Source organism: Hafnia psychrotolerans, from assembly GCF_014639435.1.
Lineage (GTDB): Bacteria > Pseudomonadota > Gammaproteobacteria > Enterobacterales > Enterobacteriaceae > Ewingella > Ewingella psychrotolerans.
In genome coordinates this window covers 36432-94102 of the sequence record NZ_BMFZ01000009.1, presented here as the reverse complement: position 1 = coordinate 94102, position 57671 = coordinate 36432, and the positions used below count along the sequence as shown (strand labels likewise).

Annotated in this window: 49 protein-coding genes, 7 tRNA genes, 1 other RNA gene and 2 pseudogenes; 30 read left to right on the top strand and 29 right to left on the bottom strand. The window is 52.3% G+C overall.

Going from position 1 to position 57671, the window contains the following annotated elements; all coding sequences use genetic code 11:
• Positions 1-106: 106 nt before the first annotated feature.
• The 3 genes from zipA to IEV89_RS16210 all read left to right on the top strand — a co-directional run bounded on the left by zipA (position 107) and on the right by IEV89_RS16210 (position 3411).
• The gene (gene zipA / locus IEV89_RS16220) at positions 107-1060 is read left to right on the top strand and encodes a cell division protein ZipA (protein WP_188474563.1); all 954 of its coding nucleotides are present in this window, start codon (positions 107-109) and stop codon (positions 1058-1060) included.
• Positions 1061-1141: 81 nt separating this feature from the next.
• Complete coding sequence (ligA, locus tag IEV89_RS16215) at positions 1142-3163, top strand: NAD-dependent DNA ligase LigA (protein ID WP_188474562.1); 2022 nt, start codon at positions 1142-1144, stop codon at positions 3161-3163.
• A gap of 5 nt (positions 3164-3168) precedes the next feature.
• Positions 3169-3411, top strand: coding sequence for a DUF3820 family protein (locus IEV89_RS16210; RefSeq protein WP_188474561.1), 243 nt, complete (start codon positions 3169-3171; stop codon positions 3409-3411).
• A 51-nt stretch (positions 3412-3462) separates the two neighbouring features.
• Here the strand turns inward: IEV89_RS16210 and IEV89_RS16205 are convergent, their stop codons facing one another.
• A complete protein-coding gene (locus tag IEV89_RS16205) occupies positions 3463-4464 on the bottom strand; it encodes a bile acid:sodium symporter family protein (protein ID WP_188474560.1) in 1002 nt (333 codons plus the stop codon).
• Between the two features lie 108 nt (positions 4465-4572).
• Here IEV89_RS16205 and IEV89_RS16200 point away from each other — a divergent pair, with 108 nt between their 5' ends.
• Positions 4573-5493 carry a LysR family transcriptional regulator gene (locus IEV89_RS16200; RefSeq protein WP_188474559.1) on the top strand — a complete coding sequence of 307 codons (921 nt, stop codon included), beginning with the start codon at positions 4573-4575 and terminating at the stop codon, positions 5491-5493.
• A gap of 15 nt (positions 5494-5508) precedes the next feature.
• Here IEV89_RS16200 and IEV89_RS16195 read toward each other — a convergent pair whose 3' ends face one another.
• Together IEV89_RS16195 and IEV89_RS16190 are read right to left on the bottom strand one after the other, a co-directional pair.
• On the bottom strand, positions 5509-5844 hold the full coding sequence (locus IEV89_RS16195) for a FlxA-like family protein (protein WP_188474558.1): 336 nt from the start codon (positions 5842-5844) through the stop codon (positions 5509-5511).
• A 95-nt stretch (positions 5845-5939) separates the two neighbouring features.
• A complete protein-coding gene (locus IEV89_RS16190) occupies positions 5940-6494 on the bottom strand; it encodes a nucleotidyltransferase family protein (protein WP_188474557.1) in 555 nt (184 codons plus the stop codon).
• 185 nt (positions 6495-6679) lie between these two features.
• Here IEV89_RS16190 and IEV89_RS16185 point away from each other — a divergent pair, with 185 nt between their 5' ends.
• Both IEV89_RS16185 and eutC read left to right on the top strand, forming a co-directional pair.
• Entirely contained in the window at positions 6680-8059 is a 1380-nt protein-coding gene (locus IEV89_RS16185; protein WP_188474556.1) for an ethanolamine ammonia-lyase subunit EutB, read from the top strand.
• The gene (gene eutC / locus IEV89_RS16180) at positions 8056-8868 is read left to right on the top strand and encodes an ethanolamine ammonia-lyase subunit EutC (protein ID WP_188474555.1); all 813 of its coding nucleotides are present in this window, start codon (positions 8056-8058) and stop codon (positions 8866-8868) included. The genes IEV89_RS16185 and eutC overlap by 4 nt, the downstream gene beginning before the upstream one ends.
• Before the next feature lie 72 nt (positions 8869-8940).
• Here eutC and IEV89_RS16175 read toward each other — a convergent pair.
• The 5 genes from IEV89_RS16175 to IEV89_RS16155 form a co-directional block, all read right to left on the bottom strand.
• Positions 8941-9066: non-coding RNA, RtT sRNA (locus IEV89_RS16175), on the bottom strand.
• Between the two features lie 43 nt (positions 9067-9109).
• A tRNA-Lys gene (locus tag IEV89_RS16170) sits at positions 9110-9185 on the bottom strand.
• A gap of 7 nt (positions 9186-9192) precedes the next feature.
• Positions 9193-9268: transfer RNA gene (locus IEV89_RS16165), tRNA-Val, on the bottom strand.
• 42 nt (positions 9269-9310) lie between these two features.
• A tRNA-Val gene (locus IEV89_RS16160) sits at positions 9311-9386 on the bottom strand.
• A gap of 47 nt (positions 9387-9433) precedes the next feature.
• A tRNA-Val gene (locus tag IEV89_RS16155) sits at positions 9434-9509 on the bottom strand.
• A gap of 280 nt (positions 9510-9789) precedes the next feature.
• Here IEV89_RS16155 and gltX point away from each other — a divergent pair.
• Positions 9790-11208: a glutamate--tRNA ligase gene (gene gltX / locus IEV89_RS16150; RefSeq protein WP_188474554.1), complete on the top strand. Its 1419-nt coding sequence runs from the start codon at positions 9790-9792 to the stop codon at positions 11206-11208.
• Between the two features lie 74 nt (positions 11209-11282).
• Here the strand turns inward: gltX and IEV89_RS16145 are convergent, their stop codons facing one another.
• Complete coding sequence (locus tag IEV89_RS16145; protein ID WP_188474553.1) at positions 11283-12074, bottom strand: formate/nitrite transporter family protein; 792 nt, start codon at positions 12072-12074, stop codon at positions 11283-11285.
• A 352-nt stretch (positions 12075-12426) separates the two neighbouring features.
• Between IEV89_RS16145 and IEV89_RS16140 the strand changes: the two genes are divergently transcribed.
• Both IEV89_RS16140 and IEV89_RS16135 read left to right on the top strand, forming a co-directional pair.
• A tRNA-Ala gene (locus IEV89_RS16140) sits at positions 12427-12502 on the top strand.
• Between the two features lie 84 nt (positions 12503-12586).
• Positions 12587-12662: transfer RNA gene (locus tag IEV89_RS16135), tRNA-Ala, on the top strand.
• A gap of 155 nt (positions 12663-12817) precedes the next feature.
• On the opposite strand, the gene IEV89_RS16130 is transcribed toward IEV89_RS16135, so the two are convergent.
• A complete protein-coding gene (locus IEV89_RS16130) occupies positions 12818-14005 on the bottom strand; it encodes a NupC/NupG family nucleoside CNT transporter (RefSeq protein ID WP_188474552.1) in 1188 nt (395 codons plus the stop codon).
• A gap of 373 nt (positions 14006-14378) precedes the next feature.
• On the opposite strand from IEV89_RS16130, the gene IEV89_RS16125 reads away from it, so the two are divergent.
• Entirely contained in the window at positions 14379-15653 is a 1275-nt protein-coding gene (locus IEV89_RS16125; protein ID WP_268235668.1) for an Nramp family divalent metal transporter, read from the top strand.
• 68 nt (positions 15654-15721) lie between these two features.
• Here the strand turns inward: IEV89_RS16125 and IEV89_RS16120 are convergent, their stop codons facing one another.
• The 3 genes from IEV89_RS16120 to IEV89_RS16110 form a co-directional block, all read right to left on the bottom strand.
• Positions 15722-16135, bottom strand: a complete 414-nt coding sequence (locus tag IEV89_RS16120) for a DUF2502 domain-containing protein (RefSeq protein WP_188474550.1) — start codon at positions 16133-16135, stop codon at positions 15722-15724.
• 166 nt (positions 16136-16301) lie between these two features.
• Complete coding sequence (gene mgrA / locus IEV89_RS16115; protein WP_188474549.1) at positions 16302-17291, bottom strand: L-glyceraldehyde 3-phosphate reductase; 990 nt, start codon at positions 17289-17291, stop codon at positions 16302-16304.
• A 175-nt stretch (positions 17292-17466) separates the two neighbouring features.
• On the bottom strand, positions 17467-18351 hold the full coding sequence (locus tag IEV89_RS16110) for a LysR family transcriptional regulator (RefSeq protein ID WP_188474548.1): 885 nt from the start codon (positions 18349-18351) through the stop codon (positions 17467-17469).
• Between the two features lie 154 nt (positions 18352-18505).
• Between IEV89_RS16110 and IEV89_RS16105 the strand changes: the two genes are divergently transcribed.
• Positions 18506-18994, top strand: a complete 489-nt coding sequence (locus tag IEV89_RS16105; RefSeq protein ID WP_188474547.1) for a multidrug/biocide efflux PACE transporter — start codon at positions 18506-18508, stop codon at positions 18992-18994.
• A 318-nt stretch (positions 18995-19312) separates the two neighbouring features.
• Entirely contained in the window at positions 19313-20284 is a 972-nt protein-coding gene (gene glk, locus IEV89_RS16100; protein ID WP_188474546.1) for a glucokinase, read from the top strand.
• A gap of 85 nt (positions 20285-20369) precedes the next feature.
• Here the strand turns inward: glk and IEV89_RS16095 are convergent, their stop codons facing one another.
• Positions 20370-21107: a LytR/AlgR family response regulator transcription factor gene (locus IEV89_RS16095; protein WP_188474545.1), complete on the bottom strand. Its 738-nt coding sequence runs from the start codon at positions 21105-21107 to the stop codon at positions 20370-20372.
• Positions 21104-22777, bottom strand: coding sequence for a sensor histidine kinase (locus tag IEV89_RS16090; RefSeq protein ID WP_188474544.1), 1674 nt, complete (start codon positions 22775-22777; stop codon positions 21104-21106). Before IEV89_RS16090 ends, IEV89_RS16095 begins: the two co-directional genes overlap by 4 nt.
• Before the next feature lie 211 nt (positions 22778-22988).
• Between IEV89_RS16090 and IEV89_RS16085 the strand changes: the two genes are divergently transcribed.
• The 3 genes from IEV89_RS16085 (at position 22989) to IEV89_RS16075 (ending at position 25656) form a co-directional block, all read left to right on the top strand.
• Positions 22989-23540: a GNAT family N-acetyltransferase gene (locus IEV89_RS16085; protein WP_188474543.1), complete on the top strand. Its 552-nt coding sequence runs from the start codon at positions 22989-22991 to the stop codon at positions 23538-23540.
• A gap of 143 nt (positions 23541-23683) precedes the next feature.
• Entirely contained in the window at positions 23684-24898 is a 1215-nt protein-coding gene (alaC, locus tag IEV89_RS16080; protein ID WP_188474542.1) for an alanine transaminase, read from the top strand.
• A 308-nt stretch (positions 24899-25206) separates the two neighbouring features.
• Positions 25207-25656, top strand: coding sequence for a nuclear transport factor 2 family protein (locus IEV89_RS16075; protein WP_188474541.1), 450 nt, complete (start codon positions 25207-25209; stop codon positions 25654-25656).
• 899 nt (positions 25657-26555) lie between these two features.
• On the opposite strand, the gene IEV89_RS16070 is transcribed toward IEV89_RS16075, so the two are convergent.
• From IEV89_RS16070 to IEV89_RS16040, 7 genes are all read right to left on the bottom strand, one after another.
• Positions 26556-27200, bottom strand: a complete 645-nt coding sequence (locus IEV89_RS16070) for a hypothetical protein (RefSeq protein WP_188474540.1) — start codon at positions 27198-27200, stop codon at positions 26556-26558.
• 16 nt (positions 27201-27216) lie between these two features.
• Complete coding sequence (locus IEV89_RS16065) at positions 27217-28821, bottom strand: ABC transporter ATP-binding protein (protein WP_188474539.1); 1605 nt, start codon at positions 28819-28821, stop codon at positions 27217-27219.
• On the bottom strand, positions 28818-29633 hold the full coding sequence (locus IEV89_RS16060) for an ABC transporter permease (protein ID WP_188474682.1): 816 nt from the start codon (positions 29631-29633) through the stop codon (positions 28818-28820). The genes IEV89_RS16065 and IEV89_RS16060 overlap by 4 nt, the downstream gene beginning before the upstream one ends.
• Positions 29634-29660: 27 nt before the next feature.
• Complete coding sequence (locus tag IEV89_RS16055) at positions 29661-30599, bottom strand: ABC transporter permease (protein WP_188474681.1); 939 nt, start codon at positions 30597-30599, stop codon at positions 29661-29663.
• A 91-nt stretch (positions 30600-30690) separates the two neighbouring features.
• On the bottom strand, positions 30691-32232 hold the full coding sequence (locus tag IEV89_RS16050) for an ABC transporter substrate-binding protein (protein ID WP_188474680.1): 1542 nt from the start codon (positions 32230-32232) through the stop codon (positions 30691-30693).
• A 62-nt stretch (positions 32233-32294) separates the two neighbouring features.
• On the bottom strand, positions 32295-33206 hold the full coding sequence (locus IEV89_RS16045) for a homocysteine S-methyltransferase family protein (protein ID WP_188474538.1): 912 nt from the start codon (positions 33204-33206) through the stop codon (positions 32295-32297).
• Positions 33207-33349: 143 nt separating this feature from the next.
• Positions 33350-34744 (bottom strand): MFS transporter, encoded by a 1395-nt coding sequence (locus IEV89_RS16040; protein WP_188474537.1) that lies wholly within the window; start codon positions 34742-34744, stop codon positions 33350-33352.
• A gap of 135 nt (positions 34745-34879) precedes the next feature.
• Between IEV89_RS16040 and IEV89_RS16035 the strand changes: the two genes are divergently transcribed.
• Positions 34880-35809 carry a LysR family transcriptional regulator gene (locus IEV89_RS16035; protein ID WP_188474536.1) on the top strand — a complete coding sequence of 310 codons (930 nt, stop codon included), beginning with the start codon at positions 34880-34882 and terminating at the stop codon, positions 35807-35809.
• A gap of 20 nt (positions 35810-35829) precedes the next feature.
• Here IEV89_RS16035 and pbpC read toward each other — a convergent pair whose 3' ends face one another.
• From pbpC to IEV89_RS16015, 4 genes are all read right to left on the bottom strand, one after another.
• Positions 35830-38187 (bottom strand): penicillin-binding protein 1C, encoded by a 2358-nt coding sequence (pbpC, locus tag IEV89_RS16030; RefSeq protein WP_188474535.1) that lies wholly within the window; start codon positions 38185-38187, stop codon positions 35830-35832.
• A gap of 3 nt (positions 38188-38190) precedes the next feature.
• Positions 38191-44205 carry an alpha-2-macroglobulin family protein gene (locus tag IEV89_RS16025; RefSeq protein WP_188474534.1) on the bottom strand — a complete coding sequence of 2005 codons (6015 nt, stop codon included), beginning with the start codon at positions 44203-44205 and terminating at the stop codon, positions 38191-38193.
• A gap of 500 nt (positions 44206-44705) precedes the next feature.
• Positions 44706-45053: a DUF1493 family protein gene (locus IEV89_RS16020; RefSeq protein WP_188474533.1), complete on the bottom strand. Its 348-nt coding sequence runs from the start codon at positions 45051-45053 to the stop codon at positions 44706-44708.
• Positions 45038-45487, bottom strand: a complete 450-nt coding sequence (locus IEV89_RS16015; protein ID WP_188474532.1) for an STM2901 family protein — start codon at positions 45485-45487, stop codon at positions 45038-45040. Before IEV89_RS16015 ends, IEV89_RS16020 begins: the two co-directional genes overlap by 16 nt.
• A 462-nt stretch (positions 45488-45949) precedes the next feature.
• On the opposite strand from IEV89_RS16015, the gene IEV89_RS16010 reads away from it, so the two are divergent.
• Genes IEV89_RS16010 through IEV89_RS16000 form a run of 3 tightly spaced genes read left to right on the top strand, consistent with a single transcriptional unit; the run spans position 45950 to position 47454 of the window.
• Positions 45950-46465, top strand: coding sequence for a DUF2778 domain-containing protein (locus IEV89_RS16010; protein ID WP_188474531.1), 516 nt, complete (start codon positions 45950-45952; stop codon positions 46463-46465).
• Positions 46446-46967, top strand: coding sequence for a hypothetical protein (locus IEV89_RS16005; protein WP_188474530.1), 522 nt, complete (start codon positions 46446-46448; stop codon positions 46965-46967). The genes IEV89_RS16010 and IEV89_RS16005 overlap by 20 nt, the downstream gene beginning before the upstream one ends.
• Before the next feature lies 1 nt (position 46968).
• Positions 46969-47454, top strand: coding sequence for an Hcp family type VI secretion system effector (locus IEV89_RS16000; protein ID WP_188474529.1), 486 nt, complete (start codon positions 46969-46971; stop codon positions 47452-47454).
• Between the two features lie 234 nt (positions 47455-47688).
• Here IEV89_RS16000 and IEV89_RS21785 read toward each other — a convergent pair.
• The 3 genes and pseudogenes from IEV89_RS21785 to IEV89_RS15990 form a co-directional block, all read right to left on the bottom strand.
• Positions 47689-47880 (bottom strand): annotated as a pseudogene (locus IEV89_RS21785) (IS5/IS1182 family transposase); the annotation flags it as partial.
• Between the two features lie 89 nt (positions 47881-47969).
• Positions 47970-48044, bottom strand: a tRNA-Arg gene (locus IEV89_RS15995).
• A 90-nt stretch (positions 48045-48134) separates the two neighbouring features.
• Positions 48135-49055: a formate/nitrite transporter family protein gene (locus IEV89_RS15990; RefSeq protein WP_188474528.1), complete on the bottom strand. Its 921-nt coding sequence runs from the start codon at positions 49053-49055 to the stop codon at positions 48135-48137.
• A gap of 194 nt (positions 49056-49249) precedes the next feature.
• On the opposite strand from IEV89_RS15990, the gene ccmA reads away from it, so the two are divergent.
• The 11 genes and pseudogenes from ccmA to IEV89_RS15935 form a co-directional block, all read left to right on the top strand.
• Entirely contained in the window at positions 49250-49879 is a 630-nt protein-coding gene (ccmA, locus tag IEV89_RS15985; RefSeq protein WP_188474527.1) for a cytochrome c biogenesis heme-transporting ATPase CcmA, read from the top strand.
• Positions 49869-50528 carry a heme exporter protein CcmB gene (gene ccmB / locus IEV89_RS15980; protein WP_188474526.1) on the top strand — a complete coding sequence of 220 codons (660 nt, stop codon included), beginning with the start codon at positions 49869-49871 and terminating at the stop codon, positions 50526-50528. The genes ccmA and ccmB overlap by 11 nt, the downstream gene beginning before the upstream one ends.
• A gap of 184 nt (positions 50529-50712) precedes the next feature.
• On the top strand, positions 50713-51450 hold the full coding sequence (locus IEV89_RS15975) for a heme ABC transporter permease (RefSeq protein WP_188474525.1): 738 nt from the start codon (positions 50713-50715) through the stop codon (positions 51448-51450).
• On the top strand, positions 51447-51725 hold the full coding sequence (ccmD, locus tag IEV89_RS15970) for a heme exporter protein CcmD (protein ID WP_188474524.1): 279 nt from the start codon (positions 51447-51449) through the stop codon (positions 51723-51725). The genes IEV89_RS15975 and ccmD overlap by 4 nt, the downstream gene beginning before the upstream one ends.
• On the top strand, positions 51722-52216 hold the full coding sequence (ccmE, locus tag IEV89_RS15965) for a cytochrome c maturation protein CcmE (RefSeq protein ID WP_188474523.1): 495 nt from the start codon (positions 51722-51724) through the stop codon (positions 52214-52216). The genes ccmD and ccmE overlap by 4 nt, the downstream gene beginning before the upstream one ends.
• Positions 52213-54186 carry a heme lyase CcmF/NrfE family subunit gene (locus tag IEV89_RS15960; RefSeq protein WP_188474522.1) on the top strand — a complete coding sequence of 658 codons (1974 nt, stop codon included), beginning with the start codon at positions 52213-52215 and terminating at the stop codon, positions 54184-54186. The genes ccmE and IEV89_RS15960 overlap by 4 nt, the downstream gene beginning before the upstream one ends.
• On the top strand, positions 54183-54734 hold the full coding sequence (locus tag IEV89_RS15955) for a DsbE family thiol:disulfide interchange protein (RefSeq protein ID WP_188474521.1): 552 nt from the start codon (positions 54183-54185) through the stop codon (positions 54732-54734). The genes IEV89_RS15960 and IEV89_RS15955 overlap by 4 nt, the downstream gene beginning before the upstream one ends.
• Positions 54731-55267 (top strand): cytochrome c-type biogenesis protein, encoded by a 537-nt coding sequence (locus tag IEV89_RS15950; protein WP_188474520.1) that lies wholly within the window; start codon positions 54731-54733, stop codon positions 55265-55267. Before IEV89_RS15955 ends, IEV89_RS15950 begins: the two co-directional genes overlap by 4 nt.
• Entirely contained in the window at positions 55264-56475 is a 1212-nt protein-coding gene (gene ccmI / locus IEV89_RS15945; protein WP_188474519.1) for a c-type cytochrome biogenesis protein CcmI, read from the top strand. The genes IEV89_RS15950 and ccmI overlap by 4 nt, the downstream gene beginning before the upstream one ends.
• Positions 56476-56507: 32 nt before the next feature.
• The gene (gene mlaA / locus IEV89_RS15940) at positions 56508-57269 is read left to right on the top strand and encodes a phospholipid-binding lipoprotein MlaA (RefSeq protein WP_188474518.1); all 762 of its coding nucleotides are present in this window, start codon (positions 56508-56510) and stop codon (positions 57267-57269) included.
• Between the two features lie 138 nt (positions 57270-57407).
• Positions 57408-57671 (top strand): annotated as a pseudogene (locus IEV89_RS15935) (IS4 family transposase); the annotation flags it as partial.

Genomic DNA, 57671 nt, shown 5'->3' with positions numbered 1-57671 from the left:
AGCAGAAAGTAGAGTCGAGACTTGCACTTATCAACTCAGGCAAATAGAGTTAGAAATGCGAATGTTTGCCGTAGTGGCAATGGATTAGAACAACCTAGAGATAGCAATGATGCAGGATTTGCGTCTGATATTAATCGTTGTTGGCGCGATCGCCATAATAGCGTTGTTGTTACACGGTTTGTGGACCAGCCGTAAAGAACGCTCTTCGCTTTTTCGCGATCGTCCAGCTAAACGTGTGAAAAAAGAACGAGAGCAGTCTTCTGCCGACGATTTCGTTGATGGAGTCGGTGAAGTACGTGTGCGTCCCGCTTATTCGCAGGATGAACCGTCGCTAGGCCAATATGATGACGAACCTAAGCAGACCGCTCCAGTGCGCACTCCGCCGCAGAGTCACCCTGTCCAGCAGCCAGCTTCTGCACAGAGTGATCCTTTACTGAGCGGTTATTCTGCTACTGAGCCGGCTGATACTCAGCGCCGCGAACCTGTGGTTGATGTTTCTCATCAGAATGATGATAAACGCAGCACACCGGTTCCTCCTGCTGATATTCATGCTGACGCAGCACCTGCGGCCAAAGCTGAGCCTCATAGCGATGCGCCTTTTGCACCGGTTGAAGAGCAGCCAGTAGTAAAAGAGAAACTGAAAGAAACTGTCTTGGTCTTGCATGTTTCCGCTCATCAGGGAGGCGTGATCGGCGGGGAAGTGCTGCTCAACAGCGTGCTTCAGGCTGGGTTCCAGTTTGGTGCCATGAATATTTTCCATCGTCATGTCAGCCCGACGGGAAGTGGCCCGGTCCTGTTTAGTTTGGCGAATATGGTGAAGCCGGGTTCTTTCGATCCTGAGACCATGTCTGACTTCTCAACGCCAGGCATTACGCTGTTTCTGATGGTGCCTTGCTACGGTGACGCGCATCAGAACTTCAAACTTTTGTTACAATCAGCACAGCGTATTGCTGACGATGTGGGCGGGATGGTTCTTGATGATGAGCGCCGGATGATCACACCACAAAAGCTGGAAAGTTATAAAGCGCGGATCCGTGAGGTTCTCGACGCCACGGCCTGAGCAAAGGCAGCAAGTATCCAGTTATTATCTCCTTTCCCATTACCCCCGCTTGCCGGGGGTTTTTTATCTTCATGGTGAGTCATGGCCACAATCGAAAATCAAATCAATCAATTGCGCACCCAATTGCGCCATCATGAATACCAGTACCACGTGCTGGATGCCCCCGAAGTGCCTGATGCGGAATATGACCGGCTGATGCGTGAACTGCGTGAACTGGAAACCGCAAACCCCGAACTTGTCACTGCTGACTCCCCGACTCAACGCGTCGGTGCGGCTCCTATATCGGCTTTCGAGCAAATAAAGCATCAGGTACCGATGTTGTCACTGGATAACGTGTTCGACGATGAAAGCTACCTGGCGTTTTATAAACGGGTTCAGGACCGTCTGAAAACCACTGAACCGCTGACATTTTGTTGCGAACTGAAACTCGATGGGTTGGCTGTCAGCTTGCTGTATGAACATGGTGAGTTAACTCAGGCCGCCACGCGTGGCGACGGCACGACAGGCGAGAACATTACCGCCAACGTACGCACTATCCGCGCGATACCGCTGCGCCTGAATGGCGAAAATATTCCCGCAAAGCTCGAAGTACGTGGCGAAGTCTTTATGCCGCAACCAGGCTTTGAAGCGATGAATGAAGAAGCGCGCCGTACCGGTGGCAAAATCTTCGCTAACCCACGTAACGCGGCAGCGGGTTCACTGCGTCAGCTTGATCCACGCATTACGGCCAAACGTCCGCTGACCTTTCTCTGCTACGGAGTCGGTGTACTGGAAGGCGGCGAGTTACCCCGCAGCCATTTTGAGCGGCTGCAGCAGCTCAAAGCCTGGGGCCTACCGGTCAGTGACCGTGTACGGGTACATACGGGTAGTGGCGATGTGTTGGCGTTTTATCGTCAGGTGGAAGAAGAGCGCCCTACGCTTGGCTTTGATATTGACGGCGTGGTGGTCAAAATTGATTCGTTGGATATTCAGGAAACCTTAGGGTTTGTCGCCCGGGCACCACGCTGGGCAACCGCGTTTAAATTCCCGGCGCAGGAACAAATCACGCGGGTTAAAGACGTCGAATTCCAGGTGGGGCGCACCGGTGCGATCACGCCCGTCGCCCGTCTGGAGCCGGTACTGGTTGCCGGTGTGATGGTCAGCAATGCGACGCTGCATAACGCCGACGAAATTGATCGGCTGGGGCTGCGCATCGGCGACATGGTGATCATTCGCCGTGCGGGTGATGTCATTCCGCAAGTGGTGGGTGTTGTGCTGGCTGAACGCCCGGAAAACGCCCGTGAAGTGATATTTCCGACCCATTGTCCGGTCTGTCATTCAGACGTGGAACGGGTTGAAGGCGAGGCCGTAGCCCGTTGCACCGGTGGGTTGATTTGCGGTGCACAGCGCAAGGAAGCACTTAAACATTTCGTCTCCCGTCGCGCATTAGACGTGGATGGCATGGGCGATAAAATTATCGACCAGTTGGTGGAGAAAGAGTACGTCAAAAATCCGGCTGATCTTTTCCGTCTGACCGCAGGCAAGCTCACTGGGTTGGATCGCATGGGACCGAAGTCAGCACAGAATGTTGTTTTAGCGTTGGAAAAAGCTAAAGAAACGACGCTGGCTCGTTTCCTCTATGCCCTTGGGATCCGCGAAGTGGGGGAAGCTACGGCGGCGAATCTGGCTGTCCATTACGGCTCAATTGACGCATTGCGCGCCGCAGATGTTGAATCACTGAAATCCGTGCCTGAAGTGGGCGATATTGTTGCCAAACATGTGGTGAATTTTCTGTCCGAAGAGCACAACCAGCAGGTGATTGATGAGCTGTTAAGCCCTGAGATCAACATCCACTGGCCTGAAGTTCAGGTCATCGTTCCTGAAGAGATCGACAGCCCATTTGCTGGCAAAATCGTCGTCCTCACGGGGTCTCTGACCATACTCTCGCGTGATGAAGCCAAAGATCGTCTGACGGCGTTAGGGGCGAAAGTCTCCGGCAGTGTATCGAAAAAAACCGATCTCGTGATTGCCGGTGAAGCGGCAGGCTCTAAGCTGGTTAAAGCACAGGAATTGGGGATTGAAGTGATCGACGAAGCGGAAATGATCCGTCTGCTGGGTGAATGAATACTATGGAAAAAGAAGACCTGATTGACATTGCCAATATGAAAATGCCCTTCGGCAAATATGCCGGGCGTGTATTGATTGATTTACCTGAGGAATATCTGCTGTGGTTCGCTCGCAAAGACGAATTCCCGGCAGGGAAATTAGGCGAATTGATGCAGCTTACTCTGGCAATTAAAAGCGAAGGTTTGCAGAGTCTGATTAACCCGCTGCGACGCGGAGGTCCAGGGCTTGCAGGTACTGACGGATAACCAAGAGAAAGGCGCTGATTTAGCGCCTTTCTCTTGGTAGAACCCCGATGATTAGCTGTTTTTCGCCGCCAGATTTTTCTCCAGTTCAGCCATTTTAGCGTCCTGTTTACTCTTGTAACGTTTCGCCAGTACGGCACAGGTCATTAACTGAACCTGATGGAAAATCATCAGTGGTAGCACCATCATGCCGATGGCGCTGACCGGGAACAGAATATTGGCCATCGGGATACCATTGGCCAGGCTTTTCTTAGAACCGCAGAATACGATGGTGATTTCATCTGGCTTACTGAATCCCATCCAGCGGGCCATATAGGTATTGATCACCAGAATAAAGGTCAGCAGTATCAGGCTGACGGCCACGATAAACAGTAGTGAACCCAACCCCACATGATGCCAAATCCCTTGCGTGACGGCTTCGCTAAACGCCGAATAGACCACCAGTAGAATCGATGTTTGATCGGTTTTACCAATCATTTTGCGATGACGGTCAACAAAGCCACCAATCAGCGGACGCAGCAGATGCCCAGCCACGAAAGGCACCAGCAGTTGTAGCACGATGTGCAAGACTTGTTGCAGGCTATCACCGGTAGAGCCCTGTACGTTCATCAACAGGCTAACCAGCAGTGGTGAAACAAAAATACCCAACAGGCTCGATGCTGATGCACTGCACACCGCCGCCGCGACATTACCGCCTGCGAGTGAAGTAAAGGCGATCGCCGACTGTACGGTAGCGGGCAAAATGCACAGATAGACAAAGCCGCTGTAAATTTGCGGGCTAACGTCTACCGGATGCCACCATTGAAATAAGAGTCCTAGCGTCGGAAATAAAATAAAGGTGCTGAACATGACCCATAAATGCAGCCGCCAGTTGTTACTGCCAGCAAAAATGGCCTCGCGCGACAGCTTGGCACCGTGCATGAAGAAAAGCAGGCCGATAGCAATGATGGTCAGGTTGTTGAAAAAAGGGACGAACACACCTTTGGCGGGGAAAAACGTCGCCAGCAGGACGGTGGCAATCAGTGTCAGGGTGAAACGATCGGGCATGAATCGCATAGTATTTCTCAGCAAAGATAAGGTTCGACATAAACTCATGCGGCTATTCTGGACGGTTGGTATAGAATTAAAAAATTAATTTATTTAATACAATAATGAAATTAATTCATGAATTATTCACTTAAGCAGCTTCGCGTCTTTGTGGCAGTGGCCCATTACCAGAGTTTTAGCCGGGCAGGGGACGCCATTGGTCTCAGCCAGTCGGCGATTAGCCACAGTATGAAGGAGTTAGAGAGTGAGATGAGTGTGCGCTTACTTGATCGCACTACGCGTGAGGTTATGCTGACGGATGCCGGTCAGCGGCTGGCTAGCCGCGTGGAACCGCTTCTGGACGAGCTGCATGCCATGCTTCTCGACACACGAAGTTTTGGCACTCAACATAATGGTCGCGTGCGTATCGCTTCCAGCCAGACCATTTCCGCTCAGCTGATGCCACAGTGCATCGCCAGCGGAACACGAGAGTATCCCGATATTCGCATATTGCTGCGCGACCAGGCTCAGCGGTTGGTGCTCAACAGCGTACGTAATGCCGAGGTGGATTTTGGCATTGTGATTGACCCAGGCGTTAGCGCGGATCTTGAATGCGAAACGATTTTACACGACCCTTTTCTGTTGCTGTGTCGTGAGGACCATGCATTTGCCCGACAAGCATCAGTGAACTGGACCCAGCTTAGCGGCTGCCCGTTAGTACTACAGGATTACGCCTCAGGTAGCCGGATGCTGATCGACCGCGCATTAGCACAGCAGGGCGTCGATACCGTAATCGCACAGGAAATCGGCCATCCTGCGACGCTATTTCCAATGGTAGAAGCGGGTATTGGAATCAGCGTGATCCCAGCACTGGCGCTGCCATTGCCGCAGGGAAGCAAGCTGGTAGTGCGCCACCTGGTGCCTGAAATCAACCGCGCGCTGATGTTGGTCCGACGTAAAAACCGTTCACTTTCACCGGCAGCTCAGGCTATCTGGCAGGTGGTGAAAGTGCAGGCGACGCATCTCACGGAAAAACGCAGCCTGCAAGGGTTGCTTTAAAACCACAGAGTGGGATCAGACGTAAATATCAATGGTATTGGCAGAAGACGCCTTTTTGACGCTTTTGTCTTCAGCCGTGCCGGTAGCTAACTGAGCCTGTTCGGCTTTCTGCTCTGCTTTTTGCGCCTGTTGCTGCTGAATCTGCTGGATTTGCGCCTCGAGCATATCAATTTGATTCTGAATAGCATCCACCTGCTTTTGAACCGAATCAGAACCGTCACTGCCCTGACTCAAACTTTTCATTTGTTGAGTCAGTTTCTGGATCTGTTTGTTCAACTGCGCAATTTGCCCGCCGCTGCCGGATGATGCTGTACTCGCCGAACTACTGCTGGTTACGCTGATAGTGCTCATTGCTGCCTCACTTTAAGGTTAACCTGCTCTGCACGTCATTATGCGAAACAGTTATCGGCAGGCGAAGGCAGATCTTTATCGCTTGTTTATAATTCTCATATCTTCAGTTGCAGTTGCGGCCAGCGGATTAACCAGCCTTTGCTTGCCGCTCTGTCCAGCATCACCTTAGGGTTGCCATGGCGCGGGTTGGCCGTGATGCTAAACCCAAACAGTGCAGCGGTACCCATCGGTGCCACCAACTGCACCTTGCCGTCATGACCAAGCGTCGCACCAATTACCGTTTCTGTTTCCACCCAGTAACTCATAGCATCACTGCTGGATAAGTAGGGTGCATGGTGATGCTTTAAATGCATACGAGCCTGATTTTTGATCGACCAAGGCAGCACAGCCAGAGAACTAAGACGCTGTTCAAGGTCTTTCTCCGTCGCCACAGACGTGTCATAGGGATCAAAATAGATCACGTCTATATCGTTAAGTGGTGTGACGTCAGCTAAACCGTGCAGGTGGTCCCACACCAGATTGCGCACAAACCCTGCGGCCAGACACCAGTCGTTCAACGCCAGTTGCTGCGCGGTTCTCAGTGCCAGCATGCGCATTGGATCTTCTTCTATCCAGCCAATAATAGTGTGTCGCCGTTGCCGTTCGCTCATCCATTATTCCCCGTTGTGTGATGCTACACAGTGTAGATCAGCCGAATGACAAATCAGAGACTCTGCGATAAGCCTTTGCATGGCTCTGTACTCCGCACGGCTAACGTGATTATTATTGCCTCTTCCTGACTGCTTTTTGTTCGCTGTTTTTTCGATATTCAGAACCCGCCAGCCTGAGGAGCGTTATGTATCAAACGACGTTGAGCCACCGCAGCTATCAGTTTCGTGATTTGAAAGATCTGATGGCGAAAGCATCACCGGCGCGTTCTGGCGATTATCTGGCAGACGTGGCGGCCGACAGCGTTGAAGAGCGGATGGCCGCCAAGATGGCGCTGGCCGAACTGCCGCTGAAGACTTTTCTTCAACAGGTGCTCATTCCCTATGAGGACGATGAAGTCACCCGCCTGATAATCGACAGTCACGATGCGCAAGCCTTTGCTTTGATTTCACATCTTACCGTGGGGGATTTCCGCGATTGGTTGCTGAGTGAAAAGACCGACAGTGTCATATTGGCACGCGTTGCACCGGGAATTACGCCGGAAATGGCGGCGGCCGTAAGTAAGCTGATGCGCAATCAGGATCTGATTCTGGTGGCGAAAAAATGTCGGGTGATCACCCGCTTCCGTAATACCATCGGATTGCCAGGGCACATGAGCGTGCGTCTGCAACCCAATCATCCCACTGATCATTTGCAGGGTATCGCAGCAAGTATGCTTGACGGGCTGCTGTATGGTTCCGGTGATGCGGTGATTGGCATTAATCCGGCCAGCGACAGCCTACCGCTGCTGGAAAATCTTAACTACATGCTCGACGATATCATCTCGCGGTTCGACATTCCTACGCAGTCTTGCGTGCTAACCCATGTGACGAACACCATCAAACTGGTGGAGCGCGGTGCGCCGGTTGACCTGGTTTTCCAGTCGATTGCAGGAAGCGAAGCGGCCAATCAAGGATTTGGCATCAACCTGGCCTTACTTGAGGAGGCCCAGCAGGCTGCACTGAGTCTACATCGCGGTACGCTGGGGAATAACGTGATGTATTTCGAAACCGGGCAGGGGAGTTGTCTGTCGGCCAATGCGCATTTTGGTGTAGACCAGCAGACTTGCGAAGCACGTGCTTACGCTATTGCGCGGCGCTTCTCGCCGTTACTCATCAATACCGTGGTGGGATTCATCGGGCCAGAATATCTATATGATGGCAAACAGATCATTCGCGCCGGGCTGGAAGATCACTTTTGCGGCAAACTGCTCGGCTTACCGATCGGCTGTGATGTCTGTTACACCAATCACGCCGAAGCCGATCAGGATGATATGGATACGTTACTGACTCTGCTGGGCACCGCCGGACTGACCTTTCTGATTGGTGTGCCGGGTGCTGATGATATTATGCTCAACTACCAGAGCACATCGTTTCATGATGCGCTGTATATCCGTGAACTCCTGGGGTTGAAACATGCGCCTGAATTTGCCCTGTGGCTGGAGAAAATGAATATCCTTGATGCCCATGGGCAGCTGCTGGATACCCGCGCATCGCATCCATTATTACAACTGAGGTCGGTGATATGACGGAGGAGACTGAGAAAGGGCTTATGTCGCTGGTTCATCAAAATCCCTGGGAGGCGCTGCGTCAGTTCACCGCCGCGCGGATTGCGCTGGGACGAACGGGTTCCAGCCTGCCGACGGCTGAACTGCTGAAATTCAGTCTGGCGCATGCCCAGGCCAGAGATGCGGTGCACCTACCTTTCGACAGCCAGACATTGGAAGCATCGCTGCACGAACTGGGGCTTGGTACGCTCACTGTTGCTAGTGCTGCAGCAGATCGCACGACCTATTTATGTCGGCCTGACTTGGGGCGAAAGCTTTCGGCAGAGAGTCGGGAAATGTTGAGCCAACAGCCGACTAAGCCGGCAGATATAGTGCTGGTGGTGGCTGACGGACTGTCGTCCAAAGCGGTTCATCGTCAGGCGGTGCCATTGATTCGGGAACTGCTGCCTTATTTGCAACAACTTGGCCTGCGCGTCGGACCTGTGGTGCTGGCCCATCAATCCCGAGTTGCGTTAGGCGATGATATTGCTCAGCAAATGCAGGCCAAGGCAGTGGCGATGCTGATTGGTGAACGTCCGGGGCTATCATCCCCCGACAGTTTAGGCATTTACATGACCTGGGGGCCACATACGAAGAGGCTGGAGTCAGAGCGCAATTGCATTTCCAACGTACGGCCTGAAGGTCTGGACTATCCGCAGGCAGCATTCAAACTCGCCTGGTTGCTGGAGCAGGCTTTTGTACGCCAGTTATCAGGCGTGAATTTAAAAGATGAGAGTGATAACCCAGCGTTGCAAAATAAGGTCGTACCGAGGTTTAAGCTGGAGTCATAGCGAGGTTTTGGGAGCACAGAAACGAGAAAAGCGCCTATAAGGCGCTTTTCTCTACTTCCCTTCAATGAAGAGTGGTGGGCCGTGCTGGATTGATTCGGCCTCGGGCCTCACCCTACGGGCAACGCTGTCGCGTTGTCGTCTCGCTTCGCTCGGCTCGAACCCGCTGCTGGTTCGCCTCCATCACGGTTTAGCTCCGGAACACAGAAACGAAAAAAGCGCCCATAGGCGCTTTTCTCTGAATTGGTGGGCCGTGCTGGATTCGAACCAGCGACCAATTGATTAAAAGTCAACTGCTCTACCAACTGAGCTAACGGCCCGCAGAAGTGGTGGGCGATGACGGGTTCGAACCGCCGACCCCCTCCGTGTAAAGGAGATGCTCTACCAACTGAGCTAATCGCCCACTTCTGGGTACTCCACAATGCAAGAGAACAATACTGAGAATTGGTGGGCGATGACGGGTTCGAACCGCCGACCCCCTCCGTGTAAAGGAGATGCTCTACCAACTGAGCTAATCGCCCAATTCTCATTTCTTCTTGCTTATCACAACGCAGTCACTCTAAAAGAGTGGTGGGCGATGACGGGTTCGAACCGCCGACCCCCTCCGTGTAAAGGAGATGCTCTACCAACTGAGCTAATCGCCCCGTCGTGATGGAGTCGCATTATAGGGATACTTGAACTTACGTCAACGATTTTTAAAAACAAAAATCACTGTTTGGCGCAAAATTAGACAAGCTGACCGATTTCTCACCCGCGCAGTTGATTCTTTACCCATTCGTCCACTGAAGGGGCTTCGTGAGCTGCCTATCGACGTAGAGGGCTCAGGACACGTTGAGGATTCAGGACAGAGTGGTAGAATGTCAGCCACTTTTTGTTAATTGATAGCAACGTTTTATGCGTTGCGCTATTAAGGCTGCAATCCAGATGAAAATCAAAACCCGTTTTGCCCCAAGCCCGACCGGCTATCTGCACGTCGGTGGCGCTCGTACCGCGCTCTACTCTTGGCTTTTCGCCCGTAACCTTGGCGGTGAATTTGTGTTGCGCATTGAAGACACTGATCTCGAGCGCTCAACGCAGCAAGCTATTGACGCGATTATGGACGGCATGAACTGGTTGAATCTGAACTGGGATGAAGGCCCCTATTTCCAGACCAAACGTTTTGACCGCTATAACGGTGTGATTGACCAGATGCTGGAAAACGGCACCGCCTATAAATGCTACTGCTCCAAAGAGCGCCTTGAAGCCCTGCGTGAAGAGCAAATGGCCAACAATGAGAAGCCTCGTTACGATGGGCGCTGCCGCCACAGTCATGAACATCACAGCGCCGACGAACCTTGCGTCGTGCGTTTTGGCAACCCGCAGGACGGTTCCGTCATCTTTGACGACCAGATCCGTGGCCCGATTGAATTTAGCAACGATGAACTTGATGATTTAATCATTCGTCGCACAGATGGTTCACCGACCTACAATTTCTGCGTCGTGGTAGACGACTGGGATATGGAGATCACCCACGTTATCCGTGGAGAAGACCATATCAACAACACCCCGCGTCAGATCAATATTCTGAAAGCACTGGGTGCGCCGGTACCCGTTTACGCGCATGTGTCGATGATTCTTGGTGATGATGGCAAAAAGCTGTCTAAACGCCATGGTGCTGTGGGGGTGATGCAATATCGTGATGATGGTTATCTGCCAGAAGCCCTGCTGAACTATCTGGTGCGTTTGGGTTGGTCACATGGCGATCAGGAAATCTTCAGCATCGATGAAATGAAAGCGCTGTTCTCTTTGGAGAACGTCAGCAAATCGGCCAGTGCGTTTAACACTGAAAAACTGCAATGGCTGAACCATCACTATATCAACGCAATGGATCCTCACTATGTAGCGACGCATCTGCTGTGGCACGTTGAGCAACAGGGTATCGAAACCCGCAACGGCCCGCAGCTATTTGAAATCGTTATCTTGCTGGGTGAACGCTGCAAAACGTTGAAAGAAATGGCCGAGTCCTGCCGTTACTTCTATGAAGACTTCACCGAGTTTGACGCTGATGCCGCCAAGAAGCATTTACGCCCTGTTGCCCGTCAGCCTCTTGAAGCCGTTAAAGCCAAACTGGCTGCCATCACTGACTGGACCGCTGAAAATATTCACCACGCCATTCAGGGCACGGCGGATGAGCTGGAAGTCGGGATGGGTAAAGTGGGGATGCCACTGCGCGTTGCCGTAACCGGCGCGGGTCAGTCTCCAGGTGTAGACGTCACCGTTCACGCTATCGGTCAGAGCCGCGTGCTGGCGCGTATCGATATGGCGCTGGCCTTTATTGCTGAGCGCGAAACGCAACAGCAGTAATCCCATCGTTCAGATGTAAAAAAAGCCAGCCGGTTTCCCGTGCTGGCTTTTTTAATATCCGAAAAACGCGAGGATTAACGTTGTTCAGTCGTAGGTGCTGCCACAGTAGGGCGATAGGCCAGGAAGTACATCAGACCGACGAAGCCAGCGCCGCCCAAGGCGTTACCGAGGAATACGGCGACGAAGTTCGGGAAGTATTGTGACCAACTCAGCGCACCGGCAAAAATCGCTGCCGGAATGATGAACATGTTTGCCACTACGTGCTGGAAGCCGATAGCCACGAAGGCCATGACCGGGAACCACATGCCGATCACTTTTCCGCCGACTTCTTTACTGGCGAATGCCAGCCAGATACCCAAACAGACCAGCCAGTTACAGCCAATGCCGGAAATGAATGCCTGTGTGAAGTTAGCGTTAACCTTCGCCGTGGCCGTTGCTACCGTTTTCGTCAGGAATGCGCCTTCTGTCATGCCGAGAACGTGGCCGAAGAAGTAAGCCACGGCCAGACTACCGATAAGGTTTGCCAGCGTGACCCAGAACCAGTTACGCATGACGGAGTAGAGGCTTATCTGACGTGCGAACCAGGCAATCGGTAAGGTCATCATATTACCGGTCAGCAGTTCTCCCCCGGCTAAGACGGTAAGAATGATGCCAACCGGGAAAACGGCAGCGCCAAGCAGATTACTGAAAGAACCCCAGGATGCAGGTAACGTCCCTATTACGTGCAGGTCCAGCAGGAAACCGATGGCGATGAATGCGCCCGCCAGGAAACCCAAAATTAACAAATTCAACACGGAGGCATGGCTTTTATTCACGCCCGCCGTGACAGCGATGGATGCGATTTCTTTAGGTGAATACAAGGACATGAGATTGCTCGAAGTTATGGATTATGATTATTGCGCGAGCAGTCTATTCTGAGATTTCTCTCAAAACAAGCCGATTTTAATAGTCTGCTAACATCTCGTTAATCATTAATTCCCGCTTGTTAAGAAAATGTGTAGGCCGATCATAAAGCTAGTCACACCGCGGTCTGGCGAGGAGATTGTAAAACAAAGCATCCTGCTGAATATTTGCTTCAGGGCAGAGGGTTTTTTCCAGTCAAATGGGGTATTTGGCGGCTTTTTCAGCGCTTGATTGCAGAAACCGATTTAGCCGTTGACAGGGTAGGCACGGTTTCATATCATGCGCCCCGTTCACCGGTTTTTACTGGTTTGAATTGGGGGTATAGCTCAGCTGGGAGAGCGCTTGCATGGCATGCAAGAGGTCAGCGGTTCGATCCCGCTTATCTCCACCAACTTCCTTTCCAGAGTAAGTTGGACGTTTCCTGAAAAAGGAAACAGAGGTTTGAAAGTAAAGTGAATAAAGAAGTACCTCGTGTGGGGGTATAGCTCAGCTGGGAGAGCGCTTGCATGGCATGCAAGAGGTCAGCGGTTCGATCCCGCTTATCTCCACCAAATATTAAAGAAACCCGCTTAGGCGGGTTTTTTGCTTTCTGCGGTTCCTCCTTTCCCAGTGCTTTATCACGGGTCTTCCCTGAATCTCAGCCATAAAAAAAGGCGCCGAAGCGCCTTTCTCATCATGACATTTACCACGTCATGCTTATGCCAGCTTACGCCAGAACCAGACCTGCGATAGAAGCAGACAGTACGCTCACCAGCGTTGAACCGTACAGCAGTTTCAGGCCGAAGCGTGAAACCACATTGCCCTGATGTTCGTTCAGGCCTTTGATCGCCCCAGCAACGATACCAATTGAGGAGAAGTTGGCGAACGACACCAGGAACACAGACAAAATGCCTACGCTGCGTGGTGACAAATCGGCAGCCACTTTCTGAAGATCCAGCATCGCAACGAATTCATTAGAAACCAGTTTGGTTGCCATCATGCTGCCAACTTGCAAGGCTTCGTGGCTTGGGACACCCATCATCCAGGCGAATGGATAGAAGACATAACCCAGCACGCCCTGGAAGGTGATACCAAACACCACGTCGAACAGCGCATTCAGGCAGGAGATCAGTGCGATGAAGCCAATCAACATGGCTGCAACGATGATCGCCACCTTGAAGCCGGCCAAGATGTATTCACCCAGCATTTCAAAGAAGCTCTGACCCTGATGGGTATTGCCAATTTGCAGGTCTTCTTCTGAATCAACTTTATAAGGGTTGATCAACGACAGCACAATGAAGGTACTGAACATGTTAAGCACCAGCGCAGCAACAACGAAGCGCGGTTCAAGCATGGTCATATACGCACCCACAATCGACATAGAAACTGTCGACATTGCCGTGGCTGCCATGGTGTACATGCGTTTTTCAGACATCTTGCCCAGAATATCTTTATACGCGATAAAGTTTTCTGACTGACCCAAAATCAGGGAACTGATGGCGTTGAAAGACTCCAGTTTTCCCATGCCGTTAATTTTCGACAGAACCGTACCAATAATACGGATGACGAAAGGCAGTACGCGAATGTGTTGTAAAATACCGATCAGTGCAGAAATAAACACGATCGGACACAAGACTTTCAAGAAGAAGAACGCTAATCCTTTATCGCTCATGCCCCCAAATACGAAGCCGGTCCCTTCCGCAGCGAAGCCTAATAATTTCTCAAACATGTCTGAGAAGCCTTTCACAAAACCTAAACCAATGGATGAATTCAGGAAGAAATAGGCTAAAAGAATTTCGATGACTAACAGCTGAACGATGAAACGTAAACGGATACTTTTCCGATCACGGCTCGCCAGTAAAGCAAGTACAGCGACAACGGCCAACGCTAATACAAAGTGCAATATATGGGACATGGGTGCTCCAAATTAGAGGCAGGCTATATTTCGACGGACATTCTATGTAACGCGTACATTTAAAACGTGAAGTGACCTGCAAATATAGAAATTACAGACATCAATTGCAACATTTGTGAGCAGGTGACACAAAAAATCAAGATGTTAGAAAATCAGGCACATCTGGAGATGCTGTGCTAGCTTTACTACCCGCCGCAGTGTGTTCTAAATCTGGATAATTATTTGCTTTAACGCTTTTAAAAATGTCTTTTTTTAGAAGCGTCTGTAGCCAGAAAGGAGGCATCAGAAAACCTGATAGATACTCTCTCCGTCGCGTCATGCCTATCAGAGAAATCACGTCGATCACTCTAAACTTACTTGATAACCATTATCAATTGTATGTAATTGCCTAAATCACAAAAAAGTAAGGTTCACTGATATGCACAACAGCCGTGCCGGGTCCTCCGGTCACGCCGGCCGCAAGATTAAGCTCTCTCTGATGGGCCCCGCATTTATTGCCGCCATTGGATATATCGATCCGGGTAATTTCGCTACCAACATCCAGGCTGGCGCCTCGTTTGGCTACCAACTACTCTGGGTAGTGGTATGGGCGAATATTATGGCCATGTTAATCCAACTGCTTTCTGCCAAATTAGGTATCGCTACCAGTAAAAACCTGGCCGAACACATTCGTGATCGCTTTCCCCGGCCTGCCGTCTGGGCCTACTGGGTGCAGGCTGAAATCATTGCGATGGCGACCGATTTGGCTGAGTTTATCGGCGCGGCGATAGGCTTCAAACTTTTATTAGACGTCTCGCTGCTTCAGGGTGCGGTATTAACCGGTATCGCGACCTTTATCATTCTTGCTCTGCAAAAACGTGGTCAGAAGCCACTGGAGCTGGTGATTGCAGGTTTACTGCTGTTTGTGGCTGCGACTTATATTGTCGAGCTATTTTTCTCGCAACCCAGCATGGTGGAACTAGGAAAAGGGATGTTGATCCCGAGCCTGCCGTCGAGCGATGCCGTTTATCTTGCTGCCGGGGTACTGGGTGCGACCATCATGCCGCATGTGATATATCTGCACTCTTCACTCACCCAGCGGGCAGGGAAAGCGTCGAAAGAACAACGCTATTCAGCCACTAAGCTGGATGTCAGCATTGCTATGACTATCGCTGGTTTCGTTAATCTGGCAATGATGGCCACTGCCGCTGCCGCGTTTCATTTCAGCGGACACAGTGGCATCAGCGAACTCGATCAGGCCTATCTGACGCTGCAACCTTTGCTCGGTAATGCCGCCGCTACCACTTTTGGTTTAAGCCTGGTTGCCGCCGGACTTTCTTCTACCGTGGTTGGCACGCTGGCCGGGCAGGTGGTCATGCAAGGGTTTGTGAAATTCTACATTCCGATCTGGGTGCGTCGTACCGTTACCATGTTGCCGTCATTCATTGTGATCTTGATGGGGCTAGACGCGACACGGATTCTGGTCATGAGTCAGGTGTTGTTAAGTTTTGGGATTGCGCTGGCATTGCTGCCATTATTGGCCTTTACAGGGAACCGTGATCTGATGGGGGATATGGTGAACTCGCAAGCAGTCCAGTGGGCGGGGCGTCTTATCGTGTTGATTGTCATCAGCCTTAATGTCTATCTACTGATTGGCATGTTGAAATAAGACAGGGACAACGCAAAAAAAACGGGACAGCGCAAACTGTCCCGTTTTTTGTCTGTGACCTTCGCGGATTAACGACGGTGGTCACGATCTTGCCGGTGATCATCATGTTTGTCATGCCCGCGATCCGGACCACGGCCACGATTCTGATGAGGTCCATGATGCCCATTGTTATAATGCCGTGGCGGTGGTGGCGGTGGGCGATGGTGGGAGCGGCTATCCCACCAGCCACGATCGCGCCAGCGGCCGCCATCCCAGTAGTAACCGCGATGACTGCGCTCACCATAATAGCGGCCGCGGTGGTTATTCCACCAACCAGCATCACGCCAGTCATAGCCATCCCAGTAATAACCACGACGGTCGCGGTCACCAATATTGATCGAAAGGCCCGGTGTATTGAGGCTAAAACTGCTGGCCTGTACAGCAGGTGCTGCGGCCGGGAGCAGGGCAAACAATAATGTTCCAACAATGAAAGGCTTTAACATGTCGCCTCCTGATTTCGTATAATTTATGGTAACAGTTATACGATGAAGGTGGCCTCTATTGTATTGCCTGCAATCCTGTTTTGAATTGTTTACCCAGACTAACGAAATACTTACACACATATCTTTACCGAAAGAAGAACTATTCCGCTGACGACAGGGTAATCGTTTACACAAGAATCTCTTCAATGTCCGCCAGCTCTTTTTCGCTGAAATGACGGTTGGCAACCATACCTATTGCATCATCGATCTGGCTGGTTTTGCTGGCACCTATCAGCACGGACGTCACTTTATCTCCACGTAATACCCAGGCCAGCGCCATCTGCGACAGCTTCTGACCGCGGGTTTCTGCAAGGGCATTCAGCTTGCGGACTTTCCCCAGTGTTTCATCGGTCAACTGCTCGCTGGTAAGGAATTTACTGTCACTCGCTGCGCGGGAATCCTGCGGAATACCGGCCAGATATCGATCCGTCAATACCCCACCGGCGAGGGGGGAAAAGGCAATCGAGCCTACGCCGTTCTGCGCAAGGGTGTCGAGTAAATCAGTCTCTACCCAGCGTTCAAACAGTGAGTATTTTGGCTGATGGATAAGGCACGGCGTACCGAGTTTTTGCAGGATCTCAAACGCTTGTCTGGCACGTTCAGCCGGGTAGTTTGACAGGCCAACATAAAGCGCCTTGCCCTGGCGGACAATCAGGTCCAGCGCGGCCATGGTCTCTTCCAACGGAGTGTCAGGATAGGGGCGGTGATGATAGAAAATATCGACGTAATCTAGCCCCATACGTTGCAGGCTCTGATTGAGGCTGGCGACGAGATACTTCTTCGAGCCCCAGTCACCATAAGGCCCCTTCCACATGGTGTAGCCGGCCTTTGAGGAGATGATCAATTCATCGCGGTAAGGCAGTAAATCTTCCTTCAAAATACGGCCAAAATGCGCTTCAGCCGAACCCGGAGGTGGGCCGTAATTATTGGCTAAATCGAAATGAGTAATGCCGTGGTCGAACGCATGGCGAATCAGATTTCGGCCATTATCGAAGTGCGCATTGTCACCAAAATTGTGCCACAGGCCCAGAGAAACAGCGGGCAGTTTGAGGCCACTATGACCACAGCGGCGATATTCCATGGTGTCGTAACGGGCAGGGTTGGCCTGATAAATCATAAGAGTCCTTATTATTTTAATCAGCGCGATGTGCTGGCAGAGAACAAAGTAAAAAGACGTTTTAGTGTATGCGCTTTCACTCTTTTTGCCAGATAACTCGATCACAGTCATGCCTGATAATCCGTATTCAGAGCATTTATTTTATTACCGACATTCACCGCAATCATGCTGCCCGTTACTCTTCAGCGGTGATATCAGCCAGATGCGGATCAATCAACCGGTCGATGAACCAACTGCTCGCAGGTCCTGGTTGATTATTTTTGCTCCAAACTGCATCGACTGAAATCCGCTTCGGCCAACCACGCATCGGTAGCGTCACCAACTTATTATGCCCAAATTGCCGTACCAACCAGTGCGGTAAAATTGACCAGCCAAATCCCTGTTCGGCCATCTCCAGTAACATCAGATAACTCGGCGCAGACCAGGTTTGCCCTGGCGCACGAGTTTCGGTGCGTCGGTAGGGTTGCAGGATCAATTGGCGGAAGGTGTGCAGTTGCTCTGGCCGAAGATGGGAAAGCTGTGCCAACGGGTGTTCGCGGCTGACGAAGATGTCCATGTCGGTTTGCTCCGGCAAACGGGCGACGCCGATGTCGGGCGGATAGGCGTCCTGAACCTCCAATATACCAATATGTGCCCGTCCGGTTTGCAACAGGTCAATGACATCCTGATCTTCGCCAATCAGACACTCGAACTCGATATCAGGGTAGCGTCGTTCAAAGCGTTTAAGCAGACTTTCATGATGAGTCTGCTGATAAGTGTCAGACAGCACAAACGTCAGTTGTGTTTCGATTTGCGCGGAGAGGCGGACCGCCAGTTCATCCAGACGCTCACTGGCTGCCAGAATAGCCTGCACATGATTCAACACCCGCTTTCCCTTTGCGGTAAGCACCGGCTGGCGGCTGCTGCGGTCGAACAGCGTCAGCCCTAAATCGACTTCGAGATTGGCGATCGCGGTACTGACCGTTGACTGACTTTTACGTAATTTTCGCGCGGCTGCGGAAAAAGAACCGGTGTCGGCGGCTTCGACAAAGGCCATTAATGCTTCGGGGGAATAACGCATCGCTGCTTCTCACCTTTTGTTATCAGAAATCCACATATCTATTTTATCGATATTAACTATCTTTTACCCATCTTATTTAGCGATGATAATGGCGACCTGTATGACAACCGTCACTACTTAATGTGTAAGACAACAACGAAAATGGCAGGTCTTTATGTCAATGAATTCAAAAAATACGTCTAAAAAATCTTTTGGCGAACGCATTTTGCACGCTATCGGTTTTGAGGCATTGGCGGTCCTGATTTCCGCCCCGGCGGCTGCATGGCTGTTAAATAAGTCCATATTTGAAATGGGCACACTGGCCATCCTGCTGTCTACCACTGCGATGGTATGGAACATCATTTACAACACGACGTTTGACCGTCTGTGGCCGGTGAGCCGCATCGCTCGCACGATGAAAGTTCGGGTGTGCCACGCGCTGGGTTTTGAAGGCGGGTTCATTCTGATCGGTTTACCGATTGCGGCGGGCTGGCTCGGAATTTCACTGCTGGATGCGTTTATTCTGGAGGTGGGTTTCTTCCTGTTCTTCTTGCCGTATACCATTGCGTATAACTTATTGTACGACACGTTACGTCAGCGCCTGATTAACCGCAAAAGTGCCAGCCGCAAAAAATCGGCGGAACGCTGTTCAGTCAAAGACTAATGTTTAGGCCTGAATTGTCAGCGGATTCGGCCTCGGTTGCCCTGGTGCCGAGATCACCACGGCAACTCATCATCTGGCCGACGGCGATATTATTCTAAATCAAGCATATCTAAACGATGTGTGCCTAAATATCCGTTGGTTCAAATTGGCGTTGCAGCCTATAGTAATTCCCGCTATTTTGCCCTCACAATTATGCGATCTTTTATCGTCCTGTGGGTGAATTTGAATATCCACAACGATTGATAATCATGGCTTTATGGGTTTTGTACTGTCGCAATATCCAGCAGGATCAAAAATTTACTCTATTCGGAGAATAAAATGACTGAATACTCCCTGGTGGGTGATGTCGGCGGTACCAACTGTCGTCTGGCATTGTGTGCGCTAAACAGCGGCGAGATCTCCGCAGCCAAGACCTTTTCTGGTCTGGACTACGATAGCCTTGAAGACGTGGCTCGTGTTTATCTTGAGCAACAACACCAGAATGTGAAGCACGCTTGTATCGCGATTGCCTGTCCCATCACCGGCGACTGGGTGGCGATGACCAATCACACGTGGGCATTTTCCATTAAGGAAATGAAAGCGGGTTTGAAACTGGATCACCTCGAAGTGATCAATGATTTTACTGCGGTGTCAATGGCGATTCCGATGTTGCAGGAGAAGGATTTATTGCAGTTTGGCGGTAAAAAACCTGTCGAAGGCAAACCTGCTGTCATTTATGGTGCAGGTACCGGACTTGGCGTAGCGCATCTGATCCATGCGGATAAACGCTGGCTGAGCCTGCCGGGCGAGGGCGGTCACGTGGATTTCGCGCCGAACAGTGAAGAGGAAGATATGATCCTTGAACAGTTGCGTACTGAAATAGGCCACGTCTCCGCCGAGCGTATTCTCTCAGGACCTGGACTGGTGAATCTATACCGGGCAATCGTCAAGTCAGATAACCGAGTGCCGGAAAACCTGGCACCGAAGGATGTGACAGAACGTGGTTTGGGTGAAGACGACATTGATTGTCGCCGCGCACTTGCGCTTTTTTGCGTGATCATGGGACGTTTTGGCGGAAATCTGGCACTGACCATGGGCACCTTTGGTGGTGTCTATATCGCTGGTGGCATCGTGCCGCGGTTCCTTGAATTCTTCAAAGCTTCAGGCTTCCGCGCCGCTTTTGAAGATAAAGGACGCTTTAAGGATTACCTGATAGATATCCCGGTTTACCTGATCACCCATGATCAACCCGGCTTGCTGGGCGCTGGCGCCTATCTGCGTCAATCCATGGGCTATCCCCTTCGTCCTTGAGGCTGTAGCGGCCACAGCAATGAGTTGGGGTATGTCATGCGGTTCTCCATTTTTGGTGAACCGCATTCTTTTTCCTTTCCTTTCCTTAAAACCGCATTAACTGCCTGAACTCTTTCACCTTGCTACGGCTCACGGGCACTTCAAAATCCAAATCACTCAAACGCAAAATATACGTGTTGTTAAACCAGGGCACGATCTCGCTGATCTTCGACAAATTCACGCAGTATGAACGGTGACAGCGGAAAAAATACTCCTCAGGCAGACGGTTACACAATTCGCTGATGTTCATTGGCATGGTGAATTCCTCTTTACGGGTAAACACCTGTGTGACTTTTTCCTGTGCGGCTGCGTAATAGATATCGTTAATGTCAGTGACAATGATCCGCTCATCTTTGATCAGATTAATGCTGTGACTGACACGGGGGTTGCTCGGTGCTGTCTGGTTCTGCTCCTGGTTATCACGTTTAAAATGTGACTCGAGCTTTTGCAGCATGGTGACAATGCGTGACTCATGATACGGCTTGAGAATGTAGTCGAAGGCTTCGATTTCGAAGGCTTCAGCGGCATGCTCTTTGTAGGCGGTGATAAACACAATATAAGGCTTATGCGCAAATTTACTGATGTTTTGCGCCAGCAGCACGCCGTCAAGTGAAGGGATGTTGATATCAAGAAAAATCGCATCGACTTCATGCGTTTGCAAGTACCTAAGCACCTCTAGCCCGTCATCGAAAGTGGCTTCAATGTTAATACTGCTGTGGGCTTTGATCAGATAGCTCAGTTCTTCCTGAGCGAGGATTTCATCCTCAACAATGATCGCTTTCATGCGGTTTTATCCCGGGTGATCAAAAATGAAATTTCGGTGCCGGGTTCCAAACGACGGATCTGCAAGCCCTGACCATAGAGTAACGAAACGCGATGATGCACATTCAGCAGGCCAATTTTGTTGCCCGGCATCTCGTTGGAGACAACGCGCTCGATGGTTTCCTGATTAATACCGTGGCCAGTATCTTTGACCGAGACCTTAATATTTTTGCCACTGTGTTTGACCGCAATCACTACCACGCCTTTGCCGCTACAAGGCTGAATGCCGTGAACAATCGCATTTTCCACTAGCGGCTGGATCAGCAAACTGGGTATCGGCACTGAAATGTCATCATCGATATCATAAATAACCGTTAGCTTACTGCCAAAACGTGCCTGTTCAATGGCGATGTAGTCTTGAACCTGATGTAACTCTTTACGCAGATCAATAAGCTCGTCATTTAGCTCGAGGTTATAGCGTAAATAACGGGATAGATTGATGATTAACTGGCGGGCGGTATCAGGGCGAACGCGGATCGACGATGAAATCGCATTCAGCGCGTTAAACAGAAAATGGGGGTTAATTTTGCTTTGCAGCGCGCGCATTTCGGCTTTATTTGCCATTTCGCGTAGTTGCTCGGCTCGCGATACTTCCATCTGTGTCGAAATAATCTGTGACAGCCCGATCGCCATGACTTTCAGCGAATAGGTGATGCGGTGGGCGTGGCAGTAATAGATCTTTAGCGAGCCGGTGACCACTCCTTTTTCCCACAGCGGGATGATGATGAGCGAGTGGATCTGCGGCGTCCGGTCCATCTCATCATTATTCTTGATGGTGATTTTACCCTTTTCGATCGTCAACTTGGTGATATCGCTGAGGATTTCATAACCAATATTGTACTTATCGGCACCGACGCCAACATAGGCCAGAATGTTTTTGGTGTCGGTGATAGCCACGGCATCGGCATCAATATCCTGACGGATAATGTCGCAAACTGTCGCCAGGGATTCCGCATTGATATTGCGGAAATAGGGCAGTGTCTTGTTGGCGATATCCAGCGCCAGCCGCGCCTGGCGGGCGGCGATCACCTCTTTCTCATCCTCCACACTTTGTACCAGCAGCACGATGAGCCCGATCGAACTGGCACCCAGAATCAGCGGTGCGGCAATATTCATGACAATATCCAGCCCCAGCGAAAAAGGTTTCGCCATCAGCAAGATAAGCACCATAGTCAGCGCTTCGCACAACATGCCGGCGGCAATACCGACTTTCCAGTGGTGAATTTTTTTGACGTTAAGATTGATATAACCTGACAGGCAACCCGCGGTAATACTGGTGATCAAACAGGGAAGAGAGGTAGGGCCATGCATGTCGATCAGAAAACGGTGGGACCCCGAAATGACGCCGGTAATAATACCCACCCACGGCCCAAACAGAATACCGCCGGACATAATGGCGATGGTGCGCACGTTAATCAACGAGCCCTCAACATTGATCCCGGATAGCGTCCCAAAAATCGCAAACAGGGAAAAAATCGCCGTGACCGCCGCCAGCTCCAGCGGCGTATGGTTATGGCTTTCTTTCTGTAGCAACCGGCGAAACAGGCGGGTACGTGTCAGGAAGAACAGGCAAATTAACATCAGGGCTGCACGGTCAAAGACCGCCAGCAACATCTCAAAAACGTGTGGCACGTCAGGCTCTCTGGGTTGCGGTTTTACAAGGTGTCATGATGGGGACGCTTCATTCGCTGTAATGAGAAGAAGATGATTATTGTAGGGACTTTGGGAAGGCAAAACCATAAATCATATGAATGCTCATGCTAACTATTGTATGTTGAAAACGCCCAGAGCATGGGGCGATCACCAGAGGATTTCCCCCCAATAATTTTGCGCAGGATGAGTGATGAAAACACTGACCCCATTGCACTTAACAACTGAACGTCTGGTGATGCAACCGATTGAAGAAGAAGACTGGTGGCTGTTCAGAGCATTGTATCAAGACCCCACCGTGATGCGTTTTATTGGCGATCTCGACACGCTGGCACAAATCCGCAGCCGCTTTGAACAGCGGTTAGGCTATTGGGATCGTTATGCCGATTTCTGGCTGTGCCTGACGATCCGCGAGCGTGATACCGGCGACGCGGTGGGCCTGACCGGTTTCTTCCCCGACTGGCGGCCCTATCAGCAGGGCGAAGTTGGCTTTATCATCTCTCCGGAACATCAAGGTAAGGGCTACGCGGTGGAGTCACTGCGCGGGGTACTTGATTTTGCTTTCGATCAGTGTGGGTTCCACCGTTTACAGGCCAACGTGTTGGAGGGTAACGACGCATCGCGGCGGGTGCTGGAGAAGTGTGGTTTCCGGTTGGAAGGCTGCTTGAGAGAAAATTACCGCATCGGTGACACCTGGCACAACGACTGGCTGCTGGGCATCCTGGCTGGGGATGACCGCGGCTGATTTCCTGACCTGATGAGTCAGGTTAAAAAAAGGTTGCTCAAAGGCTCGACAGTTTTTTCTGCCTGAGATATGTTCATTGAAGACCGCAACAGCGGTCAGCGTCGCTCGGACGGTCCGGGCGCTCACGTATCCCAGAGGAATTTATGGCTGACTCCCGTTCACCACGTCGTTTTTCACGTATCGACCGCCTTCCCCCTTATGTTTTTAACATCACCGCTGAATTGAAAATGGCTGCGCGACGTCGCGGCGAAGATATTATTGATTTCAGTATGGGGAACCCGGACGGCCCGACGCCACCGCATATTGTCGAGAAGTTGGTACAGGTTGCCCAGCGTGAAGACACCCATGGTTACTCTACCTCACGCGGTATTCCGCGTCTGCGCCGGGCGATTTCCCACTGGTATGCCGACCGCTATCAGGTAGAGATTGACCCTGAAAGCGAAGCCATTGTGACCATCGGCTCCAAAGAGGGCCTGGCACACCTGATGCTGGCCACCTTGGATCACGGCGACACCGTTTTGGTGCCAAACCCAAGCTACCCGATTCATATTTATGGCGCTGTCATCGCCGGTGCGCAGGTGCGCTCTGTGCCGCTGACCGAAGGTGTGGACTTCTTTGCCGAGTTGGAACGTGCGATCCGTGAAACCATTCCTCGTCCGAAAATGATGATCCTCGGCTTCCCGTCTAACCCAACCGCCCAGTGCGTCGAGCTCGACTTTTTTGAGCGCGTAGTCGCGTTGGCTAAACAATATGATGTACTGGTTATTCATGATTTGGCCTACGCCGACATTGTGTACGATGGCTGGAAAGCGCCGTCAATTATGCAGGTACCGGGTGCCAAAGACATTGCGGTTGAATTTTTCACGCTGTCGAAAAGTTACAACATGGCAGGCTGGCGTATCGGTTTTATGGTCGGTAACGCTGAATTGGTTAACGCGCTGGCACGGATCAAAAGTTACCATGACTACGGCACCTTTACGCCATTGCAGGTGGCGGCTATCGCTGCGCTGGAAGGCGATCAGCAGTGCGTAAAGGATATTGCTGAGCAGTATCGCCAGCGACGTAACGTACTGGTTCGCGGCCTGCACGAAGCGGGCTGGATGGTGGATAATCCGAAAGCATCAATGTACGTCTGGGCGAAAATCCCACCGGCTTACGCTCATTTAGGTTCACTGGAGTTTGCCAAGCGTCTGCTGGCTGACGCTAAAGTCTGCGTCTCACCGGGCATCGGTTTCGGCGACTACGGCGACACTCACGTGCGCTTTGCCTTGATCGAAAATCAGGACCGGATCCGCCAGGCGGTACGTGGTATCAAAGCGATGTTCCGCGCCGATGGCATACTCCCCCCCAAGGCGTAATCGCTGAAATGTTGCCACCAAAAAACCCTCAAGCGAGGGTTTTTTTTGCTTAACGTATTTCACGTCGCGTTTATCTAAGACTAATCAAAGTTGCCAACAGCAATCAATCGGGCCGTAACCAGATTGTAACCAGATTGAGAGATAGTCTGGCTTGTGTTGCGGCATATAACTGAAAATCTTGTTGATAGTTCATTGTAATCTTGAGAGTTTTCTTATTTGATCCGCCAGACAGGCAAACTCCGCGTAAGTCACTAGGCTTAGTGAGGTGAACGTAGACTTCATCCATTGGATGTAAAAGGGGGGGATAAATGACACAGAACGCGCTGAAGAATGGTCGTATCGAGGTGATCAGACAATTCTATGCCAAGCTTGATCAGGCGGATGCCACGTTGCTGGATCTGTTTACCGAAGACACGGAGGTGTTTTTCCCAAAATTTGGCACAGCGCAGGGGAAATCCTCGCTGGGCGAACTGGGTAAACGCTTTGCGCTGGAGATCGACAAAATCCAGCATATTCAGGATAAATTCCGCTTTATTAGTGACGGTGAAACGCTGGTGCTGGAAGGGCAGATGCGAGGTGTGATGCAAAACGGTGAACGCTGGCCTGCACCGCAAACTGGCAGCCATCACTTTTGTTCGGTGTTTGAGTTTGAGGATTTACGGATCAAAAGACTCAGTATTTATCTCGACCCGGATTTCAATCTTGAGGACAAAAAGCGGGTGAAAAATTACCAACAGCCACAGAAGTCAGAAGAGTGACGTTGTGATAAAAGCGCTAAATACGCAAAAAAGCCCAAAAGGAGGGAAATCAGCCTTCACCGGCCGATCTCCCTCGCCAACCAAGCCCAGCCGCTGGTCAGATGCATTTTTCGATGCCAGGAAACCAACCCTTCATGGATTTGTTATTAGCTAATCAAATAAAACACATCAATAATACACATGTATTAATAGCGATACTTTAATGTTTATAATGAAATTTAAAGGGCGCATTCTATTTTATTTCCCCCATTAGACGGTTTTTATAATTAATAAAGAATTATTAAAATAAAAATGTCGATGTGCAACTCAACCTATTTCTTGGTGTAAATAAGCTGAAATGCATTGTAAATTAAACTTACATTGGCATAATGCATCTCATTAGTGCTTCTTATCTTTACCGGGATCTATTAATAAGGACATTACGTGTTTCGGCCTTCTATTATTATTCCCTCTCAGCTTTTAATTAGTGCGGCATGTCTGGCAAACACCAGTTGCGTGATGGTGGCTATAATGACGGCGCAGAATGAGACTAACTCAGGTGAGAGCGGCACGCCGAATATTGGTAAAGATCTGTCTGATGCATGCAGACAAGGCAGAACTGGGTGGGAAAGGCCCGGGAACGCCCGGTGGTTGAGGGCCAGAAGATAAGGCTAGGAATAGTGAATCTTCTGTTAATCCCGAAAATCGAGCGGAGTATGAAAAATATGTCGATTCTCTACGTGCATCAATGGAAAAGCCAAATGTTCAGGATGAGAATCTTAGTCATATAATCGACGATCTTTATCGGCCAAACGCTAAGGTCGGAAGTGAAAGTACTGCTGATGCGGTCAGATGTAACAACGAGCCGGAATACACCAGCCACGAATTAATCAATAAGCCTGAAGCGAATGGAATAGCATTTAGAACTTAGCGCAACCGGTCACCTGCGGATACGCGGTACAGACTAACTGTAATTTGTTGATAGGTTCAAATCCCTTGTCCTGCATACATTTTTGCACCTGTGCGGCGCGCCCGATGGACGGTAATAAGGGGGTTGAACCCAGCGGATTAGGATAACCGCATTGGTGCATGACCGGTATTGCCAGCCTTTCATTTTCAACAACATGCGAGAAATGCTGTGAAGCGCCTTTTCTGCGCCAGGTGACCTGATCATATTCAGTCATCCCGGTTTCCGGTTTGATATCAAAGAAGCCCTTATCGGCATCGAAAGGCAGCGCTTCGAGCTCTTTCAGGCTGAGTTCATGCCCGCGCTGTTGCGCCACACAGGCCGGAAGCTTTGTTCTGACGTCGCAAAAATCGAAGCCGCCTTTGTAGGTAAAGCCCTGTTTGTGCATACACTGAAAGCGCAGCGCGGTGAAATTGTCCGGTTCGTAGGTCACCGTTTTGAACTGATAACCACATTTGACCATCGCGGCGCGCACGCCGTCTTGCGTAGTCGAAGGGCGTTGCCACTGAGTATTTTCATAAGGCGGCGGGCAGCCGGTGAGCAGAAACACCGACGCCACCAGCGCCGGGAGGGTGAAACACTGTACTTTACGCAACATCATTCGTCCTTGTTAATCAGGCCGTCAGGGTTTCTTCCAGCCAGCCGACGCGCATTTCTGGCACCGAGCGCAGCAGTTCGCGGGTGTAATCATCCAGCGGTTCAACCAGTGTAGAAGTAACCGGTCCCTGGCGCACAATGACGCCCTCTTTTAATACCGCGACTTCATCCGCTATTTCACGCACTACCTGCAAATCGTGGGTGATAAACAGATAGGAAATGCCGGTGTCCTGCTGAATTTTACGCAGCAACGCCAGCACATCGCGGGCAACCAGCGGATCGAGTGCTGATGTCGGTTCGTCGCACACAATCAGTTTTGGCTGCGCGGCCAATGCCCGCGCAATGCAAACGCGCTGCTTCTGGCCGCCGGAGAGTGCCGAAGGAAAACGCGTTGCCAGTTCGGCGTGCAGTCCGACCTGAGCCAGCAGTTCCCTGACGCGAGCATCGCGCTGGCTGCGGTTGAGATCGGAGAAACAGGCTAGCACGCGGGCAATTTGGCCGCCGACACGCTCTTTCGGATTCAAGGCGGTATCCGGGATTTGATGGATCAGCTGTACATCACGCAATTGTCGACGGCTGCGCTGACGCAGATTGGCCGGCAGCCTCTGCTGATCCAGACTCACTTCACCGCTCTCTGGGGTGAGTAAACCGCAGATCACTTTACCGAGTGTCGATTTTCCTGAACCGGATTCCCCGATCACGGCCAGAGTGCGGCCACGCGGCAGGTTCAGCGAAACATTTTGCAAGACTGGCTGCGCATGGTAGCGAGCGCTGACATTGCTAATACACAGTGCCACCGGGGCTTCACCGGTTTGCGGCGTTTTGCTTTCGGCCTGCGCATGCAATAAGCGGCGGGTGTAATCCTGTTGCGGCTGAGTCAGTAATTGCCCGGTTGCGGCTTGTTCAATGGTTTTACCCTGTTGCAACACCATGATGTGATTGCTGATCTGCGCAACCACCGCTAAGTCATGGCTGATATAGATCGCCGCCACACCGGAAATGCGGATCACATCGCTGATGGCTTTCAGCACGCCGAGCTGCGTGGTGACGTCCAGTGCGGTGGTCGGCTCATCGAAAATGAGCAACTCTGGGCCTGCGCACAGCGCCATGGCAATCATCGCGCGCTGCAACTGACCACCGGAAACCTGATGCGGATAGCGCTGATAAAACTGCTGCGGCTGGGGTAGTCCGAGCTGTTCGAACAGCGTTATTGCCTTTGCCTGCGCCTGTTGGCGATCGTAAACCTTATGTTTAAGCGCGGCTTCAATGACCTGTTCACCCAACGTGATTGCCGGGTTAAACGCCGCACCGGCGGACTGCGCGACGTAGGCAATGTGCCGCCCGCGAACCTGGCGTAAACGACGGTCGGAGAGCGTGGTCAGATCCTGCCCGTTGAACAGAATGCTGCCAGACTCAATGTGCATCCCCTGACGGCAATGGCCGAGAATTGCCAGCCCGATGGTTGATTTGCCTGCGCCAGATTCGCCGATAAGTCCGAGGACTTCACCACGCCTGACGGTAAAAGAGATGTTATCGACCAGCGTGCTCGGGTGTTTACCGTCCGATACCACTCGCAGATGCTCGACTTTCAGCACGTCATTTTGCACGGAAGTGTCACTCATACTTTTCTCCTCCAGACGCGCGTCGTTCCGCTCATCAGCCAGTCTGCCACGGCGTTCACCGCCAGCGCGAGTACGGCAATCGCGCCGCCCGGAATCAGGGCAGCCCAGACGCCAAACAGAATACCGTCTTTGTTATCACGCGCCAGTCCGCCCCAGTCAGCCGTCGGTGGCTGAATGCCCAAGCCGAGGAAAGACAGTGCCGAGAGGAACAGCAAAATAAAGATAAAACGCAGACCGAATTCGGCGATCAACGTCTGCAAGGCATTAGGTAAAATCACATGCCAGAGGATCCAGCCGAGGCTTTCACCACGTAAACGCGCCACATCGACAAACTCCATCACGCCGATATCCACGGCTAATGAACGCGCCACGCGCAGCACGCGGGTGGATTCCAGCAGGCCGAGCACCAGCGTCAGGATCAGAATGGTTTTTGGCAACACGGCGAGCACCAAAAGCGCCAGAATCAGCGTCGGTATGGCCATCACGATATCATTACAGCGCGAAATCACCTGATCCACCCAGCCGCCGCGCAGACCGGCAATAAAACCCAGCGTACAACCGACGGCAAAGGCCACCAACGCTGCCAGCGCGGTCACGCCGAGCGACACGCGTGTCCCCCAGATCAGGCGAGACAGCAGGTCACGCCCGAGATTATCGGTGCCCAAAATGGCGTTCGGTCCCGGTAAATCCCACGACATACCGAGTGTCTGGTCCGGCGCGTGCGGTGCCAGCCACGGCGCAAAAATAGCGATAAGAATAAACAAACTCAGCACCAGCAGGCCGAGCATTGAAGCGGGTTTTAATGAAGGCAAAGCAGGCATTGCAGCAATTCCTAAGATTCAGCGGTTGTGGCGTAAACGCGGATTGGCGATAAGCGCCATCACATCCGCCAGCAAATTCAGCAGGATATAAATCCCGGCCAGCAACAGCGCGCAGTCCTGCATCACCGGAATGTCACGTTTACTGATACTGTCGACCATGTATTGTCCGAGCCCCGGATAGACAAACACGTTCTCGACAATCACCACGCCTACCATCAGATAGGCCAGATTGATCGCCACGACGTTAATGATCGGGCCGATGGCATTCGGCAGGACATGACGCCACAAAATACGCGATGGCGACAGCCCTTTCAGCAGGGCGGTATCCACGTAGGCCGAGCTTTGCGCGGCAATCAGTGCGGCGCGGGTCATGTTACTCATGTGTCCGAGGATCGCCAGCACCAGCGTGGCGCATGGCAGGGAAATTGCCGAAAGTTTGGCGGTCAGCGGCATCTCCGCCGTAATGCTGCTGTTGCTTGGTGCCCACGCCAGCGTGATGGCGAAAATCAGGATCAGCAAATAGCCGGAGAAAAATTCCGGCAGCGCCACGGTGGCACGAGTGATGACATTGAGCAGCGTGTCGACCCAGCTGCCGTGATAGCGCACCGAAATAAAACCGATGGCAAGTGCCAGAGGAACAGCGATGGCGGCGGTGCATCCGGCCAGAAACAGCGTGTTGCCAAGGCGCGTAAATAGTGGGCCGCTGATGGCTTCGCGGGTAGAAAAGCTGGTGCCGAAATCGCCGTGCAAAATGCCAAACAGCCAGCTCAGATAGCGGCTGATCGCCGGTTTATCCAGCCCGAGTTGCAGGTTAAGTTCACGGATGGCGTCCGGCGTGGCGCTTTGGCCGAGGATCGCCGTCGCGGCGTTGCCCGGTAACAGTTGCACACCGGCGAAAATCAGCACGGAGACGGCGAGTACGATCAGTACGCCATACAACAGGCGCAACAGCACCATGCTCAGCAGGCTTGAGCGATGCTGTGAAAAACGGCCCGCAGGCCGTTGTTGGGTTTCTTGCGAGGACAAATCAGACATTATTTTACCCGGTTCAGCCTTCGATCCAGACTTTCTCTGCTGCGCGGTTGCCACTTAGCGGCATCCCCGGAACGGAGGTGAACCCTTTGATTTTCGACGAACAGCCGTCGAGTGCATCGGCGTACAACGGGATGATTTCGCTACCCTGGTCGACCAACATCACCTGAATGTCATGGTAGATCTGTTTACGGCGTGCTTCATCCGGCTCACCGCGCGCAGCTTTTACCATCGCATCGAAGGCCGGAACGTGCCAGGCGGATTCGTTCCAGGAAGATTGGCTGGTGAACACCAGAGACAGCAGCGCATCGGCGGTCGGGCGGTTCGCCCAGTTTGACGACACGAAGACTTTCTTCTGCCAGATGTCATTCCAGAACGCATCGTCCGGTACTCGCACCACGTTGAGGTTGATGCCAGCTTTGGCCGCAGATTGCTGATAAAGCTGACCGGCATCGACGGCGCCAGGGAAACCCGCGTCGGCGACATTCAGCGTCAGCGGACCGCTGAAACCGGATTTTTTCCAGTGGAACTGCGCTTTTTCCGGATCATACGGGCGCTGCGGAATGTCTTTGGCGAAGTAACGGTTCGACGGGAAGATCGGGTTGTCATTGGCCACGCTGGCGTAACCGCCGAGCACGGTATCAATAATTTGCTGGCGGTCGATGGCGTATTTCAGTGCCAGACGGCCATCGATGTTATCGAACGGGGCGAGATTCGACAGCCCTGGGAAGGTATAAATCATGCTGTCTTTTGCACGTACCAGTTTCAGATTTGGCATACGTTCGATGCGGCTGACAATGCGTGGGTTTACACGGTTGATCAGCTGTGCTGAACCACTGACCAGTGCCGCGACGCGGGCGGTCGAGTCATTCATCGCCAGTGTTTCAACGGAATCGACATGGCCGCGCTCGCTGTTCCAGTAATTGGGATTGCGCTTCGTCAGCGTGGTGACACCTGGCTGGAATTTTTCCAGAATAAATGCGCCCGTGCCGATGCCTTTATCGAAGTTTTCGTTTTCAGCGGTAATGGCGAAATGCACGGCGCTGAGCAGCCAGATGAATTCGACATCCGGTGCAGTCAGTTTGATGGTAACTTCATGCTCACCGGTGGCTTCAATTGAGCTGGCGGTGGCGAGATAACCTTTCACCGGCGAGGTCGATTTTTCGCCACGGTGGTGATTCAGGGAATACACCACGTCTTTGGCGCCCAGCGAACGGCCATCATGGAATTGCACACCCTGACGGATTTTCAGCACCCAGGTTTTACTGCCATCGGTCGATGCCCAGGACTCGGCCAGCGACGGCGCAAGTTTGGCATTTTCGTCTATTTCCACCAGGTTGTTGAACATCTGTGAACCGACAAAATACATGTAGGTTTCGAACCAGAATGCCGGATCAAGACGGTCGGTGCTGGAGGCGTTATCGACACCAACCACCAAATGACCGCCTTTTTTCGGTTTTGCGGCTTCAGCGGCGAACGCCTTGCCCAGCCATGAAGAACTGGTCGCCGCAGCGATGGAAAGTGCGCCTGCACTTTTGATAAACGAACGACGATCAATCATTTCTTTCTCCTGTCAGGAAGGGCATAGCCCGTAAAATAGGGTGTTAACACTGGGCATTATTATGCGTTTTTTTCAGTGAATGCCTGTTTCAGCGCGGCAATGTGTTCCGGCCCGATGCCGCAGCAGCCGCCAACCATCGTCGCGCCCTGTGCCACCCACTCTTTGGCGAAGTCGAGATAGCCGGCGGGATCGGTGTCCTGACGCATTTTGCTCAAACCTTCGTTTGCGCCGCGTTGGTTATCAGAAGGCTCAAAAGCATTGGCGTACACGCCGATATCCAGCGCGGAGTTCCCTGCGTTCAGTGCAGCTCGTGCCGCCGTCACCGCAGCGGCCATCACTTCTGGGCGACTACAGTTGAATAAAATCGCGCTGGCGGATAAACGCAGCGCGGCAGCGACGGCTTGTTTGATGGATTCACCGGAGCGCAGCAGCGCCTGACCGTGCTCATCGAGCTGGTCCTGTAATGTAAACGAGAACCATAGTGGACGCGGATCATCGCCCAGAACGTCACGTACGGCTTCCACTTCGGCAACGGAACTTTGTGTTTCCGCCAGCCAGGTGTCGACGTGCTCCGTCAGGTTATCCACCAGTATTTTCAGCAGTTTCTTAGCCGCTACTGGCTCGAACAAATCCGGGCGATAAGAGCCCAGAACCGGTGGAAGAGAACCGGCAACCTTGACTTGCGCGGGTGCGGCATCCGCCGCTTCACGCGCTAGCTTGCCAGCAAGTGCGATTAAGGCTGCACCGCGCTCGGCAAAGACGGCTTCGCTGATATGAAATGGCACGACGGCGTAGCTGTTGGTGGTGATCACCTGAGAACCGGCAGCGATAAAGGAATCATGCGCGGCGCGGACAAACTCCGGCGCCTGCATCAGCGCCAGCGCCGACCACTCAGGCTGGCGGAAAGGTGCGCCCATGCGGGCCAGTTCGCGACCCATGCCGCCATCGAGGATTTTAATACTACTGATCATTGTGTCGCCACCTAGTGCTTTTCATAACCGAATCAACATGTAAATCGGCAGGAATTTGTGATGTGGCACCACTCTACAAAACGAACGTTTAGATGTCTAGATTTCTTAATGGCTAAACCATGTAAAAAGAGTCATTGTATGTTTTACCTCCGCAAACGACTCACACTGATCACGATTGCCAGCAGTGTCGCCATCACGGCCAGCCACAGGCTTAGCTGCACGGCATGTCCTTCCTGTATTGCACTGTTCGCGGCGTATATCGACAGCATCACGCCGACAAATGCGGTGCCCAGACACTGGCCGAAGGTGCGCATGATAGCCAAAACGCCGGAAGCATAACCGCTGTTCTCACGCGACGCGTTCGACAACATCTCGCGGTTATTCGGGCTTTGGAAACAGCCAAATCCTATGCCGCATATCAGGCTGCGAAGGCCGATGTCCCATGCCTGTGGATGTGCAGGAAGTAGCGCCAACAGTATCAGCCCGAGGGCAAACACACTTAATCCAAGGGTCGAAATGATGGCCGCTGGATAGCGGTCGGCGAGGCGGCCGGCGTGGGGTGCTGCCAACATAATTCCGATCGGCCAGGGTGTGAAAAGCAGCGCGGAATAGAACGCACTATAGCCATACACGCTCTGAAATAAGAACGGGAGTGCCACGAAGGTAATGCCCTGACTAACAAAAGAGGCTAATGAAGTGAGCGCCGCCAGCGTAAAGCGTGAAGACGCGAACATGTTGAGTGGCAGCAGTGGCTTTGGCGCACGGCGCTGACGCCAGACAAAGGCCAGCCCGGCGAGAAGGGCGGTCAGCCCGAACGTCACTGCGGTAGCCAGGTCGCCCTTTGCCGCATGTGAAAATGCGTCTGCCGCCATGATCAGCGACCCCAGCACCACCGCAGACAGAATGGCCCCCGTAAAATCGAACGGCTCACGCCCCGAAGCCGGATTGTTGGGGATCACACGCAGGGTCAACGTCACCGCAATCATTCCCATTGGAACATTAATCGCGAATAACCACTGCCAGCTCATCGCCGATAAAATCGTCCCGCCAAGTACGGGCGCGATGGCGGTACTCAAGCCAATCATCAGCGCATTCAGACCCAGTATTCGGCCCAGCAGACGGTTGGGAAATACCGATCTCAGGATCGCCGGGCCGATGCTCAGCGTGGCTGCCCCCCCGATACCCTGCAATACACGCATAGCGATCAGCATATCCAGCGACGAGGAAAGCGCGCAACCCACCGATGCCAGCGTGAACACGCTGAGGCCAAGGGTGAACAGCATACGGAAACCAAACTTGCTGGCGAGCGCGGCAAAGATCGCTAGCGTCATGGCCGCCGATAAGAGATAGCCGTTGGACACCCAGACTGTGGAACCCGCGGAAACGTTCAGCGTACGTGCAATCTGTGGCAAGGCGATGTTGACCATCGAACCGTCAAAGACCGCCATGGTGGTCATCGTCATCACGGCGGCCATCGCTAAGCCGCGCTCACGGCCCGGCAATCCTTCGTCGCCGGGTTGGTCGGAAAATAGTGCCATCGATTTATGTTCTCTTCATGTTGCTCAGTGACGTCACTATAGCCACGCTCGATACAGGGCGGAAGACGCAGTGTCTGCATTTAATACATGCATCAAACGCCTTCTCTCTAATGTCAGAAGGCATTACACTGCGGTATGACTGAACCCGATCTGAACTTACTCATTGCTCTCGACGTCCTTCTTGCTGAAGGAAGTGTGGTGGGCGCTGCCCGTCGTTTAGGATTAAGCGCTTCAGCCATGAGCCGGACGCTGAGCCGCCTGCGAGCGACGACCGGCGATCCTTTGCTGGTACGGGCCGGGCGGAATATGGTGCTAACGCCTTATGCCGAAGAGATCCGTGAGCGGACCCAGAGCACGGCACTGGAAGCCCGCTCTTTACTTCGTCCTTCTTCGTCGGTGCTTAATTTACCGACGCTCGAGAGGACATTTATCCTTCGCTCTAATGACGGTTTCGTGCTGTCGTTCGGCGCTGCGATGATCGCCGACGTGGCGGCAGTGGCACCTTTAGTGTGCCTGCGTTTTGCGCCAAAACCTGAAAAAAGTTCATCCCATCTGCGGGAAGGGCGGGTTGATCTCGAAATCGGTGTTTTAGGCAACATGGGGCCGGAGATCCGCATCCAGACGCTTTTCAGGGACCGGTTTATGGGCGTCGTCAGAAAGGGTCATCCACTTGAGGGAAAAACGGTCATCACCGCCACCGACTATGCGTCCTGTGGGCATGTGGTTGTTTCACGCCGTGAAAGCACTCACGGACCGGTGGATGACGCGCTGGCGGAATTAGGCTTAGCGCGCAAAATTGCCGCTATTGTCCCCGGTTTCTCTGCCGCATTGGCGATCGCTCAGGCGTCTGATCTGGTGGCATTGATTCCCGCCTCTTTCCTCATCAGCCAGCCGGTTGTCGAAAGAGAGGGGATTTCCTCGAAGCTCTGGGTTTTCGAGCTGCCGGTAAAAACCCGCGAAATCACAATATCTCAGATGTGGCATCCGCGCTCAGAAGTGGATCCCGCACACCGCTGGCTGCGTCAACGGGTGCTGAGCGTTTGCCGGCGGACCGTGCGGGGTTAAGGTCAAGGCACGCTGCGACCTTAATCGACAATGTCTACCTTGATAACCCGCGAATCCCCACGCCCGTGGTCATCGACCGCGCGGATGCGGTATTGCCCGTTTTTCGTGGGTCTCCACTGAATAGGCGTTTTACTGGCGCTGCTGCCCAGATAGATATCATCAACAAACCAGTACAACGTTTTGCTGTCGGCATCGGTAGTGGCATTGAACATCATACTGTCGCGACCTTGCTGTGACTGGCGCAACGTGTAAAGGGTGTTGCGCAGCGGCGAGGTGATGCGCGGCGGGTTACCGCTGACTACGGTGCTGTCATTTTTACAGCGTTCATTGGCCGGCGGCACACGTTTAGGCAATCCGGCCTGAGCAAACACGTTAGCTAAGTCCGAAGGCCAGAACTCAAACACTTCGGTGCGCGTCGTGTCCGCGTCATAGGGCGGGCAAGCCACGTCGCCGGTCTGGATATCCATCACCACCGGACGGTAAATGGTATCGACTTTGATGGGCGATTTACCCGGAATAAACCAGGTTTTGCCGACCTGCTGACACCACGGCGTTGGCAGATCACCACTGGCGAGGCAAATATCTACCCGCTTTAGCTGTTTCGGCCACTGATGTTTGGGTTCACTTAGCGTTGGGTAGCTGGCCTGTACACTGTCGACAATATTGAAGAATAACGGCGCGGCGGCATCGGCACCGACAAAGGCTCCGTTGCCCTTATTGTCGAAATTCCCCTCCCAGACGATCAGCACATAAGGGCCGAAAATCCCGGCGGTCCAGGCGTCACGAAACCCCCATGATGTACCGGTCTTCCAGTACACCGGCAGTGAAGTTGGCCTTTGTGCCAGGGTGTCGCTGGGCCGTCGGTGCTGTCGCAGCATGTCGAGGGTGATAAAACTGGCCTCTTCACTCAGCAGGCGTACCGGCGTGGGGGAGGGATCGCTTTTTTGCAGGCGCAGGGGTTTGAGTTCTCCCCGGTTGGCCAGCAAAGCATAGAGCCGGGCCAACTCCTGCACGGTCACTTCACCGCCGCCGAGCACCAACGACAGGCCGTAGTGATTTTCGCTGGCCATATTGGCGACACCTGACAGGCGCATAAATTGGTAGAGCGTGGGGTTGCGCAACCGCGAGGCTACGTAAACCGCCGGAATATTGCGGCTGAAATTCAGCGCATCGGTGGCGGTCACCGGCCCGAGGAAACGCCGGTCGAAGTTCTCTGGCGCATAGGCTCCGAATGTCGAAGGCACATCTTTGAGAATCGTCATCGGGTGCAGCACACCCTGTTCCAGCCCCAGCGCATAGATAAAAGGCTTGAGGGTAGAACCGGGTGAACGCTTGGCGCGCGTACCGTTCACCTGTCCCTGAATATCGCGGTCATAATAATTCGCGGAGCCGACCAGCGCCCGCACGCCCATATCCCGCGTATCCACCAACAGCGCCGCCGCATTGTGAATGCCCCGGCTGGCGTTGCGGGTGATAAAAGCATCGATCTGTTTTTCCACCAACCTTTGCAGACCAATGTCCAGTTCAGTATCGACGCGGTTGTCGGTGCGCTGCAAGGGGGGGTGGTCGTGGCGTATCTGCTCGATAAAGTGCGGTGCAATGTAGGGCATCTGCTCCGGCTGGCGCAGGCTCAACGGCAATCTAAACAATGCAGTCTGGCTGCTGTCTGTCGGGTAATGTTGCTGCCAGCGTTCGAACAACCGGTTACGGGCCTGATTCAGCGCGGTGCCCAGTACGCCGGTACGGGGATCAATACGGAAACTCGGTGACTGCGGTAATACCGCCAGCGTTAGCGCCTCCGGCAGCGTCAGATCCTGCGGTGCCTTGCCGAAATAGATCAGGCTGGCGGCACCGATACTTTCGATATTGCGGCCATAGGGTGTGTAGTTAAGGTAGGCCTCGAGAATATCGTGCTTGGAATAACTGAGTTCAAGCTGCACGGCGCGAACAATCTGCCACAGCTTGCCCGATGGTGTGCGGGTATTGAGATGCCAGCGCATTCGTGCCAGTTGCATCGTCAGCGTTGAGCCACCTTGCAACCTGGCGCCGCGTATATAGCTGCGCCAGAAGCCGCGCAGCAGGCTCAGCGGATTGAAGCCCGGATGATAATAAAACCACCGGTCTTCATGCAGTTGGATGCCGTTGATCATCCGTGGCGAAATTTTATCCAGCGGCGTCCAGGTGCGGTAACGTTCATCATTCGCGAGCGAAATCCGCAGTAACACTCCCTGTCGGTCGTAGTAAGTGCTGGAAAGCGGCAGACCTTGTGACAGTGGTGGATGCGGCCACAGCCGAAAGCCGATCATCACCAGAGCCAGCAAAAAAACGGCCATCAGGCCGTTTTGTAAGAGAGATTTAAACGACGTTGCGTTGATCATGCGTTATTTTTTAACGTCGGCCGGAACCACCAAGATTTTGCCCGTACCGACGGACAACGCCTGGATTTCCCGGTCATACATCGCCTCACCGAACGCGGGAGGAATAACGAAGCTGCCGGTATTGGTCGATTTGATCTGATAAACGAACTCCTGCATGTCGGTGCTGGCACTGCCATAGATGATCACCCGATCATCACGCACATCGCTGTAGTCCGGCTGCCAGGTTGAACCGCCTGCGGCAATCGGTGAACGCCAACCGCTGTCGGCCTGACTGTCGCTGCTGCGGTCTTCGGTACTTTCTGGCTCTGGTGCCGTTTGCTGAACCACCTCAAATCCTCCTGGCAGTAGATCAACAATCGCCAGATTGCTCAGTCCCTCTTTTGCATTGGCGCGGATTTTAAGATGCACATTGATCTTCTCACCCAGCGTGACCTGTGTGACCGCATTGCCCTGTGCATCGGTGTAGTCACGGCTGATTTCCAGACCGCGTGAAATGGCTTTTTGCGGTGCCTGTACGTCATAACCTGACTGTGTCACCACGTACCAGGCTGGTGTATCGTTCGGATTAGTGAACTGAATCGCCTGCGCATCGGCACTGAAGCTGCCTTGGGCAAACAGGCCTTGTAAGGTGGAAATCACCTCCGGCGTCACCGTTTTATTTTTGCTGACAGCGCTAATGCTCAGATCCCCGGCACTTGTCTGTTGGGCTATCTGGCTGGAATAACTGTCCAGCGCCAGAATACTCATGGCAGAGGAATAGGTGGTGTAGCGCTCTTCTTTCAGCGAACGCACGATGTTCTCCAGCACCTGCGGCGGAATCGACTTGGCCTTTTCCGGGAAGTGACGAGTGATGAGATACAAACGCGTAGCGTCCTGCACCAGCGGGTCGAAGTAATTTTGTGACCACCACGCCGTGTTGTAGGCTTTGCTCAGTTCATTCCAGCTTGGCTGCAACAATTTGTTGGCTTCATCGTCCATTTTCAGCAGACGGTATGAAGACGCCAGATAGAGCGCGCTGAGGTCAGTCTGCCAGCTTTTGGTATACAGGGTTTGCAAGCTGTCCTGCACCGAGGCTAGCGAGTTGGTGGTGACTTCGCCCTGTAGGGTCAGCAGATACACGGCAAAGGCACGCAGACGCAGATGATACAGGTCATCATATTTACTGGCCGCCAATTCGCGCAGCGCCACATTGGCATCTTCCAGCATGCCGGCGGGCAGCGCGTAACCTGCTGATTTTGCCAGCAACATGTACTGCACCACGTACGGTGTTACGAACGGATCGGCGATTGGCGAGGACTGCCACAGACCAATCGCGCCACTGTCATTTTGCCGCGAACGTAGGGTGCGCAATAGGCTGTTAAGCTGGGTGTTGACATCCAACTGGCTCAGCTTGCCTTTCATTTCCGGATACTTACTTTGCAGGATCAGCGGAATCGAGCGGCTGACAATCTGCTCAGAACAGTAATACGGATAATCTTCCAGATATTGTGCCAGCCCGCTGGTCAGCACCAACGGTGAATTTGACACTCTGGCATCACGTTTGGCAAAGGCGTCAAACATGCTGCGCAGATTATCCACCGTCTGGTTTTTACCGCTCATACGGCCCATCACCGACTGAGTGCGGAACGGCATGGCCGGACGCACTGAGGTGCTGATAACGCGGCGGCTACTTTTATCCGAGTAGGTCGCCTCGAACACCAGCGGTGCATCGCCGAGTGACGCTTTGGCGCGCAGACGGAAGGTGAGATAGCCTTCGCGTTTGGCGGCCAACGACAATGACTGCTTAGCATTGCCAACCACTTCCAGTTGCGGCGGCGGTGTCAGATTTACGCTGATGGCTATCGGCTGGTCGCCCAGGTTTTCCAGGTTATTGCTCACACCGACGCTGACATCAAACTCATCGCCCGGTGCGACCATCGACGGCACATTGGGTGTCATGATGAAGTTGTCACGCACCGTGGTGCCGGTTTGCGCCGTACCAATTTTGTCCGGCGTGACGGAAATCGCCATCACGCGGATTTTGCCATTGAAGTAGTCCGGCACCGGGTAGTTAAACTGCGCCTGGCCGTTGACCGGCACGATGCCAGACCAATAGGCTACCGGCTTGTCACGTTTACGTTTGAACGGGTTAAGGTGCAGGTCCAGCCCTTCACCGGCATCACCGCCTGGCGCTGAGGTCAGTGACATCAGCTTGCTGAATTCCGGCAAAATTAGATCGAGGATCTGCGCGCTTTGTACGCTCAGTTCACGCTTGCGGAAGAAATACTCCAGCGGATCTTTTAGCTTATAGCGCGCTACCTGCAAAATGCCTTCGTCCACGGCAAACACCACCACGTTTTGCGGTGAGTCGGTATTGACGATGATCGGCAGCTCCTGGCCCGGCTTAATTACGTCCGGTGAGCTCAGTTGCAGCCCGGCTTTACGTGCACGGGTGCTGATTTTGAACGGTATCACCCCATAGCTCAGTGGGCTCATAAAGATTTCGTCTGAATTCACGTCACGCACAAACTGCACGTTGAGGTAGCCGTTACCTTCCATATTGGCTGGAACGCGGATCTTCTGTACCGAACTGGTGGTGGAGGTTCTAAACCACTGCCAGCTGTACACCTTGTCTTTCTCGATGGTGATAAGGCCGCTGCCGGTGTAAGGTGCGTTGATCGCAATCTCGATCTCTTCGCCCGGCTGGTATTCGGTCTGATTGAGCTTGAGTTTCAGTTCGGCATTGCGATCCAGTGAACGGCTGAGATTGGCATTGCCCGCCACGCTGTAAGCGATACGGTTCAGCACCTGACCTTGCGCGGTTTTCACCACCAGCACGTAATCCCCCGGCTGACGGGTTTCCAGCAGCAGATCCTGACCGGTAGCGGCAATCGACAGCGCCTGATCAGAAACCGGAATTTCACGCATTTTCGACTGGTACTTGTAAACGCCGGAGTCCTGCTTCGTCAGCACGGAAATGTATTTCTGTTCGATCAACGACAGCGTCAGGTCGGGTAGGGCGACTTTCTCCAGTGAAGGATTCACCGCAATCAGATTGAGATGACGTTCCGCCCCTTTATTGATGTAACCCAAATCGCCGTCGGCTTTCACGCCGACCAGATAATCATACGGCGACACCAGCACGCGGGCCGTGGCGGCCACGGAACGGCCGCTGCCGGCGGTAAAGGCTTCGGAGATCAGTTGTAACTGGTAAGTGGCATCCGCATAGGATTTCAGGTCCAGTGGGATCGCCGCTTTGCCGTTGACATCTGTGGTTTGATCCTGCAACTCAGTGTCAAAGCCGTCGCTGTTGGTACGGTTCTCGTAGAACAAATAATCCGGGAATTGATCGAAGCTTGGATACATGGGGCGCAGCGTCAATTTAGAGGTCACCCGGCGCGCCTGCGCCGGGGTACCAAACAGATTCTGTACGTCGATATTGGCCTTCAGCTCAGACGGCTTAACCCAGCCCTGTTTGCGGTTCGGCGTCAGATCGAGTTTGACTTTAAGCGGGTCCGGTTCGAACTCTTTGACGTTAACGGACACGTGGCCGAGCAGGGTAGAAGCGTCTTGATTTTTGCCCGTCTGGTCTTTGTTAATCAAGTACAGATAGACATTCCATTCGCCGGTCGGCGAGCTGTCGCTGGTGGCATAACTCAGTTCGTTAAAGCCGCTGGCGTTGAGCGTCAACGGTTGGGTGCTCATCAGGGTATCGCGCGGGTCGCGGATTTCCGCGCGCACCGGCACGCCCGCCAGGCTATTACCCCATTCAGCGGTGCGGGTGATCAGGCCGATATTAAAGGTGTCGCCGGGCCGGTAAACGCCACGGTCGGAGAACAGATAACTGCTTAGGGTGCGAGGATCGGACGGGGTTTCTTCGCCACGGATATCAAAGCGTGACAGATCCAGACCACGGTCATTGTATTCGCCGGTCGGCAGGAAGGAGACATCGCCCTCTTTTTCCACCAGGAACATCACCGGCTGGCGCTCGTTTTTATAAACGTCAAGCGCAGGGAAGCGGGCATGACCATCGGGGTCGGTGGTTTGAGACAACAGTACCACGCCGTTTTTGCCGATCACCGACACGTTGGCATTGAACACCGGCAGGCCGGAATGCACTGATTGCACGAACACATCGCGGGTTTTGTCCTGTGAACGTTTGCTGATGATGCCCAGATCGGTGATCACCACAAAACGTGAGTCGCCCGCCGCCTCTTGGCTCTCATCTTCATCGTTGCTGTACTGATCTTCTTGGGCGTCGTCGTCGGTTTTCGCTTTTTTGGCGGAGGGATCCCACGGCGTCAGGGTCAGCAGGAAGACGCCACGTCGAGCGTTCGGGTTATCTGACAGATAACGTGACAGATCAATGCCCTGATAACTGACTTCACCCGGTTTGTCATTATTCACTGCGCGGGTGTATTCGAAGTGTTCGGTAAAATATTCATCGCCCAAACGATTAAACTGCGCCGAGGAGTAGTCACTGCTTTTGAACGACACAATGTGTTGTAGCTGGCTTGGGATCACTCGCTTAATATCCAGCTTGAGGCCTGGAACGTTTCGCGCCGCCACACTGATTTGCTTCTCTCCGCTCATCGACAGCAGTGAGCCTTGTGACATAAAACTCAGCGAGGTCGGATAGTCCGGCACCGTCACCAACTGATAGCGTTTTTCCGGCATTTTGTAGCCGCCGAACGAGGTCATGGTATTGGTTATTTCAATCAGCATATAGCGGTTGGCGGGAGCATCAAACTTGAAGCTGAACTGCGGCTGATACTCCTGCTCGGCATCATTGAGCGTCAGTTTGACCGGTGCAGACTGGTTGATCGTGCGGGTGTCGACTTCAGAGAGACTCCACGGATAGATCGCATTTTCGTCATCGTCATTATTGTCGCTGTTTTTTGGATTCTTTTGCGGCAACAGCCAGGTTTTTACCGCGCTGCCAATCTCCTTATCTTTTACCGCATCGCTCAGGGTGACCATCAGTGCGCGTTCACCTTTGTTATCACTGGTGTCCACCACGGTGGCGCTGACATCTTTCACCGTCAGACTGTAGAGCGTGGGCACCGCTACCCAATTGTTCTTCTGTGCCGCCGTTGGCTGCCCAGGTGCGGTGGATTTCACGCCTTTGCCAATGGCTATATGTACGGAACCGCCGTGGTCGAGCGCTTGCAAGGCTTCGGAATGCACCCACGCGTTGAGTTTTTTATCGTCATAGACCAGCGAGTAATTGAGCTTTTTCTCCGGCTTATCTTTACCTTCAATCAGCCCCAGCGAAATCTGTTTTTCAAAGCTGGCAACGTCTACTGGCGCGTTGAACTGTACGCGGAAAATGGCGCTGCGTTTTTTGGGATCTTGCGGGTCCTGATAGTACTCGGCCTGACCCAACTGATAATTAAACGACGGTACCTTGACGTCATAATCGGTCTGGGTGATCTTGCTTTGCGGCGCCAACAGTTTGGCGGGATCGAGCGTGATTTTGTACGTTGTGCCCATTGGTAGCGGGGCTTTCGGGGTAAATACCAGCGTCGAGGCATTCCGCCACTTCCACTGCCCGTCAACCGCCGGCGAGAGGCTGATACCCTGACTGATGTTTTTACCCACCAGCGTGATCGGTGCCACCGAATTTCTGAAATTAAGGGCGATTTCCTGCGGCAGGCGGCTGTTGGTGTTGTAGTTAATCAACTGCGGACCGGACACGCGCAGTGTGGTTTTCTGGTAGACCAGCGGTGCCGGTTCAATCGGCTGCGGGCGGTTGAGCCAGACGTGATAACCGTAAAAGCCCCCGACAGCCAACAGCACCAGCAATAAAACCCCCGCGCCGACCGACTTCGGGTGGTTATTCACCCTGCGCTCCAGACGGCCCAAAACACCTTTCACACCGCTGGCACTCTTTACCGCCCAATCGGGCGCACGCCACTGAATATTTCCCACTATCGGACGTAATATCCGCCCAATCAGCCAGAAGACGTTAGCGATAACCCAACACGCGCCTTTAATAAGAGTGAAGGGTAGGCGAAGCAAAAACCGTAATAAATCCATTATTTTAACCTTTTGCTGTCATTCCGGAGCGGAGTGCCTGCGTGCCACGGGAGTATTGAGTGTAGAAAATGGGCTGGCAGTTTGGGAGTGATAATCTTTGTAAGGAAGGGTAAGTAAAAGCGTTAAAAATAGCGAATATTTCCCCCCTTTTTTTACCGTTCTCCTTTTCTCGCAACCCTATAAAAACGGTAACCTGTCGTTAGCTATAACCGTTGTGGTAGTGGCACATTCATTCATTTCGTTAAAAAGGAGAAAATCATGCTGATGAAACTCGTTGGGCTATCGCTGTTCGCACTCGTTTGGTCAACGACAGTGATGGCCGGAGAAGATGGCACGTGAGGAAAAGGGGCAAAGGCGGAGACTTCCTGTTTTCTTCCGGGAATCCTATTAATTTATTCTCAGTAAATAAAAGATATGGGAGAACACTCATAATAAAAAGAAAAGAATCAGCGTGATTACTGGCTTTAATCTAATAACGGATTTGCATGATAGGGGTTTATTCAGTCATATATCCATTTTCCTGCCTTTGCTGATTCAGCAAACATCCTCACGGTTAAAGGTTGACGTGTTTGCTCTACCTCTTCTCGTTTTGCCTTGAACCATCGTGTTAATAGCGGAGTATTTTCCCACGGAAAATAACAAGACCATGTTACACCAGATAAATCCACGTTAAATCTTTTCTCAAATTTATCCAAGACCTCATGTAGGTCATCTCCGGGAGCATCAAATAAATCAAAATCAAGCTCCAAAGGGATTTCTTTCCAGTGTTTATCCAAATATCCGGGGATCTCTTCCCTGAACAGTGCCAGCACTTGGTCTTGAATTGTACCCATTAAAAATATGTCCACTGTATTCTGTCTTTCGGACGGGCTATCAGATTATATTTATTCTGTATTTTTCTTGATGCTTGGTAAATTGAGTTCACAAGACCAATCCAGCCTAACCACGGAACATAACGAGCGATGACTGCGGCAAGTTTATTGGTTTTCTTCATTGTAAAACCGACAGGTGTTTTGACCCGTAAACCAAAAGGTAAACGAGCATCTCGTAGGATTATTCTTGCGTACTTTGATGCAATGCTTGTGCCAATCTGTGCATCTCTTGGCTTCTGGCGCGTCTTTAACCACGGCTGACCAGCAAGAATAGCAGCACCTGAATCAATGCCTATACCAAGTTCATCACAAAATTGTTCAAGAAAAATGGCATCAAAAAGTTCACCCGGAGATAGATTGCTTTCTCCGTGGTAGAAGTATGTTCCATTTAACTCTTCGGTTGTATCCATTTCATCACCTATTAAGAGTTTTGCCGCGTATGAGAGGTGGTTCAAAAGAGGGACTGATACACAGAATAAACAGCGTATCTCAGTGACCGGATAGCACTTAGATACGTCGAAATTGTCACTCTAAGCGCACGGTATAGACGGGGGCTTTGGGGCGCATTACTTCTTCAACCCGCTTTTCCACCGGCGCAGGCAAATGCGCGGGGTCAATGGTTTTAGTGATAAAACGGTCGAAAACCTCAAAGGTGGTAAATATTTCCTGCTGATCAAAATTCAACGCTGATTAACAGTGGTGTTCACCAAATCAAAGATGATCAGTATAAGGAAATGGTTAACTGACTTTCTGTTGGTATGCCCATAGGGTGTATTATAATTCTATTGCATAAAATCAGGTGGTTAACCTGGAAAACCTATTGAATAGGGGGATATTATAGCCACAACTTATAAAAGGATATTAGGTGGTTTATGGCTCTACATGGAAGGTTTGTAATCAACGATGCACATTACTCCCCTTTATCATTTCCCGGGGTTGGCACGTTTTTAGCGTTCTCTGGCGATGGTGCATACCGTAACCGTGGGGCATGTGGAATGATCCCTAAGATGGGGCCAGTGCCAGCCGGTAAATACTGGATTGTTGACCGTCCAGAAGGTGGACTCAAATCGCAGGTGAGTGCAGGTGTCAGAGATATCTACAATCACTTTGCCAGCGGCGCTACGTTCAAACATTCGGAATGGTTTGCACTATGGCGGGATGATTGGGGAATTGACGATTACATATGGATAGAAGGCGTTAAGCGCGGAAACTTCCGTTTGCACCCTGGCGTTCTCTCAGAAGGTTGTATCACTCTCCCGCACGATTCAGATTTTGCCATGTTACGCAATGCTCTGCTAAGGACTCAGAAAATGGATGTCCCTTGTATGAGGAAATTGAAGGCATATGGCACGATTGAGGTGATCGCCAATGGCAAAACATGTCCTTAGTTTATTCATCAAGATAGCACTGTTCGCCGTGGTTATGCTGATCGCTGCTAAGGTAATTCCCTATGATGGTTTAATTGACTCGCTCACAGGGTTATTCGATTTCCAGAGTGCCAGTAAAGTGATTCGTTTCATATTGGGCGAGCCTGATTCAGAGGTGTGGGAATCGCTACATGATTACTTTGGTATCCTGATAAACATCTTGATCAGTGTTCCAATCTTCAGCGCGATTATTACCGCTTATAAGGCGATTACGCGCGAAGTTGATCCTCCAAGACTTCTGAAAGAGTGGGCAGTATCCACTTTAAGGCGGTTTGTGAAATTCTTCGTTTTTGCCTTTCTGTTTTGGGGGCTATTCCGCTTTCTGCCATATCAATCTGTCTTTCCCAATGGGAAAACGTATTCGACTTTCATTATAACGGCAATAGTGGGCTTTAACCTGCTATTAACGATTGTTTGCTACTGGTTCATCACGACGAAAATCACAACCAAAAGGAGTTTGTAACATGCCTATTCCCGCTTATATGTGGCTTAAAGACGATGGTGGTGCCGATATCAAAGGATCTGTAGACGTTCAAGACCGTGAAGGTAGTATTGAGATTGTAGGTTTTAGCCATGGCCTGAATATTCCGGTAGACAGTGCCAACGGTAAGATCACGGGTAAGCGCTCTCACTCTCCAATGATGATTGAAAAGGAGTTTGATAGTTCCAGCCCGTATCTTTACAAGGCCGTTGCTACGGGTCAGACGCTGAAAAGTGCGGAGATTCGCTGGTATCGCATCAACCATGCGGGGCAAGAGGAATGCTACTTTATCATGACTATTGAGGGTGTGAAAATCACAGGCATCAATCCAGGAATGCCAAACACTAAAATGTCGGGTAATTCGCAGATCAATCACATGGAATCAGTTTCCTTAATGTACGATAAAATCACTTGGCGTTATGTTGATGGCAACGTGCAGTATACAGACGATTGGAACGTAAGAGCCTAACCGATATAAGCAATTACAATAGTCAGAAAAAAGCCAGCAGACTGCTGGCTTTGCTCACGTAACGGATTTAATGCTCTCTTCACATTGCCATTAATATGCTATTTTTCTGAGCATGCTCTATTGATCTAGAAAGCATTTTTCGGGAGTCGAGAAATATTCAATGTTTTATAAGCAATTACTGCCTTAGTGAATAAATCGGATTTAGATAAAAGCTCCTTCCTGTCAGTCACTTCCTCAGGCAATCCGTACTCTTTCTGGCATATCTGCACACGTCATTTTGTTTAAGGCATGGATCATCGCAGTCATCTCTCCAATCAGGGCATCGTAATGCCGCAGTGTCAGATGACAACCGAACACCCGGTACATTGCCGTTTCCGCCACCAAGCGCCGGTTGTAAGCTGTGCGCCATTTCCAGTAGGTGTTAGTAGGTAGAGTCTAATAGACGACGCGAGTTGATTAACTTACTGAATTTAGAGAATAAAATAGACTTGAGTGGACGTTCGTAGACAGTGAAATGGTGTCCCCTACAGGAATCGAACCTGTAACTAGCCCTTAGGAGGGGCTTGTTATATCCGTTTAACTAAGGAGACACAAGCGGCCTTGAAAACCGCCCGCGTAGTATACCCGCTTTTGTCACAATAATAAGAGGTTAGCCGACCGTTTGGTTGTTTCGTCGCCAGTTACCGGTTCGGGTTGCCGTTTTCTTGTGACTTCTTGGTGTTCTGTTGGTTCCTGGTTTTGTTCTGATTGCTCATATCGTTGCGGATCTGCGCGTGGCTTATTAGCGCGAAGATAAAGGTGCCACCAAAGATATTCCCGGCCAGCGTTGGTAAGGCGAACGGCCAAATGAATTCATACCAGGGGATCGCGCCGGTGAACACCAGATACAGGATCTCTACCGAACCGACCACGATGTGGGTCAGATCGGCGATGGCCACCAGATAGGTCATCAGCATGATCACCCAGATTTTCGCCGTACCCGCTGACGGAAGCATCCACACCATCGTCGCGATCAACCAGCCGGAAATAATGCCGCTGACAAACATGGCGGTGGGGTTTTTCTCCATGATCTGCATGCCGATGGCGTGAAAGGCTGCGTCGGTGTCGGCATCAAAAAATGGCGCCAGATGAAACGCCAGCGCCGCGCAGGCGCAGCCGATCAGGTTGCCCGCCAGCACCACGGCCCACAAGCGCAGCAAGATGGCACCGTTTTTCAGCGTCGGTTTATGCATGATCGGCAACACGGCGGTGACGGTGTTTTCAGTAAACAGTTGCTGACGGGCCATGATCACAATAATGAAGCCCACGGTATAACCGATGTTCTCAATGAAGAAACGTTCGGGTGAGTCCGGTAAGCGGGCGTGCAGAATCCCTTTGACCATTAACGATGCACTGATAGAAAGCCCGGCGGCAATCGCCGACCACAGCAGCGCCATGCCGTCGCGTTCCAGCTCTTTCTCCCCCTCCAGACGTATTTGCTCATGAACGGCCGCAGCGGGTGAGGGCAAGTTCTTCTCATCAACCTCAATTTCAGTACCTTGCGCATTTTCTTCACTGTCGACGTCAACGCCGGATGTTGAATGTTTATTTTCCTGGTTCATGGGACCTTTTCTCTCTGGTGTCGACAACTGCACGGTAAAAAATGTTATTTAAGCATAGAAGAGGTACGGCACTTGCGCAGCGGGAAAGGTCTGTATCTTACCAATAAGTAACAAGAACTTTGCATTAGTACTCTCTGCGGCGTGCCGGAGCCTTATGATATAATGCGCACTTGTGAAATTTACGGAATGCGCCCATGTTTGAAGCCCTTAACCTCAGTTGTGTTCGCGATGAGCGAACTCTGTTTAGTGGCTTAAGTTTCACCCTTGAACCTGGTGAAATGGTGCAAGTTGAAGGTCAGAACGGGGCCGGTAAAACCAGCCTGCTGCGGATCCTGGCCGGGTTGTCGTCGCCGGATGTAGGTGAAGTTCGCTGGCAGGGCGAAAGTACCCGCCGTCAGCGCGATGTCTTTCATCGGCAGTTAGTCTATCTGGGCCATCAGCCGGGTATTAAAACCGTGCTGACCGCTTATGAAAATCTGGCTTTTTATCAGTCCGTTGACGGAAAAATTAACGCTGATGCTATTTATCAGGCGCTGGAACATGTCGGTTTGCTGGGCTATGAAGAGGTGACGGTGGCGCAGATGTCCGCCGGGCAGCAACGTCGGGTTGCGCTGGCGCGTTTGTGGCTCAGCCGTGCGCCACTGTGGATCCTTGATGAACCCCTGACCGCCATTGATGTACAGGGCGTCGCAGCGCTAATGGATTTGTTTGAGCAGCATGTTAGCCGTGGCGGCATGCTGTTGCTGACCACGCATCAGGATTTACAGGGTGTTAACCGCGATGTACGCAAAATCCGTCTGACGAGTGTCTCTCATGTTGATTAACCTCCTGTGGCGGGAGCTAAAAATCGCCTTTCGTCATAGCACCGAGATTATTAATCCTCTGTGGTTTTTTATCATCGTGATCACGTTGTTTCCTCTGGGATTGGGGCCTGAACCACAGTTGCTGGCGCGTATTGCGCCCGGTATTGTGTGGGTCGCCGCGCTACTGGCCTCGCTGCTTTCGCTGGAAAGACTGTTTCGTGATGACTATATGGACGGCACGCTGGAGCAGCTTCTGTTATTGCCTGCGCCGCTGCCACTCACGGTGCTCGTGAAAGTATGTGCTCACTGGGTGGTAACCGGTTTGCCGCTGCTGCTGCTCTCGCCGATGATCGCCTTACTGCTCTCGCTGGATTTTGCCAGTTGGAAAGCGGTGGCGCTGACATTATTGCTCGGCACACCGACTCTGAGTTTTATGGGGGCGATTGGTGCGGCGCTGACTGTCGGCCTGCGCAAAGGCGGCGTATTGCTCAGCCTGTTGGTGCTACCGCTGTATATTCCGGTGCTGATCTTTGCCACCGGCGCGATAGACGCCGCCTCGATGAACATGCCGATTGACGGCTATCTGGCTATACTTGGCGCGCTGCTGGTGGGCAGCGCGACCTTAACGCCTTTTGCGACGGCAGCAGCCTTGAGAGTCAGCATTCACTAGAGCATTTACCTACCGTTACAAGATGACAGAAAAAAAGCAGCCTTTGACTAACATCACACTTCCCTATAGTGAACAATAGGGCGATGCCTATAAGGGCGGCTGATTTAACGTCAGACCGCGCAAGAGCCCGCTGAGGTCTCGCGGCATCTATCACAGAGTAATTTTAGAGTGAGCAAAGATAACAATGTGGAAATGGTTACATCAACTTGCGCGGCCCGAACGGCTTTACTCCGTTTGTGGGCGCTTTATCCCGTGGTTCGCCATTCTGGGTGTTGCCTGTCTGTTGATCGGCTGGGTCTGGGGCTTTGGCTATGCACCGCCGGATTATCAGCAGGGTAACAGCTACCGCATCATGTACATTCACGTCCCGGCGGCTATCTGGTCGATGGGCATTTATAGCGCCATGGCGGTTGCCGCCTTTATCGGCCTGGTCTGGCAGATGAAAATGTCAGATCTGGTGCTGGCCGCGATGGCACCGGTTGGCGCGGTATTCACTTTTATTGCGCTGGTGACCGGTTCCGCCTGGGGTAAACCGATGTGGGGCACCTGGTGGGTATGGGACGCACGGCTGACCTCCGAATTGGTGTTGCTGTTTTTGTACCTCGGCGCGATTGCACTTTATAACGCGTTTGAAGATCGCCGTCTTGCGGGCCGTGCGGCGAGCATTCTGGTGCTGGTCGGTGTGGTTAATATTCCCATCATTCACTATTCGGTGGAGTGGTGGAATACGTTGCATCAGGGGTCTACCAACATGCAGCAGTCTATCGACCCCAGTATGCGCTATCCATTGCGCTGGGCTATCTTCGGTTATCTGTTCTTCTTTATTACCCTGACGCTGATGCGGTTACGCAATCTGATCCTTTATCAGGAACGGTTGCGTCCGTGGGTGGCGTCACTAGTCAATAAGGAGCGCCGCGGATGAACGCTGCATTTTCCAACTGGCAGGCTTTCTTCAACATGGGCGGTTACGCGTTTTATGTCTGGCTTTCGGTCGCTGCGACCTTAATTTCCCTGATCGCGCTGGTGGCCCACACGTTCTTACAGCGTAGGGTGATTCTGGCTGATGTTCGCCGCCGCCAGGCGCGCGAAAAACGCATTGTGCAGTCCAATATCGCGGCTAAAAAGCGCCAGGGCGCTGCGGGGCAAAAAAGCCCTGTGCAAGTGAAGCCGGATCCATCGAGAGAGAACTTACTGTGAATCCTCGTCGTAAAAAACGTCTCTCACTGGCGCTGGTGCTGCTGGTTGGGTTGGGGTTGAGTCTCTCTCTTGTGATGTACGCGCTGCGCTCAAACATCGATCTGTTCTATACGCCCAGTGAGATTTTACAAGGCAAAGGGGAGAGCCACGAGATGCCATTTGTCGGCCAGCGCCTGCGGATTGGCGGCATGGTCATGCCCGGTTCTGTAAAGCGCGATCCGAAAAATTTGCAGGTCAGTTTCAAAATTTACGATGCCCGTGGGGCGATTTTGGTCACTTACAACGGCATCTTGCCAGACCTGTTCCGTGAAGGGCAGGGCGTCGTGGCGCAGGGTGTGATGGAAGCTAATAACGTGGTGAATGCCAAACAGGTCCTGGCTAAGCACGATGAGAAATACGTTCCGCCAGAAGTGGAAGAGGCAATGAAAGATAATCGCAAGCAGCCTGCGTCGAGCTACGTTGGCAACATCAAAGGAAATGATCACTCATGATGCCGGAACTGGGAACCTTTTCGCTCTGTCTGGCTTTAGGTCTGTCAATACTGCTGAGTATCTACCCACAGTGGGGCGCAGCGCGGCAGGATAACCGCATGATGGCGATGGCACGCCCGCTCTCTTATGGCATGTTTGCCACCATTACGCTGTCCTTTATTATTCTGGTTCACGCGTTTGTCGTGAATGATTTCACCGTCGCTTACGTCGCCAACAACTCGAATACGCGTCTGCCGGTTTACTACCGTATGGCCGCCACGTGGGGCGCACATGAAGGTTCGCTGCTGTTGTGGGTGCTGCTGTTAAGTTGTTGGACGTTGGCCGTCGCGCTGTTTAGCCGCAGGATGCCGCAAGATGCGGTGGCCCGCGTGCTGGCGGTCATGGGCATGATCACTGCCGGGTTCCTGGTGTTCATCTTGCTGACCTCGAATCCGTTTATCCGCACATTGCCCGGCTTCCCGGTTGACGGCAGTGACCTGAATCCGGTGTTGCAGGATATCGGGCTGATTTTCCATCCACCGCTGCTGTATATGGGTTACGTCGGGTTCTCGGTAGCCTTCGCCTTTGCGATTGCCTCACTGATGGCCGGTCGGCTCGATACCGCATGGGCTCGCTGGTCACGCCCATGGACCCAAGCAGCGTGGGTTTTCCTGACCATTGGTATCGTGTTGGGTTCAGCGTGGGCTTATTACGAACTCGGCTGGGGTGGCTGGTGGTTCTGGGATCCGGTGGAAAACGCCTCGTTTATGCCTTGGCTGGCCGGTACGGCGCTGATCCACTCGCTGGCGGTCACCGAAAAACGCGGAACCTTCAAAGCCTGGACCGTTCTGCTGGCTATCACCTGTTTTTCGCTGTGCTTGTTGGGGACTTTCCTGGTGCGTTCCGGCGTGCTCGTATCGGTGCACTCGTTCGCCTCTGACCCGGCGCGCGGCATGTTCATCCTGGCTTATCTGGTGATTGTGATCGGTGGATCGCTGCTGCTCTATGCTATCAAAGGCAACTCGGTGCGTGCGCCCAGCCGGCATGAGCTGCATTCGCGTGAAAGCTATCTGCTTGGCAACAACGTGTTGCTGATTGCCGCTATGCTGGTGGTCCTGCTGGGCACGCTGTTGCCGCTGATCCATAAGCAGCTCGGTATGGGCAGTATCTCGATTGGCGAACCCTTCTTTAATACTATGTTTACCTGGCTGATGGCTCCGCTGGCACTGCTACTGGGTATCGGCCCGCTGGTGCGCTGGCGTCGTGATGAGCCAAGCAAGCTGTGGCGTCGGTTAGGTGTGGCATTGGTGGTGACGCTGCTGCTGTCGATTCTGCTGCCGTGGTGGTTGCAGGACAACATTGTGGGGATGACCGTAGTCGGCCTGCTGATGTCGGTGTGGGTGATCGTGCTGACGCTGATGGAATTACACGAACGCGCTACCCATCGGCATACTTTTTGGCGCGGGCTGATGCATCTATCGCGCAGCCATTGGGGCATGGTGTTAGGCCATCTTGGCGTGGCAGTGACGGTGATAGGTATCGCCTTCAGCCAAAATTACAGTGTCGAGCGCGATGTCCGCATGAAAGCCGGTGATAGCGTCGATATCCATGATTACCACTTTGTGTTCCGTGACATGCGTGACATACAGGGCGCGAACTATTCCGGTGGCGAGGCCAATATCGATGTCACCCGCAAGGGTAAACCAGTGACCACGCTGCATGCTGAAAAACGGTATTACAGCGTGGCGCACACCATGATGACCGAAGCGGCCATCGATGGAAATCTGGCACGCGATTTATACGCCGCGCTGGGTGAAGAGATGGACGACGGCTCCTGGGCGGTGCGGCTGTACTACAAACCTTTTGTGCGCTGGATCTGGCTGGGTGGCCTGTTTATGGCAGCCGGTGGGATCTGCTGTATTCTCGACCCGCGTTACCGCATGAGCAAAAAACTTAAGCGGCAGGGGAAAACCGAGGCAGAAGAAGCATGAATCGTAAACTCCTCTTCATTCCGTTAATTCTGTTTCTGGCGCTGGCCGCCATGTTTCTGGTGCAGTTAACCCGCAACGCGAATGGCGATGATCCGACGCTGCTCGAGTCAGCCTTGATCGGCAAACCGGTGCCGGTATTTAAACTGGAATCCCTATCGCAGCCGGGAATCACCTATGACCAGTCGGTGCTGCGCAACGGCAAGCCTATTCTGCTCAACGTCTGGGCCACCTGGTGTCCGACCTGCCGCGCCGAGCATGAGTATCTAAATACGCTGGCGGCCAAAGGTATCCGCGTTGTAGGACTGAACTATAAAGACGATCGCCAGAAAGCGGTCAACTGGCTGAACACGCTGGGCAATCCTTACGCACTGAGTCTGTATGACGGCGACGGGATGCTGGGTCTGGATCTCGGTGTTTACGGTGCGCCTGAGACTTTCCTGATCGACGGACAGGGCATTATCCGCTACCGCCATGCCGGTGATATGAATGATAAAGTGTGGCAGCAGGAAGTCATGCCGTTGTACAAAAAGTATGGGGGGGATGCATGAAGATAGGTTCATCACTCACCGCACTGCTGCTCGGCCTTTGTTTGAGCTTCGGCGTGTTCGCGTCCATCGATACGTATCAATTCAAATCAGATGCGCAGGAGCAGCAATACCGGCAGATAACAGAGCAACTTCGCTGCCCAAAATGCCAGAACACCAGCATTGCTGCCTCGGACTCTATTATTGCCGCCGATATGCGCACCAAGGTTTATCAACTGCTGAACGAGGGGCAAAACCGTCAGCAAATTGTCCAGTATATGGTGGCACGCTACGGTAACTTCGTGACTTACGAACCACCGGTGACACCAGCGACCCTTATTCTTTGGCTGGGACCGCTGCTGTTTGTGCTGATTGGCGCGATGTTTATCGTGATGCGTGCACGGCTCCAGAGTCGGCCAGTCAGCGAGGAGAACAGGACAAATGCTGTCGATGAAGCGGCGTTACCGCCTGCCGAACTTTCGTTAACAGACCAACAGCGCCTGGCGCACTTACTGAATGATATCAATATGAAAGACAGCGATGGGAAAGCATCATGAGTATTTTTTGGCTGACCACCGTGGTGATGTTGATTATCGCTGTGTCACTGTTTGTGGTGCCGGTGCTGCGTGGTGACCGGGCTGAGCACACCTCTCGCGATGCGCTGAACAAAGCTTTCTATCATCACCGTCTGGGTGAGCTCGAGCAGGATGAAGATCAGGGCGTTGTCGATGAGCGCCCACAGCATATCCGTGAATTGCAGGAGAACCTGCTGAGTGATATCCCTGAACCGTCTTCGCAGACCGGTCAACCCATTACCCTCTGGATGCTGGTTCCGGGGATATTTTTACTGGTGTTAGTGACGCTGGGTTTCTATTTATATACGGGTGGCCTCGGCCAGGTGAGGGCATGGCATCAGGTGATGGACCGCATGCCGGATCTTCGTCACCGCTTGGCTGACGAACATTCACAACCGCTGACCATGATGGATGTACAGGATTTAGGCCTGGGGCTGCGCACTGACTTGCAAAAAGATCCATCGAATGCCAAAGACTGGATGATGTTGGGGCGAGTCGGTATGGCGTTGAATAATGCCAGCACGGCGACTCAAGCATTTGCGCATGCCTATCAGCTTTCACCGAATGATATGGATATTAAGTACGGTTATGCCGATGTGTTGACGCGCTCAGCGGATCCGCAAGATAACATTAGCGGCGGCAAACTGTTACGCAGTATGCTTGAGCAGAATCAGGGGCAGTTACGCGTGCTGAGCCTGCTGGCCTACAATGAATTTGAGCAGGGACATTATCCGCAAGCGATAGGTGCATGGCAGTTGATGCTGAAGATTTTACCCGCTGGTGACCAGCGTGGCGACATGGTCCGCGCCAGTATTGAGCAGGCCAAGGCGAAGTCAGGCCAGGATCGTGTAAAATTGGCCGTCAATGTTGACTTATCGGCTGAGGCAAAAAGGAATATTCCCCAGCAAGGTGCGGTATTTATTTCGGTTACCGATGGCAGCAGCCCGGTACCCGTTGCTGTGAAACAGTTGCCGCTGAGTCGTTTCCCGCTGGCGATGACCATGGATGACAGCAGTGCGATGATGCCTGAAAGATTGCTTTCTTCACTGCATCAGTTAAAAGTACGCGTTCGAATTTCGCAAAATAGTTTGGCCACGCCAGTTAAAGGCGACTGGTACGGTGACAGTCCGCTGACTGATTTTTCTGGTAATGGACAGGTCAGTATTGAGATTAATCAGCAGGTTCCCTGAGTGTGGAATCGAAGAAAAATAGGGAGAAAACCATGAACTTACGTCTGACTGGGCTGGCGTTTGCGACTGTATTACTGGTGGGATGTGCCGGAACATCATCGGACAGTGGGCCGCAGGGTCGTTCCGATCCACTCGAAGGTTTTAACCGCACGATGTTCGATTTCAATTACAACATTGTGGATCCGTATGTGCTGCGTCCGGTGGCGGTAGCATGGCGCGATTACGTGCCGCAACCGGCGCGTAACGGTACCAGTAACTTCCTTAGCAACCTGGATGAACCGGCAAGTATGGTGAACGCCTTACTGAAAGGGGATCCGTACCACGCGGCGATCCACTTCAACCGTTTCTTCCTGAATACCCTATTGGGGATGGGCGGGCTGATTGACGTGGCCTCCATGGCGAACCCGAAACTGGCGCGCGAAGAAGCCCAGGGTTTCGGCAGTACGCTGGGACATTATGGTGTCGGTTACGGCCCGTATGTTCAGTTACCGGCTTACGGCAGCTTCACCATTCGTGACGAAGGTGGTGACTTTGTCGATACTCTCTATCCGGCGCTGAGCTACCTGACTATCTGGATGTCAGTCGGTAAGTGGGCTTTACAAGGGGTTGAAACCCGGGCTGAACTGCTGGATTCTGATGGCATACTGCGAAATTCTTCTGACCCTTATCTGATGATGCGCGAAGCCTACTTCCAGCGTCACGACTTCCTGGCGAAAGGGGGGCAGTTGACACCACAGGTGAACCCGAATGCGGCATTGATTCAGGGCGATTTAGAAAGCATCGATTCTGAGTGATTTCGGACTGTCAGGATTAAGATCTTATCGATAGAAATGACAAAGGGCCGTAAGGGCTGAGGGCTCCCCATAAATAAAGACAGGCATAGAAGGTTGTGATCTACTTAGTGTTCCACCAAAAAGTAAGGTCTCCCCTCTATGCCTGCTTCTCAAGTTTGCCACAGATTCTTTAGTCAGTCCCTCCGCTCGATACATCAGTATCGCAAAAACGCTCTGCTAGATATGACCGTTGCATTGACTCGCGGCGCTTCTCTTTCCCTCACCAGTATCGGCAGATTTCTGCCCGGAACAGCGCGCGTTAAACACAAAATCAAGCGTGTCGACAGGCATCTCAACAACGATTTGATGTTTAAGGATATTCCTGCCATTTATCAGCAACTGGTTTCCCGCCTGACTCACAGC

Coding starts and splice junctions, on each gene's coding strand:
- zipA (WP_188474563.1), top strand. CDS start 107: ATGATGCAGGATTTGCGTCTGATATTAATCGTTGTTGGCGCGATCGCC.
- ligA (WP_188474562.1), top strand. CDS start 1,142: ATGGCCACAATCGAAAATCAAATCAATCAATTGCGCACCCAATTGCGC.
- IEV89_RS16210 (WP_188474561.1), top strand. CDS start 3,169: ATGGAAAAAGAAGACCTGATTGACATTGCCAATATGAAAATGCCCTTC.
- IEV89_RS16205 (WP_188474560.1), bottom strand. CDS start 4,464: ATGCGATTCATGCCCGATCGTTTCACCCTGACACTGATTGCCACCGTC.
- IEV89_RS16200 (WP_188474559.1), top strand. CDS start 4,573: ATGAATTATTCACTTAAGCAGCTTCGCGTCTTTGTGGCAGTGGCCCAT.
- IEV89_RS16195 (WP_188474558.1), bottom strand. CDS start 5,844: ATGAGCACTATCAGCGTAACCAGCAGTAGTTCGGCGAGTACAGCATCA.
- IEV89_RS16190 (WP_188474557.1), bottom strand. CDS start 6,494: ATGAGCGAACGGCAACGGCGACACACTATTATTGGCTGGATAGAAGAA.
- IEV89_RS16185 (WP_188474556.1), top strand. CDS start 6,680: ATGTATCAAACGACGTTGAGCCACCGCAGCTATCAGTTTCGTGATTTG.
- eutC (WP_188474555.1), top strand. CDS start 8,056: ATGACGGAGGAGACTGAGAAAGGGCTTATGTCGCTGGTTCATCAAAAT.
- gltX (WP_188474554.1), top strand. CDS start 9,790: ATGAAAATCAAAACCCGTTTTGCCCCAAGCCCGACCGGCTATCTGCAC.
- IEV89_RS16145 (WP_188474553.1), bottom strand. CDS start 12,074: ATGTCCTTGTATTCACCTAAAGAAATCGCATCCATCGCTGTCACGGCG.
- IEV89_RS16130 (WP_188474552.1), bottom strand. CDS start 14,005: ATGTCCCATATATTGCACTTTGTATTAGCGTTGGCCGTTGTCGCTGTA.
- IEV89_RS16120 (WP_188474550.1), bottom strand. CDS start 16,135: ATGTTAAAGCCTTTCATTGTTGGAACATTATTGTTTGCCCTGCTCCCG.
- mgrA (WP_188474549.1), bottom strand. CDS start 17,291: ATGATTTATCAGGCCAACCCTGCCCGTTACGACACCATGGAATATCGC.
- IEV89_RS16110 (WP_188474548.1), bottom strand. CDS start 18,351: ATGCGTTATTCCCCCGAAGCATTAATGGCCTTTGTCGAAGCCGCCGAC.
- IEV89_RS16105 (WP_188474547.1), top strand. CDS start 18,506: ATGTCAATGAATTCAAAAAATACGTCTAAAAAATCTTTTGGCGAACGC.
- glk (WP_188474546.1), top strand. CDS start 19,313: ATGACTGAATACTCCCTGGTGGGTGATGTCGGCGGTACCAACTGTCGT.
- IEV89_RS16095 (WP_188474545.1), bottom strand. CDS start 21,107: ATGAAAGCGATCATTGTTGAGGATGAAATCCTCGCTCAGGAAGAACTG.
- IEV89_RS16085 (WP_188474543.1), top strand. CDS start 22,989: ATGAAAACACTGACCCCATTGCACTTAACAACTGAACGTCTGGTGATG.
- alaC (WP_188474542.1), top strand. CDS start 23,684: ATGGCTGACTCCCGTTCACCACGTCGTTTTTCACGTATCGACCGCCTT.
- IEV89_RS16075 (WP_188474541.1), top strand. CDS start 25,207: ATGACACAGAACGCGCTGAAGAATGGTCGTATCGAGGTGATCAGACAA.
- IEV89_RS16070 (WP_188474540.1), bottom strand. CDS start 27,200: ATGTTGCGTAAAGTACAGTGTTTCACCCTCCCGGCGCTGGTGGCGTCG.
- IEV89_RS16065 (WP_188474539.1), bottom strand. CDS start 28,821: ATGAGTGACACTTCCGTGCAAAATGACGTGCTGAAAGTCGAGCATCTG.
- IEV89_RS16055 (WP_188474681.1), bottom strand. CDS start 30,599: ATGGTGCTGTTGCGCCTGTTGTATGGCGTACTGATCGTACTCGCCGTC.
- IEV89_RS16045 (WP_188474538.1), bottom strand. CDS start 33,206: ATGATCAGTAGTATTAAAATCCTCGATGGCGGCATGGGTCGCGAACTG.
- IEV89_RS16040 (WP_188474537.1), bottom strand. CDS start 34,744: ATGGCACTATTTTCCGACCAACCCGGCGACGAAGGATTGCCGGGCCGT.
- IEV89_RS16035 (WP_188474536.1), top strand. CDS start 34,880: ATGACTGAACCCGATCTGAACTTACTCATTGCTCTCGACGTCCTTCTT.
- pbpC (WP_188474535.1), bottom strand. CDS start 38,187: ATGATCAACGCAACGTCGTTTAAATCTCTCTTACAAAACGGCCTGATG.
- IEV89_RS16025 (WP_188474534.1), bottom strand. CDS start 44,205: ATGGATTTATTACGGTTTTTGCTTCGCCTACCCTTCACTCTTATTAAA.
- IEV89_RS16015 (WP_188474532.1), bottom strand. CDS start 45,487: ATGGATACAACCGAAGAGTTAAATGGAACATACTTCTACCACGGAGAA.
- IEV89_RS16010 (WP_188474531.1), top strand. CDS start 45,950: ATGGCTCTACATGGAAGGTTTGTAATCAACGATGCACATTACTCCCCT.
- IEV89_RS16005 (WP_188474530.1), top strand. CDS start 46,446: ATGGCAAAACATGTCCTTAGTTTATTCATCAAGATAGCACTGTTCGCC.
- IEV89_RS16000 (WP_188474529.1), top strand. CDS start 46,969: ATGCCTATTCCCGCTTATATGTGGCTTAAAGACGATGGTGGTGCCGAT.
- IEV89_RS15990 (WP_188474528.1), bottom strand. CDS start 49,055: ATGAACCAGGAAAATAAACATTCAACATCCGGCGTTGACGTCGACAGT.
- ccmA (WP_188474527.1), top strand. CDS start 49,250: ATGTTTGAAGCCCTTAACCTCAGTTGTGTTCGCGATGAGCGAACTCTG.
- ccmB (WP_188474526.1), top strand. CDS start 49,869: ATGTTGATTAACCTCCTGTGGCGGGAGCTAAAAATCGCCTTTCGTCAT.
- IEV89_RS15975 (WP_188474525.1), top strand. CDS start 50,713: ATGTGGAAATGGTTACATCAACTTGCGCGGCCCGAACGGCTTTACTCC.
- ccmD (WP_188474524.1), top strand. CDS start 51,447: ATGAACGCTGCATTTTCCAACTGGCAGGCTTTCTTCAACATGGGCGGT.
- IEV89_RS15960 (WP_188474522.1), top strand. CDS start 52,213: ATGATGCCGGAACTGGGAACCTTTTCGCTCTGTCTGGCTTTAGGTCTG.
- IEV89_RS15955 (WP_188474521.1), top strand. CDS start 54,183: ATGAATCGTAAACTCCTCTTCATTCCGTTAATTCTGTTTCTGGCGCTG.
- IEV89_RS15950 (WP_188474520.1), top strand. CDS start 54,731: ATGAAGATAGGTTCATCACTCACCGCACTGCTGCTCGGCCTTTGTTTG.
- ccmI (WP_188474519.1), top strand. CDS start 55,264: ATGAGTATTTTTTGGCTGACCACCGTGGTGATGTTGATTATCGCTGTG.
- mlaA (WP_188474518.1), top strand. CDS start 56,508: ATGAACTTACGTCTGACTGGGCTGGCGTTTGCGACTGTATTACTGGTG.